Source organism: Streptomyces amritsarensis (genome assembly GCF_001953875.1).
Taxonomy (GTDB): Bacteria; Actinomycetota; Actinomycetes; order Streptomycetales; family Streptomycetaceae; genus Streptomyces; species Streptomyces amritsarensis.
Window position 1 is genome coordinate 1 of record NZ_MQUR01000072.1, and the last position, 42024, is coordinate 42024.

A 42024-nucleotide genomic window follows, 5' to 3' on the forward strand; every position below is an offset into this window, starting at 1 on the left:
CAGCACAGAGAGTGCTGCCGGGGCGGTTTCGTTGCAGAACAGCAGGCGCAGATTAACGCTTGCTGTACTGCGGAGCCTTACGGGCCTTCTTGAGACCGGCCTTCTTGCGCTCGACCGCACGGTCGTCGCGGGAGAGGAAGCCGGCCTTCTTCAGCGCCGGGCGGTTGTTGTCCACGTCCGCCTCGTTCAGCGCACGGGCCACGCCGAGGCGCAGGGCGCCGGCCTGGCCGGAGACGCCGCCACCCGAGATGCGGGCGATGACGTCGTAGCGGCCGTCGAGCTCGAGCAGCTTGAAGGGCTCGTTGACTTCCTGCTGGTGCACCTTGTTGGGGAAGTAGTCCTCAAGGGTGCGACCGTTGATCTTCCACTTGCCGGTGCCCGGAACGATCCGGACGCGGGCGATGGCGTTCTTGCGACGGCCCAGGCCGGCGGCCGGCTGGGGGTCGCCGAAGCGACCGGCAAGGGACTCGGAGGTGTAGTCGCCCTCGACGACGACCTCGGACTCGGTGGTGTACTCCTCGACGCCCTCGAACTCGTCGACGGGGGTCTCGGCGGTGGTCTCGGCCACGATGCTCCTCAGAATTCTCTGTGTCTTAGGGGGTGGCCGGAACTACTGCGCGACCTGGGTGATCTCGAACGGCACCGGCTGCTGGGCAGCGTGGGGGTGCTGGTCGCCCGAGTAGACCTTCAGCTTCGAGAGCATCTGACGGCCCAGGGAGTTCTTCGGGAGCATGCCCTTGACGGCCTTCTCGACGGCCTTCTCCGGGTTGTTCGCCAGCAGGTCGTCGTAACGCACGGAGCGCAGACCGCCCGGGAAGCCGGAGTGGCGGTAGGCCATCTTCTGGGAGGCCTTGTTGCCGGACAGGTGCACCTTGTCGGCGTTGATGATGACGACGAAGTCACCCATGTCCATGTGAGGGGCATAGGTCGGCTTGTGCTTGCCCTTGAGGAGGGTGGCGGCCTGGGTCGCCAGACGACCGAGGACGACGTCCTGGGCGTCGATGACGAGCCACTGGCGCGAGATGTCGCCGGGCTTGGGGCTGAACGTACGCACGCGTATGCCTTCGCTTCTTCAGTGGTGGTATCCCACGGGCGCAAGCCCAGCGGGAAGGTCCTGACAGGGTCACCACGGACGATCACGACAGCCCTCGCTCACATCGGGGACGCAACCCGTGTGAACGGCCAACTGCTGGTCATCGGTCCGGTGGACCGGCGTAAGGCCCTTTCACGTGAGAATGAGAAAGCCAATACGCATAACAAACCAGCAGGATACCCAAGCAAACCCGTACGGGTCAAAACGCGGTCCGCGATGCCGATTCTGCTGGCGTCGCGGCGCACTCCGGTTCGGTCCTGGGTGGGGACCCCGCAGTTGTTACGGGCTCCAGAATAACCTGCCCGGAGCGCAGTGCACGACGCGCCAGCAGATACGCGAGCCCGCAGAGCGTGGCGCAGTCCTTGAAGGCGCGCCGCTTGTGGGCCAGCTCCGAGGGCCACGGGACCAGGGCCAGCTGCGGCGTCAACGCCAGCCAGAACCAGGGCGAGCGGGGCATCGAGCCCGGCCGCACCGCCGAGGCCAGCAGCAGCGGCAGCACCACGAGCAGGTAGTGGTCGAAGGACGGCCGCGACACCAGGAATGCGGCGAGCATCACCATGCAGGCCGTCTCCACGAGACGCAGCTCACCCCCGTCGGCCTCCTGCTCCGTACGCCGCCACCGCGCCCGGGCCGCCCACAGCCCGGCCGCGGCACCGGCGAAGGCCACCAGCACCGCCAGCGCCTGCGGCACCCCCAGCCGCGGCAGCACCGCTATCGGCGAGGCGTCCCAGGGCAGCGCGTACGCGTCCTGCCCCTGGAGCAGGAACGGCAGCGTCTTGGTGAAGAACAGCGACGGGCTCGGCATCAGCAGCGCCCCCGCCAGCGACATCCCCAGCGGCACCAGCACCGCCGCCGCCAGCCCGCGCCACTGGCGGGCCAGCAGGAACAGCAGCCCGATCGGCACCAGCATCGGCTTGCAGGCGACGGCCAGCCCGACCACCAGCCCGGCCGCACCCCACGACCGCCGGTGCGCCAGCAGCAGCGCCACGGGCAGCGCGGCCGCCGAGACGGCCGTCCAGTTGCCGATCAGCACCAGGTTCGCCCACGGCTTGTAGGCCAGGGCGAACACGGCGAGACCGCCGACCGCGAAGCGCGAGCGCAGCGGCACCGAGAACAGCCGCAGGGCGGCCAGCCAGCCGACGCCCAGCAGCCCCGCCATCGCGACCGGCAGGATCCAGCGCAGCACCCCCCGCGGCACCAGCGCCTCCGGCACCGCCATGAGCACGGCGCTGGGCAGGTAGAGGAAGCGCTTGTCCTCGTACGGCGAGCCGCCCTCCAGCAGCGTCTGCGCGGCCTTGACGACGAAGGCGTTGTCCGAGCCCCAGTTCGCCCGCAGGCTCGTGGAGACGCAGATCCCGAGGAGCACCGCGAGGGAGACCACCTGCCAGGAGCGGGGGGCCGGCCGCAGCAGCAGGTCGACCAGCCGGTTCCCCGGGGCCCGCGCCTCCCACCTCATCAGCCAGATGCCAGGCCTCAGGCCCACGACGCCCCTCCCTCACCGCCGAGCCACCGCTCAGCGCTTGCGTTCGACCCTGCGTTCGTCCCAGACGGGCTCCTGAGTCTCCCGCACAACACCGTCCGAACCGAAGACCAGGTAACGGTCAAATGTGCGCGCGAACCAGCGGTCGTGCGTCACGCACAGCACGGTCCCGTCGTAGGACTCCAGGCCGTCCTGGAGGGCCTCCGCGGACTCCAGGTCGAGGTTGTCGGTGGGCTCGTCGAGCAGCAGCGCCGTGGTGCCCGCCAGCTCCAGGAGCAGGATCTGGAAACGGGCCTGCTGGCCGCCCGAGAGCTTCTCGAAGGGCTGCTCGGCCTGGCGCTCCAGCTCGTAGCGGCGCAGGGCCCCCATCGCCTGCCCCAGGGGCTTGGCCGCCTCCGTCCACAGGATGTCGACGAGCGTGCGGCCGAACAGCTCCGGGTGGGCGTGGGTCTGCGCGAAATGGCCGGGAACCACCCGTGCGCCCAGCTTCCAGACACCGGTGTGCCGCACGTCCTCGCCCGCCAGCAGCCGCAGGAAGTGCGACTTGCCGGAGCCGTTCGAGCCGAGCACCGCGACCCGCTCCCCGTAGAAGACCTCCAGGGAGAACGGCTTCATCAGCCCGGTGAGCTCCAGGGTCTCCACGGTCAGCGCGCGCACGCCGGTCCGGCCGCCCTTGAGCCGCATCGTGATGTCCTGCTCGCGCGGCGGCTCCGGGGGCGGGCCGGCCTCCTCGAACTTCTTGAAGCGGGTCTGCATCGCGTGATAGCGCGAGGCCATGTCGGGGCTGCTCGCGGCCTGGTTGCGCAGCCGCAGCACCAGGGCCTTCAGCCGCGCGTGCTCCTCGTCCCAGCGCCGCCTGAGCTCCTCGAAGCGGGCGAAGCGCTCCTTGCGGGCCTCGTGGTACGTGCCGAAGCCGGCGCCGTGCACCCACACGTCCGAGCCCATCGGGCTCGCCTCCAGGCTGATGATCTTCTCGGCGGCCTGGGTCAGCAGCTCCCGGTCGTGGGAGACGAACAGGACCGTCTTGCGGGTGGCCTTCAGCTGCTCCTCCAGCCACCGCTTGCCCGGGACGTCGAGGTAGTTGTCCGGCTCGTCGAGCAGCAGCACCTCGTCGGGTCCGCGCAGCAGCGCCTCCAGCACGAGCCGCTTCTGCTCACCGCCGGAGAGCGTGCGCACCTCGCGGAACTGCGCGGAGTCGTACGGGATGGCCAGCGCGGCCGTCGTGCAGACGTCCCACAGGGTCTCCGCCTCGTAGCCCTGCACGTCGGCCCAGTCGCTGAGGGCCTGCGCGTAGGCCATCTGCGCGGCCTCGTCGTCCACCGTCATGATCAGGTGCTCGGCGCGGTCGACGGCCTTCGCGGCCTCGCGGATCCGCGGCTGGGACACCGAGACCAGCAGGTCCCGTACGGTCGTCTCGTCCCGTACGGAGCCCACGAACTGGGACATCACGCCGAGGCCGCCGCTGATGGACACGCCGCCGCCGTGCGGCTGCAGCTCCCCGGAGATCAGCTTCAGCAGGGTGGTCTTGCCGGCGCCGTTCGCCCCCACCAGCGCGACCACCGCCCCCTCCCCCACACGGAAGGAGACGTCGGGGAGCAGGACCCGCCCGTCGGGAAGGTAGTACTCCAAATGGCTGGCTTCAAGATGTCCCATGCCGGGCATTGTCCAGGTCGGCGCGCGATCCGCCCAAACGATTTGGCTGCGGCTCAGCAGCAGCCGGCGGCCGGCAGGGTCCGCATGTTGCGTGCTTCCTTGCTGCGGGCGGCCAGCAGCTCGTCGGCCGGGTAGCCGACCTCCTCCAGGGTCAGCCCGTGCGGCTTGACCACGTGCACCGAGGAGTCCCGTACGGCGGCGGCCAGCACCTTGCCGGGCCAGTCGGTGGGCCGGTGCCCGTCCCCGACGTGCAGCAGGGCGCCCACCAGGGAGCGGACCATGTTGTGGCAGAAGGCGTCGGCGCGGACGGTCGCGGTGACGATGCCGTCCTCGGCGCGCTCCCAGCTGAGCTGCTGGAGCGTGCGGATCGTCGTGGCGCCCTCGCGCTTCTTGCAGTACGCGGCGAAGTCGTGCTCGCCCAGCAGCGGGGCGGCGGCCTCGTTCATGGCGTCCACGTCGAGGGGCCACTGGTGCCAGAGCACGTGGCCGCGGCGCAGCGGGTCCACGCCGCCCTGGTGGTCGCCGACGCGGTAGGCGTAGCGGCGCCAGATGGCCGAGAAGCGCGCGTTGAAGCCCTCGGGGGCCTCGGCGACCTTCCACACCCGTACGTCGTGCGGGAGCCGGCCGGCGAGGCGGCGCAGCAGCTTGTCGTGGTGTTCGGCCCAGACCTCCTCGGCCAGGTCGAGCTGCGCGACCTGCCCGCGGGCGTGCACGCCCGCGTCCGTGCGCCCGGCCACGGTCAGCTCGACGGGCTCCTTCAGCCGCATCACGGTCTGCAGGGCGCTCTCCAGCTCCCCCTGGACCGTCCGCAGCGTGCGCTGCTTCGCCCAGCCGGAGAAGTCCTTGCCGTCGTAGCTCAGGTCCAGCCGTACCCGGACGTGTCCGGGTTCCACCTCGTCACTCACGTGACCGATCCTCTCAGAATCACCCATATGCAGAACGGGCCCGCCCCGGAAGGGGGCGGGCCCGTTCAGAGCCGTTCAAGCAAGCGTGATCCCGGGGGGATCAGGCCTCCTTGGTCTCCTCGGCGGGGGTCTCGACGGCCTCCGCCTCCTTGACCGCGCGCTTGGTGGCGGCCTCGGCCTCACCGGTGGCCTGCTGGGCGACCGTGAGGGCCTCGACCAGCTCGATCACGGCCATCGGGGCGTTGTCGCCACGACGGTTGCCGATCTTGGTGATGCGCGTGTAACCACCGGGGCGGTTCTCGTAGCGCGGGGCGATCTCGGTGAACAGCGTGTGCACGATGCTCTTGTCCGTGATCGTCTGCAGCACCAGGCGACGGTTGTGGATGTCGCCCTTCTTGGCCTTGGTGACCAGACGCTCGGCGTAGGGACGCAGGCGGCGGGCCTTGGCCTCGGTGGTGGTGATGCGGCCGTGCTCGAAGAGCGCCTTCGCGAGGTTCGCGAGGAGGTGCTTCTCGTGCGCGGCGGAGCCGCCCAGGCGGGCACCCTTTGCGGGACGCGGCATTGTTACTCCTTCAAATCTGCACCGGCCGTGTCAGGTACCGGAGTCAGTTCCCTCAAGCGGTCGCGAGAGGGTGGGTGCGGGGGGCGTGAGCCCCCCGCAAGCTTTCTCAGTACTGCTCGGTCTCGACGAAACCGGCGTCCGCGTCGTCGTCGGCGCCGAAGGCGTCGGCGGCGGCGGTCGGGTCGAATCCGGGCGGGCTGTCCTTGAGGGCCAGGCCCATGCCGGCCAGCTTCGCCTTGACCTCGTCGATCGACTTCGCACCGAAGTTGCGGATGTCGAGCAGGTCGGCCTCGGAGCGGGCGACGAGCTCACCCACGGAGTGGATGCCCTCGCGCTTGAGGCAGTTGTACGACCGGACGGTGAGCTCGAGCTCCTCGATCGGCAGCGCAAGGTCGGCGGCCAGGGCGGCGTCCGTCGGGGACGGGCCCATGTCGATGCCCTCGGCGTCGATGTTGAGCTCGCGGGCCAGACCGAACAGCTCGACCAGGGTCTTGCCGGCGGACGCCATGGCGTCGCGCGGGCGCATGGCCTGCTTGGTCTCGACGTCGACGATCAGCTTGTCGAAGTCGGTGCGCTGCTCGACTCGGGTCGCCTCGACCTTGTAGGTGACCTTGAGGACCGGGCTGTAGATGGAGTCGACCGGGATGCGGCCGATCTCCTGGCCCAGCTGCTTGTTCTGGACGGCGGAGACGTAGCCGCGACCGCGCTCGACGGTCAGCTCCATCTCCAGCTTGCCCTTGCCGTTGAGCGTGGCGAGGACGAGGTCGGGGTTGTGCACCTCGACACCGGCCGGGGGCGCGATGTCGGCGGCGGTGACCAGGCCCGGACCCTGCTTGCGCAGGTACATCACGACCGGCTCGTCGTGCTCCGAGGAGACGACCAGCTGCTTGATGTTGAGGATGATGTCCGTGACGTCTTCCTTGACGCCCGGCACGGTGGTGAACTCGTGCAGGACGCCGTCCACGCGGATGCTGGTGACAGCGGCACCCGGGATGGAGGACAGAAGGGTACGGCGCAGGGAGTTGCCGAGGGTGTAACCGAAGCCCGGCTCCAGGGGCTCGATCACGAACCGCGAGCGGTACTCGTCTACGACCTCTTCGGTCAGCGACGGACGCTGAGCGATAAGCATGTCTGTGTTCCTTCTTTCGTGGACGCCCACTATTTGACGCCCGACGGGAGGCCGTACCTGGGGTACGGCTACTGCAAGGGTACGGGCGGTACGTCCCCAGAAGGGGTCGTACCGCCCGGACACTCAAAGACGCAACGGTGCGTCCGCTGCGTCAGACGCGGCGGCGCTTCGGCGGGCGGCAGCCGTTGTGCGGGGTGGGGGTGACGTCCTGGATCGAGCCGACCTCGAGGCCGGTGGCCTGGAGGGAGCGGATCGCGGTCTCACGGCCGGAGCCGGGACCCTTGACGAAGACGTCGACCTTGCGCATGCCGTGCTCCTGCGCGCGGCGGGCGGCCGACTCGGCGGCCATCTGCGCGGCGAAGGGGGTGGACTTGCGCGAGCCCTTGAAGCCGACGTGGCCGGCGGAGGCCCAGGAGATCACGTTGCCGGACGGGTCCGTGATCGAAACGATGGTGTTGTTGAACGTGCTCTTGATGTGGGCGTGCCCGTGAGCGACGTTCTTCTTTTCCTTGCGGCGCACCTTCTTGGCAGCGCCCTGACGACCCTTGGGGGGCATCTAAATCTCCTACGGGAGGTGGTCGGTCCTACAGCGCAAGACCGCTGAACAGGACTACTTCTTGCCCGGCTTCTTCTTACCGGCGATCGCGCGACGCGGGCCCTTGCGGGTACGCGCGTTCGTGCTGGTGCGCTGACCGTGCACCGGGAGGCCGCGACGGTGGCGGATGCCCTGGTAGCACTGGATCTCGATCTTGCGGCGGATGTCGCCCTGGATCTCGCGGCGGAGGTCACCCTCGGTACGGAGGTTGGCGTCCACGTACTCGCGGATCTTGACGAGGTCCTCTTCGGCCAGGTCACGAACGCGGGTGTTCGGGTTCACGCCGGTGGAGGCGAGGATCTCCTTGGACCGGGTGCGCCCGATACCGAAGACGTAGGTGAGTGCGATCTCCACACGCTTTTCGCGCGGGATGTCAACACCGGAAACGCGTGCCATTCAATGGCTCCTGTGTGTTCGGGGGTCTTCCACAGAACCGATCCCGACCGCCGACCACCCGAGCGGGTGATGGTACGTCCGGGTCCCCGGCCCCCGCCGGAGGTGCCGCCGGCCCTTGCGGGGCTGGGCGGGTTCTGCGTATGTACGTTTTCTTACGTCGCGCGAAGAACTGCGTTAAGGCAGGTCGGTCGGCGTGCGTCAGCCCTGGCGCTGCTTGTGGCGCAGGTTGTCGCAGATGACCATGACCCGGCCGTGACGGCGGATCACCTTGCACTTGTCGCAGATCTTCTTGACGCTCGGCTTGACCTTCATGTTGGTGAGGTTCTCCGGGTCAGTGCCACCACCCGCACCGGGACGGACGCCCAGGCAGGAGTGAGAGCAAGATCTACTTGTATCGGTAGACGATCCGGCCACGCGTCAGGTCGTACGGAGAGAGCTCCACGACGACCCGGTCATCGGGCAGGATGCGGATGTAGTGCATGCGCATCTTCCCGCTGATGTGCGCGAGGACCTTGTGACCGTTCTGGAGTTCCACCTTGAACATCGCGTTCGGGAGGGACTCGATCACGGTGCCCTCGATCTCGATGGCACCTTGCTTCTTGGCCACGCTTCGCCTTTCGAATCGGCTACCTTGATCGGCCCCGTGCGCCATGCAGGCATGGAAGTGCACGAGAGCCGACGAGTCAGTCTACGTCAGGGCACCCAGAAAGACGAATCCGGAAAGTTTGCCCCAGAGTCTAGATCATTAACCGAGGGGGTCCGGAGCCGTGGTGACCCCGTACTCCGCCAGCTTCGCCTTGCCGCAGTCCGGGCTGGTCAGCACGATCGGACCCGCCTCCGTCAGCGCGATGGAGTGCTCCCAGTGCGAGGACCAGGTGCCGTCCGTCGTGATGACCGTCCAGTCGTCCGAGAGGACCTCCGTCTGGGCGGTGCCGAGCGAGACCATCGGCTCGATCGCCAGGCAGACGCCCGGCACGAGCTTGATCCCCTTGCCCCGCTTGCGCGAGACGTAGTTCAGCAGGTGCGGGTCCATGTGCATCTCGGACCCGATGCCGTGGCCGCCGTAGTCCTCGATGATCCCGAACTTGCCGCGGCTGTTCTCACCGGCGGCGGGACGGGGCTGGCGCTTGATGTACGTCTCGATCGCCTTGGAGATGTCCACGAGGCGGTTGCCCAGCTTCATGGCGGCGATGCCGGCCCACATGGACTCCTCGGTGACCCGGGACAGCTCCACCAGCTCCGGCGCGTGGCCGGTGCCCACGAAGGCCGTGTACGCGGCGTCTCCGTGCCAGCCGTCCACGATCGCGCCGGCGTCGATCGAGATGATGTCGCCGTCCTTGAGGACGGTCTTGTCGTCCGGGATGCCGTGGACGACGACCTCGTTCACCGAGGTGCAGATCGTCGCGGGGAAGCCGCCGTAGCCGAGGAAGTTCGACTTCGCCCCGGCGTCCGCGATGACCTTGCGGGCCACCATGTCCAGATCCCGCGTCGTGGCGCCCGGCACGGCCGCCTCACGGGTCGCCGCATGGATCGCGGCGACGACCAGCCCCGCCTCGCGCATCTTCGCGATCTGCTCGGGGGTCTTGATCTGCACCATAGGGCCGTGCCTTCCAGCTTCGAAACGGGTCTTCTCAACAGTACGGCCGCGATGCCCTGGGGACACCGCGGCCGTACCTGTACTGCGGGGGACTACTTCTGCAGGGCGTCCATGGCGCGCTTCGTGACGTCCGCGACCTCGCCGAGGGCCGGGATGGTCACCAGCAGGCCCTGGGCCTTGTAGTAGTCGATGATCGGCTCGGTCTGCGTGTGGTAGACCTCCAGCCGGTTGCGCACCGTGGCCTCGGAGTCGTCACCGCGCTGGTAGAGCTCGCCACCGCACTGGTCGCAGACGCCCTCGGTCTTCGGGGCGGCGTACACGACGTGGAAGACGTGCGCGGACTCGTTGCGGCAGACGCGGCGGCCGGCGATGCGCTTGACGACCTCGTCCTCCTCGACCTCGAGGTCGAGGACGGCGTCGAGCTTCATGCCCGACTCCTCCAGCATCACGTCGAGGGCCTCGGCCTGGGAGACGTTGCGCGGGAAGCCGTCGAGCAGGAAGCCGCCGGCGGCGTCGGGCTGCTCCATCCGGTCCTTGGCCATACCGATGGTGATCTCGTCCGGGACGAGGTCGCCGGCGTCCATGAACGCCTTGGCGCGCAGGCCCAGCTCGGTGCCCTGGCTGATGTTGGCCCGGAACAGGTCGCCCGTGGAGATGTGCGGGATCGACAGGTTCTTGGCAAGGAACGCGGCCTGCGTTCCCTTGCCCGCACCGGGCGGTCCGACGAGGACGATTCGCATCAGCGGAGGAACCCTTCGTAGTTACGCTGCTGGAGCTGGCTCTCGATCTGCTTCACGGTTTCCAGACCCACACCCACGATGATGAGGATGCTCGTCCCGCCGAACGGGAAGTTCTGGTTCGCTCCGAAGCCGGCCAACGCCATCGTCGGCACAAGAGCGATGAGACCCAGGTACAGCGACCCCGGCCAGGTGATCCGGTTGAGCACGTAGCTCAGGTACTCGGCGGTGGGTCGACCGGCGCGGATACCGGGGATGAACCCACCATACTTCTTCATGTTGTCTGCAACTTCCTCGGGGTTGAACGAGATCGCCACGTAGAAGAACGCGAAGAAGACGATCAGGAGGAAGTAGACCGCGATGTAGTACGGGTGGTCGCCCTTGACGAAGTGCTTCTGGATCCAGGTGGCCCAGCCCGCGGTGGACCCGCTGAACTGCACGACCAGTGCCGGGATGTAGAGCAGCGACGAGGCGAAGATGACGGGGATGATGCCCGCCTGGTTCACCTTGAGCGGGATGTAGGTAGAGGTACCGCCGTAGGCACGGCGGCCGATCATGCGCTTCGCGTACTGGACCGGGATGCGGCGCTGCGCCTGCTCGACGAAGACCACCAGGCCCACCATCGCGAGGCCCACCAGCATGACGACGCCGAACTCGACCCAGCCGTCGGCGATCTTGCCCTGGAGCTTGATCTGCCACAGGGCGCCGATGAAGCCGGCGGCGATCGAGATGAACATGAGGATCGACATGCCGTTGCCGATGCCGCGGTCGGTGATGAGCTCACCGAGCCACATGACGACGCAGGTACCGGCGGTCATGGTGACCACCATGACGACCGTGGTGAAGATCGACCGGTCGGGAACGATCTGGCTGGCGACCTGGCACCCCTGGAACAGGGCGCCGGTCCGGGCGGTGGCGACGAGGCCGGTGCCCTGGAGGATCGCGAGCGCGACCGTCAGATAGCGCGTGTACTGAGTGATCTTCGCCGTGCCGGACTGGCCCTCTTTCTTGAGGGTCTCCAGCTTCGGGATGACCACGGTCAGCAGCTGCAGAATGATGCTCGCCGTGATGTACGGCATGATGCCGAGCGCAAAGATCGTGATCTGCAGCAGCGCGCCACCGCTGAACATGTTGACGAGGCCGAACAGACCATTGCTGCTTCCGGCCTGTTCCACGCAGATCTGTACGTTCTTGTAGCTCACGCCGGGGACCGGGACATGCGACCCGAGCCGGAACAGCACGATGATGCCGAGCGTGAAGAGCAGCTTCTTGCGCAGGTCGGGCGTCTTGAACGCCCGGGCGAACGCGGTGAGCACGGTGCCTCCTGCGACCCCCGCGCTACTGCGTCAGAGGTGACGGTCTGAGAGGGATCGACGTATACGACAAAGCAATGGTGCACGCCACCTTACCGGCGAGTGTGCCCCCCGTGGAACGACCAACCGGGGATGCCCCATATGTGAGGCATCCCCGGTCGGGTTTTGAGCTATTCAGCCACTGAAATCGTCTTAGACGAGCTCGGTGACAGTGCCGCCGGCAGCGGCAATCTTCTCCTTGGCGGAGGCGGAGACGGCGTCAACCGAAACCTGCAGCGCCACGGAGAGCTCGCCCTGGCCCAGGACCTTGACGAGGCTGTTCTTGCGAACCGCGCCCTTGGCGACCAGGTCGGCCACCGTGACTTCTCCACCCTCGGGGTAGAGAGCACTGAGCTTGTCCAGGTTCACGACCTGGAACTCGGTGCGGAACGGGTTCTTGAAGCCCTTGAGCTTCGGCAGGCGCATGTGGAGGGGCATCTGCCCACCCTCGAAGCGCTGCGGGATCTGGTAACGGGCCTTCTGGCCCTTCGTACCACGACCGGCCGTCTTACCCTTCGACGCCTCACCACGACCGACACGGGTCTTCGCGGTCTTGGCACCGGGGGCGGGACGGAGGTTGTGGGCCTTCAGCGGGCTGTTCTCAGCCATGATTAGTCAACCTCCTCAACCGTCACGAGGTGGCGGACGGTGTGCACCATTCCGCGGAACTCGGGGCGGTCCTCCTTGACGACGACGTCGTTCAGGCGCTTGAGCCCGAGCGAACGCAGCGTGTCGCGGTGGTTCTGCTTGCTGCCGATGTACGACTTCGTCTGCGTGATCTTGAGGCGGGCCATCAGACACCCGCCCCAGCGCGCGCACGGAGCAGAGCCGCGGGAGCGACGTCCTCGAGGGGCAGACCGCGGCGAGCCGCGATCTCCTCGGGACGCTGCAGGCCCTTGAGGGCCTCCACGGTCGCGTGCACGATGTTGATCGCGTTGTCGGAGCCGAGCGACTTCGACAGGATGTCGTGAACGCCGGCGCACTCCAGAACGGCGCGCACCGGGCCACCGGCGATAACACCGGTACCGGGGGAAGCAGGCTTCAGCAGGACAACGCCGGCCGCCTTCTCGCCCTGGATCGGGTGCGGGATGGTGCCCTGGATGCGGGGAACCTTGAAGAAGTTCTTCTTGGCTTCCTCGACGCCCTTGGCGATGGCCGCGGGAACTTCCTTGGCCTTGCCGTAACCGACACCTACGGTGCCGTCACCGTCACCCACCACGACGAGCGCGGTGAAGCTGAAGCGACGACCACCCTTGACAACCTTGGCGACACGGTTGATCGCGACAACGCGCTCAACGTAAGCGGTCTTCTCGGCGGCAGCGCCACCGTCGCGACCCTTCCGGTCCCGCCGCTCGCCGCCACCGGCACCGCTTCCGCGGCGCTGGGGTCCAGCCATTGGATTACCTCTCTCTGTTACGTCCGTGAGTCCCGGAACCGGGGCTTAGAACTTCAGCCCGGCTTCGCGGGCGGCGTCAGCCAGAGCGGCAATGCGCCCGGCGTATCGGTTGCCACCGCGGTCAAAGACGACGGTCTCGACACCCGCGGCCTTGGCACGCTCGGCGACGAGCGCGCCGACAGCCTGGGCCTGGGCGCTCTTGTCGCCTTCGCCACCGCGGATCGAAGCGTCCAGGGTCGACGCCGACGCCAGGGTGTGGCCCTGGAGGTCGTCGATGACCTGAGCAACGATGTTGCGGTTGGAACGCGTCACGACGAGGCGCGGACGCTCCGCCGTACCCGAGACGTTCTTGCGGATGCGGATGTGGCGGCGAGCCTTGGCAGCGCGCTTGTACGCGTCGCCCTTGGCGATCTTCACACCGTATGCCATGGCTACTTACCAGCCTTTCCGACCTTGCGGCGGATGACCTCGCCGGCGTACTTGACACCCTTGGCCTTGTACGGGTCGGGCTTCCGCAGCTTGCGGATGTTGGCGGCGACCTCGCCGACCTTCTGCTTGTCGATGCCCTCGACCGAGAACTTGGTCGGCGACTCGACCTTGAAGGAGATGCCCTCGGGCGCCTCCACCAGGATCGGGTGGCTGTAGCCGAGCTGGAACTCCAGGTCGGAGCCCTTCGCGGCCACGCGGTAACCGACACCGCTGATCTCGAGAGCCTTGACGTATCCCGTGGTCACACCGGTGATCATGTTCGCCACCAGCGTGCGGGACAGGCCGTGCAGGGCCTTGTTCTGACGCTCGTCGTTCGGACGGGTGACGTTCAGAACGCCGTCCTCGTCCTTGACAACTGCGATGGGCGCCTTAACGGTGTGCGCGAGGGAACCCTTGGGGCCCTTCACGTTGACCGTCTGGCCATCGATGGTGACGTCCACACCGGCGGGAACCTGGATGGGGAGCTTGCCGATTCGCGACATTGCTTTTCCTCCGTTCCCGACTACCAGACGTAGGCGAGGACTTCCCCACCTACGCCCTTCTTGCCTGCCTGCTGGCCGGTCAGGAGACCGTGGGACGTGGAGATGATCGCCACGCCCAGGCCGCCGAGGACCTTCGGCAGGTTGGTGGACTTCGCGTACACGCGCAGACCGGGCTTCGAGATCCGCTTGATGCCCGCGATGGAGCGCTCACGGTTCGGCCCGAACTTCAGCTCGAGGACGAGGTTCTTGCCGACCTCGGCGTCCTCGACCTTCCAGCCGGTGATGAAACCCTCCTGCTTGAGGATCTCCGCGATGTGCGACTTGATCTTGCTGTGCGGCATCACGACGGTGTCGTGGTACGCCGAGTTAGCGTTACGCAGACGCGTGAGCATGTCTGCGATGGGGTCAGTCATGGTCATGAAGTGGCCTTCGGCCTCTCTCGCCGGGGTTTCCTGTATGCGCCATCCCTCTCCCCACTCAGTGGCGGGACGGGTGCGGCACGGGGACCTACGGCGTAGTAAGTCGGTAGGGCGGCGGACGCCCAACCCCACAAGCCTACGGCATGCGGGCAGGGCGGTCCGCCGACCTGATGCTTACCGAGAGCGTCTGGAATACCTCAACACCCAAAGGGCGTGGGGATTACCAGGAGCTCTTGGTCACGCCCGGCAGCTCGCCACGGTGAGCCATCTCACGGAGGCACACGCGGCAGAGGCCGAACTTGCGGTACACGGAGTGGGGGCGACCGCAGCGCTGGCAGCGGGTGTACGCACGCACACCGAACTTGGGCTTACGGGCAGCCTTCGCGATGAGAGCCTTCTTCGCCATCTCGCTTACGCCTCCTTGAAGGGGAAGCCGAGGTGACGAAGGAGCGCGCGGCCCTCAGCGTCGTTGGTCGCCGTGGTGACCACGGTGATGTCCATACCCCGGGTACGGTCGATCTTGTCCTGGTCGATCTCGTGGAACATGACCTGCTCCGTGAGACCGAAGGTGTAGTTGCCACGGCCGTCGAACTGCTTCGGCGACAGACCACGGAAGTCACGGATACGCGGCAGCGCGAGCGACAGCGTACGGTCCAGGAACTCCCACATACGGTCACCACGGAGGGTGACGTGGCAGCCGATCGGCTGACCCTCACGCAGCTTGAACTGCGCGATGGACTTGCGGGCCTTCGTGACGGCCGGCTTCTGACCGGTGATCGTCGTCAGGTCGCGGATGGCGCCGTCGATCAGCTTCGAGTCACGGGCGGCGTCGCCGACACCCATGTTCACGACGATCTTGACGAGGCCGGGGATCTGCATGACGTTCTCGTAGGAGAACTCCTCACGCAGCTTGCCCGCGATCTCCTCGCGGTACTTCGTCTTCAGACGCGGAGTGGTAGCCATCAGATGTCCTCACCCGTGCGCTTGGCAACGCGGATCTTGTTGCCCTCGTCGTCGAAGCGGTAACCGACGCGGGTGACGACCTTCTTGCCGTCCTTCTCCACGACCAGCTGGACGTTGGACACGTGGACCGGAGCCTCGGTGATCACGATGCCACCGGCCTGGTTCTGGCCGGCCTTGGTGTGCTTCTTGACCCGGTTGACACCCTCGACGAGGACGCGGTTCTCGGCGGGGAAGGCGACGATGACCTTGCCCTGCTTGCCCTTGTCCTTACCGGTGATGACCTGTACCAGGTCGCCCTTCTTGATCTTCATGCTTACAGCACCTCCGGCGCGAGCGAGATGATCTTCATGAACTTCTTCTCGCGCAGCTCACGGCCGACGGGGCCGAAGATACGGGTGCCGCGAGGGTCGCCGTCGTTCTTCAGAATGACGGCGGCGTTCTCGTCGAAGCGGATGTACGAGCCGTCCTGGCGGCGGCGCTCCTTGACGGTGCGAACGATGACCGCCTTGACGACGTCACCCTTCTTCACGTTGCCACCGGGGATCGCGTCCTTGACGGTGGCGACGATGACGTCACCGATGCCCGCGTAGCGGCGACCGGAGCCACCGAGAACACGGATGCAAAGGATCTCCTTGGCACCAGTGTTGTCGGCGACACGCAGTCGCGACTCCTGCTGGATCACGTCTATCTCCTGTTTGTCTGCCGGTTCCCGGCGGGGGCCGCGCTACGCGAGCGGAGCCCCCACCGAGCCTGGCGGAACGAACCTAAGGGAAACCCCTCAGGTGCTTACTTGGCCTTCTCGAGGATCTCGACGATGCGCCAGCGCTTGCTCGCCGACAGCGGACGCGTCTCCATGATGAGGACGCGGTCGCCGACGCCGGCAGCGTTCTGCTCGTCGTGAGCCTTGAGCTTGTTCGTACGGCGGATGACCTTGCCGTACAGCGCGTGCTTGACGCGGTCCTCGACGGCGACGACGACGGTCTTGTCCATCTTGTCGCTGACGACCAGACCCTCACGGGTCTTGCGGAAGCCGCGCTCGGTCTTCTCAGTCACGTTGTTCTCGCTCATCAGGCGTTCTCCACCGTCTCGATACCGAGCTCACGCTCGTGCATCAGGGTGTAGATGCGAGCGATGTCCTTACGGACGGACTTGAGCCGGCCGTTGTTCTCCAGCTGGCCGGTGGCCGCCTGGAAACGGAGCTTGAACAGCTCCTCCTTGGCCTCGCGCAGCTTGGCAACGAGCTCCTCGTTGCCGAGCTCGCGGAGCTCGGACGCCTTGGTTCCCGTCGCCATCACGACTCACCTGCCTCGCGCTTGACGATCCGGCACTTCATCGGCAGCTTGTGGGCCGCACGAGTGAGGGCCTCACGCGCAATCTTTTCGTTCGGGTAGGACAGCTCGAACATGACCCGGCCCGGGTGCACGTTCGCGATCCACCACTCCGGGGAGCCCTTACCGGAACCCATGCGGGTCTCGGCAGGCTTCTTCGTCAGCGGGCGGTCCGGGTAGATGTTGATCCAGACCTTGCCGCCACGCTTGATGTGGCGGGTCATCGCGATACGAGCCGCCTCGATCTGGCGGTTCGTCACGTAGGCGGGGGTGAGCGCCTGGATGCCGTACTCGCCGAACGAGACCTCAGTACCGCCCTTGGCCATACCGCGGCGCTTCGGGTGGTGCTGCTTGCGGTGCTTGACCCTACGAGGGATCAGCATGTCGGTCAGGCCTCCGTTCCGGTGCTCTCGGCCGGAGCGGCGGCGGGAGCGTCGGCCTTGGGGGCCTCGGCACCAGCAGCCTGCTGCGGCTTGCGGCCACCACGGCCGCCGCGCTCGCCACCACGGCCACCACGGCCGGCGGGACGGTCGCCAGCGCCGGCACCACGGGCCGGGCGGTTACCCGCACGGGCCGCAGCGTTCTCGGCGCGAACCTCGGCGATGTTCTTGACGTCGCCCTTGTAGATCCAGACCTTCACGCCGATCCGGCCGAAGGTGGTCTTGGCCTCGAAGAAGCCGTAGTCCACGTTCGCGCGCAGCGTGTGCAGCGGCACACGACCCTCGCGGTAGAACTCGGAGCGGGACATCTCGGCGCCGCCGAGACGGCCGCCACACTGGATCTTGATGCCCTTGGCGCCGGCCTTCATCGTGCCCTGCATGCTCTTGCGCATGGCACGACGGAAGGAGACGCGGGAGGAGAGCTGCTCGGCAACGGCCTGGGCGACGAGCTGAGCGTCGAGCTCGGGGTTCTTGACCTCGAGGATGTTCAGCTGGACCTGCTTGCCCGTGAGCTTCTCGAGGTCGCCGCGGATGCGGTCGGCCTCGGCGCCACGGCGGCCGATGACGATGCCAGGACGAGCGGTGTGGATGTCCACACGCACGCGGTCACGGGTGCGCTCGATCTCAACCTTCGAGATGCCGGCGCGCTCCATGCCGGACGTCATCATCCGACGGATGGCGACGTCTTCCTTGACGTAGTCCTTGTACAGCTTGTCGGCGTACCAGCGGGACTTGAAGTCCGTGGTGATGCCGAGTCGGAACCCGTGCGGGTTTACCTTCTGGCCCATTACCGGGAACCTTCCTTGCTGCTGACGACCACGGTGATGTGGCTGGTCCGCTTGCGGATCCGGTAGGCACGGCCCTGGGCACGCGGACGGAACCGCTTCAGGGTCGGGCCCTCGTCCACGTACGCCTCGCTGATGACCAGCGTGGAGGCGTCCGGGTGGTTGTAGTTGTGCGCGGCGTTGGCAATGGCGCTGTCCAGCACCTTGCCGACGGGCACGCTCGCGGCCTGCGGGGCGAAACGCAGGACCGCCTGAGCCTCCGTGGCATCCATGCCACGGATAAGGTCCACCACGCGGCGGGCCTTCATGGGCGTGACGCGGATGTACCGCGCCTGGGCCCTGGCTTCCATGGTTGTCCCTTCGGTGTAAGTCATAGTCGTAACCACCCCGCCTTTAGCGGCGCTTCGACTTCCGGTCGTCCTTGACGTGGCCGCGGAAGGTGCGAGTCGGCGAGAACTCGCCGAGCTTGTGGCCGACCATCGACTCGGTGACGAACACCGGGACGTGGGTCTTGCCGTTGTGCACCGCGATGGTGTGACCCAGCATGCTGGGGATGATCATCGAGCGACGGGACCAGGTCTTGATGACGTTCTTGGTGCCGGCTTCGTTCTGGGCGTCCACCTTCTTTACGAGGTGGTCGTCGACGAAGGGCCCCTTCTTGAGACTGCGCGGCATCTAAACCCGCTCCTAGCGCTTCTTGTTCGTCTTGCGGCGGCGGACGATGTACTTGTTCGAAGCCTTCTTCGGCGAACGAGTACGACCCTCCTTCTGACCCCACGGGGAGACCGGGTGGCGACCACCGCTGGTCTTGCCCTCACCACCACCGTGCGGGTGGTCAACCGGGTTCATCGCGACACCGCGGACGGAGGGGCGGACGCCCTTCCAGCGCATGCGGCCGGCCTTGCCCCAGTTGATGTTCGACTGCTCGGCGTTGCCGACCTCGCCGACCGTGGCGCGGCAGCGCGCGTCGACGAGACGGATCTCACCGGACGGCATACGAAGGTGGGCCATCACGCCCTCCTTCGCCAGCAGCTGCACGGAGGCACCAGCGGAACGCGCGAACTTGGCGCCGCCACCGGGGCGGAGCTCGATCGCGTGGATCGTGGTACCGACCGGGATGTTGCGGAGCGCGAGGTTGTTGCCCGGCTTGATGTCGGCCGTCGGGCCGTTCTCGATCCGGTCACCCTGCTGCAGGCCGCGCGGCGCGATGATGTAGCGCTTCTCGCCGTCGGCGTAGTGCAGCAGCGCGATGCGCGCGGTGCGGTTGGGGTCGTACTCGATGTGCGCGACCTTGGCCGGCACGCCGTCCTTGTCGTGACGACGGAAGTCGATCACGCGGTAGGCGCGCTTGTGGCCACCACCCTGGTGGCGAACGGTCACACGACCGGTGTTGTTACGGCCGCCCTTGCTGTGCAGCGGGCGGACCAGCGACTTCTCCGGCGTGGACCGCGTGATCTCGACAAAGTCGGCGACGCTGGAGCCACGACGGCCCGGGGTCGTCGGCTTGTACTTGCGGATACCCATTTCTCAGTCCTCGTCCGATTCCGGACGACTAGACCTCCGTTAGGAGGCCTGGCCGCCGAAGATGTCGATACGGTTGCCCTCGGCAAGGGTCACGATGGCGCGCTTGGTGTTGGCGCGCTTGCCGAAACCGGTCTTGGTGCGCTTGCGCTTACCCTGACGGTTGATCGTGTTGACCCCGGTGACCTTGACCGAGAAGACCGCCTCGACGGCCTGCTTGATCTGGGTCTTGTTGGCGCCGGGCGCGACGATGAACGTGTACTTGTTCTCGTCCAGCAGCGCGTAGCTCTTCTCCGAGACGACCGGCTTGATCAGCAGGTCGCGCGGGTCGGTGAAGGTCTTGCTGGTAACGGTCGCCTCAGACATCAGGCGTCGCTCCCTTCGGTCTCATCGGCCTTGGGGCCAGACACGAAGGACTCGAGCGCGGCCTGGGTGAAGACCACGTCGTCAGAGACGATCACGTCGTACGTGTTCAGCTGGCCCGGCTCCAGGATGTGAACCTGGGGCAGGTTGCGGGCGGACAGCCACGCGGCCTCGTCGGCACGCTCGACGACCAGGAGCAGGTTCTTGCGCTCCGAGATCTTGCCGAACAGCGTCTTGGCGGCCTTCGTGGAGACGGCACCCTCGACCACGCCGGTGACGACGTGGATGCGGGAGTGACGCGCACGGTCCGAGAGGGCACCGCGGAGGGCGGCGACCTTCATCTTCTTGGGGGTCCGCTGCGAGTAGTCACGCGGCTGCGGGCCGTGGACGACGCCACCGCCGGCGAACTGCGGAGCGCGGGTCGAACCCTGACGGGCGCGGCCGGTGCCCTTCTGGCGGTAAGGCTTCTTGCCACCACCACGGACTTCGCCACGGGTCTTGGTCTTGTGCGTGCCCTGACGGGCAGCGGCCAGCTGGGCGACGACGACCTGGTGGATCAGCGGAACGCTGGTCTTCGCGTCGAAGATCTCCGCGGGGAGCTCGACGGTACCGGCCTTGTCGCCTGCCGGCGAAAGGATGTCAATGGTGCTCATTAACCTCAAGCCCCCTTGGCCGCGGTACGGACCAGGACGAGGCCGCCGTTCGGACCGGGGACTGCGCCCTTGATGAGGAGCAGGCCCTTCTCCGCGTCTACCGCGTGGATGGTCAGGTTCTGGGTGGTGACGCGCTCGTTACCCATGCGACCGGCCATGCGCATGCCCTTGAAGACACGCCCAGGGGTGGCGCAGCCACCGATCGAACCGGGGGAGCGGTGCTTGCGCTGCACACCGTGACCGGCGCCGAGGCCCCGGAAGTTGTGCCGCTTCATGACACCGGCGAAGCCCTTGCCCTTGCTGTTGCCCGTGACGTCAACCTTGACGCCGGACTCGAACACCTCAGCAGTGATCTCCTGGCCGAGCGTGTACTCGCTGGCGTCGGAGGTGCGGAGCTCCACCAGGTGGCGGCGGGGGGTCACGTCGGCCTTGGCGAAGTGGCCCTTGAGGGGCTTGTTCACCTTGCGCGGGTCGATCTCGCCGAAGGCGATCTGGACCGACTCGTAGCCGTCGATGTCGTTCGTACGGACCTGGGTAACGACGCAGGGCCCGGCCTTGACGACGGTCACCGGGACGACACGGTTGTTCTCGTCCCAGACCTGGGTCATGCCGAGCTTCTCGCCCAGGACGCCCTTGATCTGCTTTGCCATCTTCTCGACGCCTCTCAGAGCTTGATCTCGATGTCAACGCCGGCCGGAAGGTCCAGGCGCATCAGCGAGTCAACGGTCTTGGGCGTCGGGTCGAGGATGTCGATCAGGCGCTTGTGCGTGCGCATCTCGAAGTGCTCGCGCGAGTCCTTGTACTTGTGCGGCGACTTGATGACGCAGTACACGTTCTTCTCAGTGGGCAGCGGCACCGGGCCCGCGACCGACGCACCAGTGCGCGTCACCGTCTCGACGATCTTCTTCGCCGAGGAGTCGATGACCTCGTGGTCGTAGGCCTTGAGCCGGATGCGGATCTTCTGTCCCGCCATGGCTACTCCGTAGTCCTGTCTCTATGTGGAAACGCTCTGGCCCCCGGTCGGCTGCGGGACGGGGTCCCGCGGCCTCTCCTCCGACCCACGCGGTCGGGCGTGTCGCACTCCCTCCACAGAAAATTCCCATACGGAAATTCCCTCGTCCAAGGGGGTGCGGTCCCATGACCGCGATTCGGGGGAGAAACACCCACCGAGTGCCTGGTGGGCACCGTGCTGACACTTCCCAGAAGATTCCCGTACGTCCGTCCCCATTGCTGCCCCGAGAGGCAGATTAAGGACGACGAGTACTGTGGGACTCGCTTCCGGTCCTCCCGGCGGGAGGCGCGCAGCATCGGCACTCAGCCGAGCAACTTGAGTAGTCTGCCATACGAGACACGTACCTGGCCAATCGGGCCGAAGAGAATACCCCGCCACGCTGAGTGGTCAAACTGCGCCGCGCCCTACGCCCGGCGGGGTGACTCTCCCTGGTCAGGACCGGGACACCGTCCCGCAGCCCGCGTCCGATCCGGGCGCGGCGAGCTCCTTGCTCCGGTCGTACGGATCCACCGGCGTCCCGGACGGCGTGGGGCCGGTCACGGGGTCGTCGTCGAAGGCCGGGTGGAGGAAGCCGTCGTACCGGTCGCAGGCGCTGTTGCCGATGTCCACGTTGTACGTGACGAGCCGCAGCTTGCCGGGGGTCGCCTGCCACTTCCGGGGGTCGGCGATCGCGAAGGTGGCCGTGCGCCGGACGATCGTCCGCTCCACCTGGTCCGCGCCCGGCTTGGCCTTCACGAACGGGTAGACGAAGGTGTAGTCGGTCAGCACCTGGGCCTGGCCCGGGTGCTCGCCCTCGGCCAGCCACATCCGGCCGCGCACCTTGACCACGTCGCCGACGGGCTTCAGCTCCGCCGGGTTCGCCCGGCTGAACAGGTTCAGCGGGTCCTTCTCGGCGGAGGGCGCCGTCAGCGACTGCTCCAGGTGCTCCGAGACCCCTTCCAGCTTCGTGTCGAGCAGCTCCAGCGCGCCCGCCGGCCGCTCCCCGCGCAGGGTGGCCGGGTCCAGGTTTGCCGTGATCAGGAACGTCCTGACCTTCGTCAGGGCGTCCGCCACCTGCGCCTTGGTCATGCTGCCCACCGCGGTGGCCTCCGGCAGCTCGATGCCCGCCGCGCCGTCGGCCCACTGCGCGGCCGGAGAGCCGCGGAAAGGCTCCTTCAGGGTCGGCATGTCCGGGTACAGCTCCTCGGGAGCCGCGGTCGGCCGTACGGACTCGGCGGGCAGCGGCGCGGCCGTCCTGGCGTCCGTACGGGCCTGCGCCTTGCCCGTGAGGCGGTCGATGACCAGCTCCGGCCGTACGGCGATCAGTGCGAGCCCTGCGATCAGGACGACGGCCGCGAAGGCCTTGAGGCGCCTCTTGCGCCTGCCCCTGCCCTGCATCTCCTGCCACGCCGGGCCGGTGCGCCAGCCCGGGGGCTCCTGGCCCCGGCGGCGCTCCTCGCGCAGCCGCTCGGTCACCATGCGCGCCCGCGCGGACGGCTCCTTCGGCGCCTCCCCCGATCCCGCGGCGGCCTGCTCCATGAACCGGGCCCACTCCTCGTCGGAGACACCCGCCCTGTCGTCGTTCTTGCCCATGCCCCTGTCCTCCCCTTGGTCCGCATGCCCGCCCCCACACGCGTGAGGGGCTCCGCACCCTCCGGTGCGGAGCCCCTCACCTGCGCGTAAGCGTGTTCACGCGCTTAGCTGAAGTACCCCGTGATGTCCGCGATGAGGTCCACGGAGCCCGAGTTGTTGTAGAAGCTGACCTTGCCGTCCACCACGGGCACGACCACCAGGTTGGGGATGGTGAGGCCGGGGGTGAAGTTCAGGTTCGAGGCGCTCGTACGGGTCGTGCCGCTCGGGAACACCGACACGAAGCTGGCCTCGGTCGGGTTCGTCGCGGTCACGTTCAGCACGACGGCCTTGATCCCGGCGGCCGGGACACCGCCGATGCCCGCCACGGGCAGCGTGACGACGCTGCCGCCGGTGACGGGGCCCTTGCGGACGCCGGTCCCGGTGCGGGTGTCCATCAGGCGCTTCGGGCCGAAGTTCGCGTGCGTGGCGCCCGCGTCGCTGTCGGAGAAGTAGCCGGTGATGTCCGCGATGAGGTCGACGGTGCCCTGGTTGTTGTAGAAGCTGACCTTGCCGTCCACGACGGGTACGACCACCAGGTTGGGGATCGTCTGGCCCGGGGTGAAGTTCAGGTTCGACGCGCTGGAGCGGGTCGTGCCGCTCGGGTACACCGACACGAAGCTCGGCTGCGTCGGGTTGGTCGCCGTCACGTTCAGCACGACGGCCTTGACGCCGGTGGCCGGGACGCCGTCGACGCCCGCCACGGGCAGCGTGACCACGCCGCCGGCGGCGACCGGGGCGGCCGGGACGCCGGTGCCCGTGCGGGTGTCCATCAGGCGCTTGGGGCCGAAGTTGGTCTGGGTGGCGCCGTCACCGGTCGAGGTGAAGTAGCCCGTGATGTCCGCGATGAGGTCGACGGTGCCCTGGTTGTTGTAGAAGCTGACGCTCCCGTTGATCACCGGCACGACCACCAGGTTGGGGATCGTCTTCCCCGGCGTGAAGTTCAGGTTCGACGCGCTGGAGCGGGTCGTGCCGCTCGGGAACACCGACACGAAGCTCGGCTGCGTGGGGTTGGTCGCCGTCACGTTCAGCACCACCGCGGTGGGGGTTCCGCCGGTTGCCGCCGCCACCGGCAGGGTGACCACCTCGCCGCTGCCGACCGGGCCCTTGCGGACGCCCAGGCCCTCGCGGGTGTCCATCAGGCGCTTCGGGGTCAGGGGGACGAACTTGGCGCCCTTGACGTCCGCTTCGACGGTGACGGCGAGGCTCGTGGAGACCTTGCCGTTGGCGGCGGTCGCCCGGACCCGGACCTCGTGCTTGCCGTCGGTCACCACGGCGGTCGCCTTGCGGCCGGCTCCGTCGGTGACCGCGGTGGCCTCGCCGTCCACGAGGAGCTCGAACTTGGCCAGCCGGCCGGTGGCCGTGCTGGTGGTCCAGTCGACGGTGAGGGCGGCGCCGCTCGGGAGGGTGGCGCCCGGGGCGGCGGTCGCGCCGTTCACCGAGGCGATCTTCAGCTGGGCCGCGGGGCCCGACGTGCGCACCGTGTCGAGCTGCGGGTACAGCTGGTGGCCCGGGCACTCGGTGTTGAAGCCGTCGCGGTGACCCGAGAGCGACTTGAACTGGTACTGCTGCCCGGCGGTGAAGGAGGTGCCGGCGTAGTTCTTCTGCGTGGCGCCCGCGGTCAGCGTCGCGGTGCCGTTCATGTCGCCGTCGTACTGGCCCAGCTTGTACGCCGCGACCTTGGAGATGCCTTCGAGGGCGGCGGCGGAGGCGCCCGTGTTGGTGTAGTCGCCGAGGACGGAGACGCTCGTCGACTCGGCGTTCCAACCGTAGGTGTGGGCGCCCTGGACGGGCTGGTCCACACCGCCCTGACGGCCCTCGAAGACCGTCCCGCACTTGTCGACGAGGAAGTTGTAGCCGAGGTCGCGCCAGCCGTTGGTCTTCACGTGGTAGACGTGCAGACCGCGGACGATGGCCGCGGACTCGGAGCACTCGTACGGGGCGGAGGCCGCCGTGTGGTGCACGAAGACGGCCTTGATCTTCCCGCCGGGCAGGTAGACCGGGCCCTCGTCGTTCAGGGACTCGTCGGCACCCCACTGCACGCGGGAGACGACGTCCGGCCGCGGGGCGGTCGATTCCGGTCCCGGCGTCGTCGGCGCGGGGTCAACGGCGGGGAGGGAGAAGGCGGCCGGGCCGAGGCCCAGCTCGTTGTTCTTCTTGGCCTTCGCGGCACCCGCACCCGGGTCCACGAGGTTCAGCTCCATGCCGGCGGGCAGTGCGCCGCCCCCGGTCACCCGTACCTCGGCGCCGTCGGACGGGCCGACCCAGACGGGCTCGGTGGCACCGCGCAGGCCCGGGCGCTTGCCGTCGAGGCCGGACTCGGCCTGCTCCAGCACGACCCACTTCGACCACTTGCCGCTGTCGGCGTCACGGGTGCGGGCCTCGATCCTGCCCTTCACCTCGGCCTCGGGGTCGGTCCAGGAGACGCCGAGGAGCCCGAACGGCTCGGTGTCCTGCTGGGAGAGGACGGCCTCGCCCCTGCCCTTCGGCTTGAGGGCGAGCTTGTGCACCTCTCCCTCGACGGGTCCCTTCTCGCGGGCGCGGGCGCTGTAGGGCGACACCTCCTCCCCGTCGGAACCGCCCGTGCCGCTTGCGACGCCCTGTATGCCCAGGACCGCCACGACGCCGAGCGCGGCGGCCAGAGCCGTCCCGCGCGCACGACCTAGTTTCACGTTGTCCCCAACCCCTATGAGAAGCCGCCAGGTAAGAGCACTGGCCGACGGGATCCTACTGGCCGGGGTGACGGACGATCAGGGCGGGACGGGGGGTGCGCACGTGATGCGCGTCGCAGTCGGGTCGTACAGGGGTGCTATTCCACCGACTTGTCCTTGAAGGGCGCCTTGCGACCGCAGATCGCGGGCCAGTCCTTCGCCACGATGTTGGCGCACCAGATCTCGCCGTCGTCCTTGAACTGCTTCCACAGCTTGACCTGGAGGTCCTCGCAGTCCTTGGTCGGTGCGAAACGCGGGCACTTGCCGTTCGGCAGCTTGATGTTGTGCGCGCGCCAGGCGTCGAGGCCCATGAGGTCGGTGTCCTCGTGCGTCGGCATGTAGCGGTTGACCGACCAGGACGCACCCATGGTGGCGAACAGCGCGACCGCGCACACCATCCCGGCCGAGAGCTGACGGATCGTCCGGCGCGGGACGACCCGGGCCGACGGGGAGGCGGAGGCCGGCCGCAGGGTCCGCTCCGTCCAGCCCGAACCCCGCTGGACCGCCGCCATCACGCCGAGGACGGCCAGGATCAGCAGCGAGTACATGATGATCCAGGTGGTCCGCGGGAAGAGCTGGACCGCCTTGTCGTGCTCCATGTGCGAGGCGAACCAGAAGCGGGCGAGCCAGGCGCCCGCGAGGACCGCCGCGGCGGTACGGACCATGATGTTCCGCAGGCCCAGGCCGACTCCGAGGCCCACGCCGAGGAGCAGCAGCAGCGCGAACCCGGTCTGGCCCGCCATCTCGCCGGAGACCGGCCACTGGTTGTACTTGATGTAGCCCGTCCGGTCGGAGATCCAGCCCAGCACGTACGCGGGATCCGCGTACACCCCGAGGTAGGCGTACCGGTCCGGGGTCTGCGATCCCAGCCGCGCCATCTGGTAGAGCAGCGGGGCGCCGATGATCCCGGCGGTGACCAGCACGGAGCCGACGAACAGCGCCGCCCGCTTCACCGCGGGGGCGCCGGCCCGCCACGGGAAGAGGAACAGGAAGAGCACGGCGGCGCCGGGCGCGGCCCAGACGAACCAGCCCGAGTACCACAGGAAGAGCACGCCGAAGGCCGTGCCGACGGCCACGCCCCGCAGCACCAGCGACTTCGGGGTGCGGCCGGCCGACCGGCGCAGCTCGCGGAAGCAGTACCCGAGCAGCGGCAGCAGCACGATCATGACGACGTGGCTGTACGGGCGGACGGGGTCGAGGAAGAGCACGGCCGCGGGGACGGCGATCAGCAGCGCCCAGAAGGGCCGCAGCAGCAGGCGCCACGACAGGTACGCCATCGGGCCGACCAGGGCGCTGCAGATGATCTGGAGGTCGTGCAGGGCGAAGCCCGCGGTGCCGAGGCCGTCGTAGCGGACCTTGGCCCACAGGGCCATCAGCGCCGGGAAGGCGGGCGGGTAGATGCCCGACATGCCCTCGCCCGACAGGAACGAGTTGGCCATCTCCACCAGGACGCTCGGGTCGCCCTCCTGGCCGCCCAGCGGGTGCGGTGTGCCGCGCAGCGCGACGACGACACCGCCGGCCACGATGCCCGTGGCCAGCCCGGCCAGGGCCGCGCAGACCAGCCGCTTGACCAACTCGTGGCGCCGGACCGAGCCCCGGTGGGCCGTGTGGAGCAGCAGTCCGAGGAGCGGGAGCCCGAGGACGGCCGCGTACAGCTGGAGCTTGGCGAGTCCGCTGACCTGGCCGATGCGGTTCATCGGGTTGACGCCGATGTGCCGGCTCAGGAGCGTGTAGCCGAGGGCCGCCACCACGCTGACGACCACCTCGGCCAGGATCTGCACCCACCGCCGAGACAGCCACCCCTCGCCCCGTGAGGGGGACGGGCGGCTCCCGCCCGGTGCCGGTTCGCCAGGACGCCGGTCCGGGGCGCCGGCCTCGCCGACCGCCTCGGGGGCCAGGTGTGTCATCTCGGTCCGTTTCGTGGTGGGCGGGGCCTGGTCAGTTCTGACCGGAGGTGAAGGCGTGCTTCGCCAGCGTGCGGGCGCCCGCCTTGTTGCCGCTGCGCAGGGCTCCGGGGAGCATCGTCAGCGCGTGCAGCCGGGAGGCGCTGTGGAAGCGTGCCGCGCGGGCCGCCTTCGGCCAGCCGCGGGCGTCCATGCGGGCCGCCACGGCGGAGAAGTAGCGCTCGGCCTCGGCGAAGCGGGTCCCGGAGAAGGCCTGGACCGAGGACTCGCTGACGGCGTGCCGGCGGTACTGGAAGACGGTCGTCGTGTTGTCGATGACCATCTGCTCCCCGGCTTCGAGGAGGTCGACCACGAGCGCGAGGTCCTGGATGACCGAGTAGTCGTCCCGGAAGTTCACCTTGCGCAGCACCTCGCCGCGCCAGGCGATCGACGGGAAGTAGAGCCAGTTGCCGCGCAGCACGCTGGCGGCCAGCTCCTCGCCGCCCATCAGGCGGCGGCCCTTCACCTGCGGTGCGTACAGCCGCTTCTTGGTGTTGTCGGCCAGACCGCCCTGGGTCACCTGGCCCGTGCCGTCGATGACCTCGACGCCGGGCTGGACCATGCCGATGCCCGGGCGCTCCTCGATGATGGAGCGGACGGTCTCCAGGTAGTGCGGGTGCAGCAGGTCGTCGCAGCCCATGACGACCACGTAGTCGGCCTCGGACAGCCGCACGCACTTCTGGAAGTTCTTGGTGATGCCGAGGTTCTGCTCGTTGCGCGTGTAGTGCACGCGGTCGTCGCCGAGCGCGGCGAACCAGCCCGGTACGTCGGGCTCCTTGCCGTCGTCGATCACGACGAGGCGGAAGTCCCGGTCCGTCTGCGCCAGGACGCTGCGGACGGCGTCCTGCATCAGCTGCACGTCCCCGTAGTAGGGGAGCATGAAGTCGAAGGTCACCATGGAGTGTCAGGCCTTCACGGAGTCGGCGTCGGCGTTCGCCGCGGCGTCGGCGCCGGCACCGCTGCCGGCGGCCGGCTCGGCGCCGAGGCGCTCGTCGTTGTGGCGCATGCCCTCGTTGATGGCCACCGTCCGGGCGAGGTCGGTGATCTTCTTCTCCAGCGAGCGGAAGCGCAGGAAGGTGTTGAGCGTGAGGAAGCCCATCGCGAGGACCATCACGTACAGCACCAGGTCGGTGCCGCGGCCGACGCCGAGCTGGTGGGCCAGCCACGTCACGTCCGTCGGGCGGAGCACGGCGTACACGTTGACGACGACGAACAGGGAGAAGGCGATGCGCTTCCAGGCCCGGTTCTTCGCCTGGCTCCACGTTCGGATGAACACCAGGGCCATCGACACGGAGCCGACGATCAGGACGAGCTGGATCCAGAAGTACTTCATCGACGCCCACGCTCCCGCAGCGAAATGTCAAAGATGATGTTCACGCCGTTGATGAGGGACTGGCCCTTGGAGCGCGAGTATTCGGTGTAGAGGATGTCCACCGGGACCTCGGTGACCCGCAGGTCGGAGCCCGCCAGGAAACCGACGAGCTCGGACGCGTGCGCCATGCCGTTCATGGTGATGTTCAGCTGCTCGGCGGCCTTGCGGCTCAGGACGCGCAGGCCGTTGTGCGCGTCGGTGAGCTTGAGCTTGCGGGCGGTGGGGCTGACGGCGGCGGCCGTGCGCAGGACGACCTGCTTGATCCACGGCACCTGGCCGTTCTGCTCGATGAACCGGGAGCCGAGGACCACGTCGGCCTCGTCCCGCCGCAGCACGCCGACCATCGTCTCGACGTCCTTGGTCTGGTGCTGGCCGTCGGCGTCGAAGGTCGCGAAGTAGCGGGAACCGGGCTGGGAGAGGGCGTACTTCAGACCGGTCTGGAGGGCCGCGCCCTGACCGAGGTTGACCGGGTGGCGGACCAGGTGGGCGCCCGTGGTCGCTATGTGCTCGGCCGAGTCGTCGGTGCTGCCGTCGTCGACGACGACGATGTTGGGGAACGTCTTGCGGGCCCCCTCGACCACGTCGGCGATCACCTGGCCCTCGTTATAGGCCGGTATGACCAGCCAGACATCGTCGTATTGGGACACGGTAGCTCCAGCGGAATGTGGCACGTACGAGTGCTCGGTGATCGGTGTGACGTCGTGGGCCGGCATGGTCATCTCCCGACCGCGCCCACGCCGGGGGCGCCTGCGTCGGCCGTCTGCCGGGGCGCTTCACCGGCTGCGGCCGCGGCTCCGGGGAAGCTCAGCCTGAGGGCTGCCAGCATAGCGAGCACGGTGGCGGTCGAGCCCAGGGCGTAGGCGGCGATCACGCGCACGGCCACCTCCCCGGGGATCAGGGTGACGCCCGCCAGGACCGCGGTACCGAGGGCCCAGCAGAGCAACTGCAGGTTGTGCCGCTTGAATACCATGAGCGCCTGTCCAAGGACCATCGCGAACATGTACGCCACGGTGCCCGCGGACAGCAGGAAGAAGTCGAAGCGTCCCAGCACCGGGTCCTGGATGCCGAAGAGCACCTCGATGAGCCAGGGGCCCAGGGCCGTGGCGGGCACGCCGCCGAGCAGCCCCAGCGCTGCGACGACCATGGCGATCCGGCGCAGCATCGCCCAGAAGGCCGGGCGGTCGCCGGCGGTGAAGGCGGCGGTCAGTCCGCTGAGCAGCGAGGCCTGCAGCGAGCCGAAGACGAAGAGCGGCACGCGCGCCAGGACCAGGGCGCTCAGCAGCGAGGCGATCAGCGCGCTGTCGGACGGCGCCAGCAGCTTGGTGCTCATCACGGCCGCGTTCACGACCAGTTGGGACAGCAGGGTCGCGCAGACGAGCAGGCCGAGGCCGCCCGCCAGGTCCCGCCAGGCGATCTGCTCGCCGGGGCCGACCGCGCGCAGCAGTGCGGGCAGCGTCACCAGCGTGGCGACGACGGGCGCGACGGCCAGGATGAGGCTGAAGGCGAGTGCCGAGTGCAGTCCGAAGAGGGCGCACCCGAAGGCGAGCACGATCCGCAGCCCCCCGTCGACGGCGAGCTGGGTGCCGTACGCGCCGAACCGGCCGAGGCCCGCCAGTACACCGCGGGTGAGGTAGCAGACGGCCATGCCGGTGAAGGCGCCGCCGAGCGCGGCCACCAGGGCGCGGTCGCCGTGGAAGAGCAGGTCGGCGACGGGGCCGGCGGCGAGGCCGAGGACCAGCAGGGTCGCGCCGAGGATCGCCCCGGTGAGGAGGGTGGCGCGGCGCAGCACCGGGGCGGCGCCGTGGCCCAGGACCGCCCGGGCGGACACGATCCGGGTGAGCTCCTGCTCGACGGGGAAGAAGACGCCGATGCCGACGGACATGACGATCGTCCACAGCACGGAGACGTTCGCCAGGGCTTGCGTCGACAGGCTGTGCCCGGCCACGCCCAGGTGGACGTAGGAGGCCGCGCCGAGCACGACGGTGCCGCCGGCCACCGCGACGGTGCCCGGCGGCAGCGCCGCGGTCAGCTTGTTCAGCAGGGTTTTCATCCCGCGCGGCCGTCCCGGGCCGCCTTCGCGAGTGCGGCGAAGCCGGGGGTGGCCAGCGCCTGGGCCAGCTGTTCACGCCAGTCGGGAAGCGGCTCCAGTCCGGCCTCCTCCTTCCACGCGTCGTGCGCGAGCACGCTGAACGCGGGACGGGCGGCGGGGCGGACGAACGCCTCGGAGGTGGTCGGCCGGATCCGCTCGGGGTCCAGGCCGCTCAGCCGGTAGGTCTCGCGGGCGAGCCCCATCCAGGTGGTCCGGCCGCTCGCCGTGCCGTGGTAGATCCCGCCCATGGCCCAGCCCTTGAGGGCGGCCAGGCCGAGGTCGACCAGCCGGCCGGCCAGCGCGTAGGACCACGTGGGCTGTCCGTGCTGGTCGTCGACCACGTCGAGGGTGTCGCGCTGGGCGGCCAGCTTCAGCATGGTGGCGACGAAGTTCGGGCCGTGCTCGCCGTACAGCCAGGCGGTCCGCACGACGTAGCCGTCCTGCGGCAGCAGTTCGGTGACGGCCTGCTCGCCGACCAGCTTGGAGCGCCCGTAGGCGTTGACCGGGCCGGTCTCGGCGTCCTCGCGGTACGGCTCCGAGGCGTCGCCGGGCAGCACGTAGTCGGTGGAGACGTGGATCAGGCGCACGTGGGCGGCGGCGCACGCCTCGGCGAGGACGCGCACGGCGGTGCCGTTGACGGCGGTCGCGGCCTCCTCGGCGGTCTCGGCGCCGTCGACGTCCGTCCAGGCGGCGCAGTTGACGACGACGCTCGCGCCCTCGACCGCGGCGCGGACGGCGGCGGGGTCGGTGATGTCGAGGTCGGCGCGGCTCAGGGCCGCGGCCTCGATCCTGGCGCGCTTCAGGACGGTCAGGACGTCCTGGCCGAGCATCCCGCCGGCGCCGGTGACGATCCAGCGCCCGGCCGACGAGTCGGTGCTCACTTCTGCAGGGCCGCCTTCGCCTTCAGCGGCTCCCACCAGGCGCGGTTCTCGCGGTACCAGTCGATGGTGGCCTTGATGCCGTCCTCGAAGGTGACCTGCGGGGCGTAGCCCAGCTCGGCGCCGATCTTGCTGATGTCGATGGAGTAGCGCAGGTCGTGGCCCTTGCGGTCCTCGACGTGCTCGACCATGTCCCAGCCGAGGCCCGCGGCCTCCAGCAGGACGCCGGTGAGCTCCTTGTTGGTGAGCTCGGTGCCGCCGCCGATGTTGTAGACCTCGCCGGCGCGGCCCTTGCGCATGGCCAGGTCGATGCCGCGGCAGTGGTCGGAGACGTGCAGCCAGTCGCGGACGTTGCCGCCGTTGCCGTACAGCGGGACCTTCTTGCCGTCCATCAGGTTCGAGACGAACAGCGGGATGACCTTCTCCGGGAACTGGTAGTGCCCGTAGTTGTTGGAGCAGCGGGTGACCACCACGTCCATGCCGTGCGTGCGCGCGTAGGCCAGCGCCAGCAGGTCGGAGGACGCCTTGGAGGCGGAGTAGGGGGAGTTCGGCACCAGCGGCCACTCCTCGGTCCAGGAGCCCTCGGTGATCGAGCCGTAGACCTCGTCGGTGGAGATGTGGACGAAGCGGCCGACGCCGTGCTTGCGGGCGGCGTCCAACAGCACCTGGGTGCCGACGACGTTCGTCATGACGAAGGGGCCCGCACCGGCGATCGACCGGTCCACGTGGGACTCGGCGGCGAAGTGCACGACGACGTCGTGGCCGGCCATCACCTGGTCGACTGCCTCGGCGTCGCAGATGTCGCCCTGGACGAAGCGGTAGCCGGAGTGGTCCGCGACCGGGGCGAGGTTGGCCTCGACGCCCGAGTAGGTCAGCTTGTCGAAGACGGTGATCTGCGCCGTGGCGTCTGCACCGAGCTGCTGGCGGACGAATTCTGAACCGATGAAGCCGGCGCCGCCGGTCACGAGGATGCGCATAATACGAAGAGTCTAGCCGCCTGCCGAACGTCACACGCCGGACGGTCGGACCGCCCGGGCCCTCTCGCATAGGGTTCACCCATGCGTGGAATCCTTTTGGCCGGTGGCACCGGATCGCGACTCTGGCCGCTGACTCGGGCCGTCTCGAAGCAGCTGCTGCCCGTCTTCGACAAGCCGATGATCTACTACCCGCTCTCCACCCTGGTGATGGCGGGCATCAGCGAGATCCTGATCATCACCACCCCTGAAGACCGTGACCAGTTCGAGCGTCTGCTCGGCGACGGTTCGCAGTTCGGACTGCGGCTGGAATACGCCGTCCAGGAGCGCCCGGAGGGCATCGCCCAGGCCTTCGTGCTCGGCGCCGACTTCATCGGCGACGAGTCCGTCGCGCTGATCCTCGGCGACAACATCTTCCACGGCAGCGGCCTCGGCACCCGCCTCGCCCAGCACACCGACGCCAAGGGCGGCCGGGTGTTCGCGTACCCGGTGGCGGACCCGACCGCCTACGGCGTCGTCGAGTTCGACGAGAAGGGCCAGGCCATCTCCATCGAGGAGAAGCCGGTCAAGCCCAAGTCCCGCTACGCGGTGCCGGGTCTGTACTTCTACGACAACCAGGTCGTGGAGATAGCCAAGGGCCTCAAGCCCAGCGCCCGCGGCGAGCTGGAGATCACCGCCGTCAACGACGCGTACCTCCAGGCCGGCGAGCTCAACGTCACGATCCTGGACCGCGGTACCGCCTGGCTCGACACCGGCACCTTCGTCTCGATGGTCCAGGCCTCCGAGTTCGTCCGCGTGATCGAGGAGCGCCAGGGCTTCAAGATCGGCTGCATCGAGGAGGCGGCCTGGCGGGCCGGCCTGATCGACTCGGCCCAGCTGCGCGCGCTCGCCGAGCCGCTGACCAAGAGCGGCTACGGCACCTACCTCCTGGCCCTGCTCGACGAGGAGGAGGCCAAGTGAAGTTCCGCGAACTCTCCATCGCGGGCGCCTTCGAGGTGACCCCGCAGCTGCACGGCGACCCGCGCGGCCTGTTCACCGAGTGGTACCGCTTCGACCGCCTGGCGGAGGTCGTCGGCCACCCGCTGAACCTGGCGCAGGCGAACCTCTCCGTCTCCGCCGCGGGCGTGGTCCGCGGCATCCACTTCGCCGACGTGCCGCGCGGCCAGGCCAAGTACGTGACCTGCGTGCGCGGCGCCGTGCTCGACGTCATCGTGGACCTCCGGGTGGGCTCCCCCACCTTCGGCCGGTGGGAGGGCGTCCGCCTCGACGACGTCGACCGCCGCGCCGTCTACATCCCCGAGGGCCTCGGCCACGGCTTCTGCGCCCTGACCGACGACGCGACCCTGTCGTACCTGTGCTCGGAGACGTACAACCCGACCGGCGAGCACTCGGTGCACCCGCTCGACCCGGACCTGGGCATCGAGTGGCCGGCCGACGTCCCGCAGCTGTCCGCGCGCGACGAGGCCGCCCCGTCGCTGGCCGAGGCCCTCTCGACCGGGCTGCTGCCCGACCACGCCGCCTGCCTGGAGTTCACCGAGTCCCTGCGCGTGAACTGACGCACCGCCTCCGCATGCGAGGAAGGGCCGCACCCCCGCGAGGGGGGTGCGGCCCTTCTCGCGTGCCCGGCGTCCGGCCCGGCCTGCGAGGACGCCGGCGACGCCGAAGGGCCCCGTCCCACCGCCGAGGCGGTGGGCCGGGGCCCTCCAGTGGAACGTGGTGCCCGGTCAACGGGCTACCAGGTCAGAACACGAATTACTTCGTGATCTTGGTGACCTGGCCGGCGCCCACGGTACGACCACCCTCACGGATGGCGAACTTCAGGCCCTCCTCCATGGCGACCGGCTGGATCAGCGCGACCGACATCTCGGTGTTGTCGCCCGGCATGACCATCTCCGTGCCGGCCGGCAGGGTGACGACACCCGTGACGTCCGTGGTACGGAAGTAGAACTGCGGACGGTAGTTGTTGAAGAACGGGGTGTGACGGCCACCCTCGTCCTTCGACAGGATGTAGGCCTGGGCCTCGAACTCGGTGTGCGGGGTGACCGAACCCGGCTTGATGATGACCTGGCCGCGCTCGACGTCCTCGCGCTTGATGCCACGGAGGAGCAGACCGACGTTCTCACCGGCCTGGCCCTCGTCGAGCAGCTTGCGGAACATCTCGATACCGGTGACCGTGGTGGTGGTCTTCTCTTCCTTGATACCGATGATGTCGACGGTCTCGTTGACCTTCAGGACACCACGCTCGATACGGCCGGTGACGACCGTACCGCGACCGGTGATCGTGAAGACGTCCTCGACGGGCATGAGGAACGGCTTCTCGGTGTCACGCGGCGGGGTCGGGATGGCCTCGTCGACGGCGGACATGAGGCCGAGGAGCTTCTCGCCCCACTCCTTGTCGCCCTCGAGCGCCTTCAGCGCGGAGACGCGGACGACCGGCAGGTCGTCGCCCGGGAACTCGTACTCGGAGAGGAGCTCACGGACCTCGAGCTCGACGAGCTCCAGGATCTCCTCGTCGTCCACCATGTCGGCCTTGTTCAGGGCGACGACGATGTAGGGGACGCCGACCTGGCGGGCCAGGAGCACGTGCTCCTTGGTCTGCGGCATCGGGCCGTCGGTGGCGGCGACCACGAGGATCGCGCCGTCCATCTGCGCGGCACCGGTGATCATGTTCTTGATGTAGTCCGCGTGACCGGGGCAGTCGACGTGGGCGTAGTGACGCGCCTCGGTCTGGTACTCGACGTGCGCGATGGAGATGGTGATACCGCGCTGGCGCTCCTCAGGAGCCTTGTCGATCTGGTCGAAGGCCGAGGCCTCGTTCAGGTCCGGGTACGCGTCGTGCAGCACCTTGGTAATGGCGGCCGTGAGGGTCGTCTTACCGTGGTCAATGTGACCGATGGTGCCGATGTTGACGTGCGGCTTAGTCCGCTCGAACTTCGCCTTCGCCACGGGGGTCCTCCTGGAGAGTGGTTCTGTACGCCTTACAGATCGGCGCCAGGTGATCTTTGCTGGAAAGCCGGCCGGTCCCCGGGGCAACGGGAGTGGCTCCTGTTGCCCCAGAGGCTGCCGGTGACAAGCCTAAAGCGTGTACTCCGAAGAGTTACTCGCCCTTGGCCTTCGCGATGATCTCCTCGGCGACGTTCCGGGGAACCTCGGCGTAGGAGTCGAACTGCATCGAGTAGCTGGCGCGACCCGAGGTCTTGCTGCGGAGGTCGCCGACGTAGCCGAACATCTCCGACAGGGGCACGAGGCCCTTGACGATCTTGGCTCCGTGACGGTCCTCCATGGCCTGAATCTGGCCACGGCGGGAGTTGATGTCACCGATGACATCACCCATGGACTCCTCGGGCGTGGTGACCTCAACGGCCATCATCGGCTCGAGCAGAACGGGCGACGCCTTGCGCGCGGCCTCCTTGAAGGCCTGCGAACCGGCGATCTTGAAGGCGAGCTCGGAGGAGTCGACCTCGTGGTAGCCACCGTCGAGAAGCGTGACGCGGACGCCCGTCATCTCGTAGCCGGCCAGGATGCCGAACTGCATGGCCTCCTGCGCACCCGCGTCCACCGAAGGGATGTACTCCTTCGGCACACGACCGCCGGTGACCTTGTTCACGAACTCGTACGCCGGGCCGTCGGCCTCGGTGATGGGCTCGATCGCGATCTGCACCTTGGCGAACTGACCGGTACCACCGGTCTGCTTCTTGTGGGTGTAGTCGTGGCGCTCGACGGCCTTGCGGATCGTCTCGCGGTACGCGACCTGCGGCTTGCCGACGTTGGCCTCGACCTTGAACTCGCGCTTCATACGGTCGACCAGCACCTCGAGGTGCAGCTCGCCCATACCGCCGAGGATGGTCTGGCCCGTCTCCTCGTCCGAGTGAACGTGGAAGGAGGGGTCCTCCTCCGCGAGACGCTGGATGGCGACACCCAGCTTCTCCTGGTCACCCTTGGACTTGGGCTCGATGGCGACCTGGATGACCGGAGCCGGGAAGTCCATGGACTCCAGGATCACGGGCTGCTTGTCGTCGCACAGCGTCTCACCGGTGGTGGTCTGCTTCAGGCCCATCACGGCGACGATGTCGCCGGCGCCCACCGAGTCGATCTCCTCACGCTTGTTCGCGTGCATGCGGTAGATCTTGCCGATGCGCTCCTTCTTGCCCTTGACGGAGTTCAGCACCGCAGTGCCGGCCTCCAGGCGGCCCGAGTAAACCCGGACGAAGGTGAGCTTGCCGAGGTGCGGGTCGCTCATGATCTTGAAGGCGAGCGCGGCGAGGGGCTCCTCGTCGGACGGCTTGCGCTTCACGACCGTCTCGGCGTCGCGGACGTCGTGGCCCTCGATGGCCTCGATGTCCAGCGGCGACGGCAGGTAGCGGACGACGGCGTCGAGCAGGGGCTGAACACCCTTGTTCTTGAACGCCGTGCCACAGAACACCGCGGTGATCGTGGGCTCGCCCTTGCCCTTGCCGGAGCCGAGGATGATGCGACGGACGGCGGCGTGCAGCTGCTCCTCGGTCGGCTCGTCGCCGTTGAGGAAGAGCTCCATGATCTCGTCGTCGTTCTCGGCGACGGTCTCGACCAGCTTGCCGCGCCACTCTTCAGCGGTCTCGGTGTGGCTGGCCGGGATGTCGACGACGTCGTACATCTCGCCCTTGGTCGCCTCGGCGGACCAGACGAGCGCCTTCATGCGGACGAGGTCGACGACACCCTGGAAGTCGGCCTCGGCACCGATGGGGAGCTGCATGACGATCGGAACCGCACCGAGGCGGTCCTTGATCATGTCGACACAGCGGTGGAACTCGGCGCCGGTGCGGTCGAGCTTGTTGACGAAGCAGATGCGCGGGACGCCGTAGCGGTCCGCCTGACGCCAAACGGTCTCGGACTGCGGCTCGACGCCCGCCACACCGTCGAAGACGGTGACGGCGCCGTCGAGGACGCGGAGCGAACGCTCCACCTCGACGGTGAAGTCGACGTGACCCGGGGTGTCGATGATGTTGATGGTGTGGTCAACATCTTCGAGCGGCCAGTGGCAGGTGGTGGCGGCAGACGTGATGGTGATACCACGCTCCTGCTCCTGCTCCATCCAGTCCATCGTGGCGGCGCCGTCGTGGACCTCACCGATCTTGTACGACACACCGGTGTAGAACAGGATGCGCTCGGTGGTGGTCGTCTTGCCCGCGTCGATGTGGGCCATGATCCCGATGTTGCGGACCTTGGCCAGGTCAAGCGAAGTGGTAGCCATAAGGCTTCGGTCTTCTCTCGGTCTCGATGTGGGGTGGGACTACCAGCGGTAGTGCGCGAAGGCCTTGTTGGACTCGGCCATCTTGTGCGTGTCCTCGCGCTTCTTGACGGCAGCGCCAAGACCGTTGGAGGCGTCGAGCAGCTCGTTCATGAGGCGCTCGGTCATGGTCTTCTCACGACGGGCGCGGGAGTAGCCCACGAGCCAGCGGAGGGCCAGGGTCGACTGGCGACCCGGCTTGACCTCGACGGGGACCTGGTAGGTCGCGCCACCGACACGGCGGGACTTGACCTCGAGGGACGGCTTGACGTTCTCCAGCGCGCGCTTCAGCGTGATGACCGGGTCGTTGCCGGTCTTCTCGCGGAGGCCTTCCATGGCGCCGTAGACGATGCGCTCGGCGGTGGAGCGCTTGCCGTTCAGGAGGATCTTGTTGATGAGCGACGTCACCAGAGGAGATGCGTAGACCGGGTCGATGATGACCGGGCGCTTCGGGGCGGGGCCCTTACGAGGCATTCTTACTTCTCCTTCTTGGCGCCGTAGCGGCTGCGGGCCTGCTTGCGGTTCTTGACAGCCTGGGTGTCAAGCGCACCGCGGATGATCTTGTAGCGAACACCCGGCAGGTCCTTCACACGGCCACCACGCACGAGCACGATCGAGTGCTCCTGCAGGTTGTGTCCCTCACCCGGAATGTAAGCGGTGACCTCGATGCCGGAGGTCAGACGCACACGCGCGACCTTACGGAGCGCCGAGTTCGGCTTCTTCGGGGTGGTCGTGAACACACGCGTGCAGACGCCGCGACGCTGGGGCGAGGCCTCGAGCGCGGGAGTCTTTGTCTTCTCGACCTTGTCCTGCCGGCCCTTGCGGACCAGCTGCTGGATCGTAGGCACTACTTCTCCGGTTTCTGTGTGCCGTGTAGTGAAGCTAACCTGGAACTTTGCCGACCCACGCGGTCGGGTGTGTCGGATCCTGCACACTTCCACCGAGGTGAGAGAGGCGCGGATCGCGGTGTGGTCTTCTCGGCTCACCGCGGGTCTGAAGCGCGCGCGGGAGCCCAGGGCACACCCCAGGCACAAGGTCAGAGCGTACCTACCTCATGGAGGTAGGTCAAAACAAATGCCCAGCACGAAAACCCGCCGTGCGCAAGCGGGACGGGGGCAGTGCGGCCCGGCGGCCCGCCCTGGCGCTCTAAACTGACGGCTTGCCCGGGCGCTGGGCGCCCGCGAGTCGATCAGCAGGGAGCAGCACATTGGGGACCGTGGCACCCGAGCCGACCACAGTCGATGCCCGGTCCCCCGTAGCGGAGCGCCCCTCCGCCGTCCGCAGGTCCCTCGGCCGGTCCGTCCGCCGCTCCACCCGCCTGCGCGGCCCCCTGCTGGCCTACGTCCTGACCGCGTCCGCCTTCGTCGCGGCCTGGTTCGCGCGCGGCACGTTCCCCTTCGGCGACACCGGGCGGGCCATCAACGACCAGGCCAACCAGTACGTGCCCTTCCACCGGGCACTGTGGGACCTGGTGCACGGGCAGGCCGCCGGCGACCTGTTCTTCACCTGGCGCGGCGGATTCGGACAGCAGTTCCTGTCCGACTACCACACCTACCTCGGCAATCCGTTCTCCTGGCTCGCGGTCCTCGTCCCGCGCGACCACGTGGACCTCGCCGTGTTCGCGGTCACCCCGGTCACGATGGGCGCCGCCGCCGCCGTGATGACGGTGTACCTCGGCAAGCTGCACGCCGGACCGTGGTGGCAGCGGGGCGTGCTCGGGGCGGTGTACGGCCTGTGCGGCTGGGCCCTCAGCGACGCCTCCTACATCCCGATGTGGCTCTGGGGCCTGGTCGCCGTCCCGATGCTCGGCATCGCCGTCGAGTGGTGCCTGGAGGGCCGCCGCTGGCCGGGGGCCGCCCTGCTGGTGGCACTCGCCTGGTTCGGGAACTTCTACACCGCGATGATGGCCACGATGGCCGCCTGCGTGCTGCTGGCGATCCGCCTGGCCACCCGGGACACCACGGGCCGGGAGCGGCTGCTGGCCCTGTGGCGGGCCGCGACGGCCGCCGGGACGGGCATCCTGCTCACGCTCCCGCTGCTGCTGCCGGCGTTCCTGTCGAGCGGCGCGGCGCAGCCCACCAAGGCCGCCGCCTTCGACCCCGTACGCGTCGAGGTCTTCTTCGCCGGCCTGCTGCCCGCGACGCACCTGTGGGGCGGCCGTCCCCGGCTGTACGTGGCCTCGCTCGGACTGATCCTGGCCGGCTCCTTCCTGCTCAACACCGCGATCGCGCGCCGCACCCGTCTGGTGTGGGCGGGCGCCGCCGCGCTGGTCCTCGCCTCCTTCCAGTTCCCGCCCACGCAGTACGTGTGGCACGGGCTGGCGGTGCCGAACGGCAACCCGTACCGCGAAACCTTCGTCTTCAGCGCGATGGTGGTGGTCCTGGCCTGGCTGGCGCTGGCGGGCCGGCCGCAGCCGCGGCACCTGGCGCTGAGCGCCGCCGTGCTGGTCGCGGCCGCCTTCGTCCTGCGCCGCACCGACGACTTCGGCGGCTGGACCTGGCCCGCGGTGCTCGTCGGCGGGGGCGTCTCGCTGCTGGCCCTGGTCCTGCTGCGGCTCGGGGAGAAGCGCCGCTTCCTGGTCCCGGTGGCCGCCGTGCTGATGATCGGCGTCGTCCTCGCGGAGTCCACGGCGGCCGCGGCGGGCGCCGACGCCCGGCGGGCCCGCGAGCGCTGGGCGAAGCCGATCCCCACCTCCAACCAGTCGATCGCCGCGCACTTCGACGCGGTCCGCGGGGTCGGCGGCTGGCCCGCGTACCGGACCGACTCGGGCGCGCCGCAGACCGCGTACAACGACGCCCTGGCCCTGCGCGCGGAAGGCCCGCAGTACTACAGCAGCTACCTCCCGGAGGCCACCTACCGGGCGCTGCAGCCCCTCGGGTACGGCTTCAAGAACGACGGCCGGACCTTCTTCGGCGCCGACAACCCGGTCCTCGACGCGATCTTCTCGATCGGCGCGCGGGTCCGCCCGGGGGCCGCCCCGGGCAGCTGGACCGCCGAGCGGTTCCCGGCGCCGCCGCTGGTCACCGTCCGCACCGGCCCCTACACCTCCCCGAACCCGGCGGACAGCGTCTACGCCCGCCAGGAGACCGTCCTCGGCTCCACCGTCTACGAGGTCCCGCAGGTCACCCGCGGCGGCGGCCCCGAGGCCCAGACGTACGCGGCCCTGTGCCGGCCCGGCTCCGAGGCCTACTGGTACTCCCCCGCGCTGTACGGCTCCGTGCACTCGGGCTCCACCGAGAAGCCGCTGGAGGACGAGGTGACCGGGGTGACCCCGCTCGGCCCGGTCCCGGCCTCCGGCCGGGTCGAGGTCACCGTGCGGACCCGTACGCAGGGCGCCGACGCGGGCCCCCACCCGCTGGGCTGCCTGGACCGCGCCGCCCTCACCGCGGCCGTCGACCGCCTGAAGGCCACGGGCGCCACCACCGTGGACACCGCAGGCCACTCCCTCGCGGCCACCCTCCCCGCGGGCACCCGGGGCACGGCCGTCATCGCCACCACAGCGATCCCCGGCTGGAGCTGCTCGGCCCCGGTCAGGCCCTTCCACGGCCTCCTGGCCGTGGACCTCCCCCCGGGCACGACCGGCATCTCCTGCACCTTCACCCCGAAGGGCTTCCCGGCCGGCCTGGCCGGCGGCGCCCTGGCCCTCCTGGCCCTCGCCGCGGTCCCGACGGTGTCCCGCCTGCGCCGCCGGCGCTGACCCGTCGGTGTGCTCGCGGCGGCCGGAGACGGCCCCTGCCGGAGGCCACCCGACGGCCACCCCGTGGGAAAACGAGGAAGCCCCCCGCCACTCCTTTCGGAGCGGCGGGGGGGTTCTTACGAGCCTCAGCCGTTGT

Annotated in this window: 51 protein-coding genes; 3 read left to right on the plus strand and 48 right to left on the minus strand. The window is 68.6% G+C overall.

Annotated elements, in window-relative coordinates; translation table 11 throughout:
• Nucleotides 1–52 precede the first annotated feature (52 nt).
• The 44 genes from rpsI to rfbB all read right to left on the minus strand — a co-directional run bounded on the left by rpsI (nucleotide 53) and on the right by rfbB (nucleotide 32928).
• On the minus strand, nucleotides 53–568 hold the full coding sequence (gene rpsI / locus AVW11_RS25655; protein ID WP_030773858.1) for a 30S ribosomal protein S9: 516 nt from the start codon (nucleotides 566–568) through the stop codon (nucleotides 53–55).
• A gap of 42 nt (nucleotides 569–610) precedes the next feature.
• Nucleotides 611–1054 carry a 50S ribosomal protein L13 gene (gene rplM, locus AVW11_RS25660; RefSeq protein WP_030842706.1) on the minus strand — a complete coding sequence of 148 codons (444 nt, stop codon included), beginning with the start codon at nucleotides 1052–1054 and terminating at the stop codon, nucleotides 611–613.
• A gap of 238 nt (nucleotides 1055–1292) precedes the next feature.
• Nucleotides 1293–2576 (minus strand): glycosyltransferase family 87 protein, encoded by a 1284-nt coding sequence (locus AVW11_RS25665; protein WP_225884910.1) that lies wholly within the window; start codon nucleotides 2574–2576, stop codon nucleotides 1293–1295.
• Nucleotides 2577–2606: 30 nt separating this feature from the next.
• Entirely contained in the window at nucleotides 2607–4226 is a 1620-nt protein-coding gene (locus AVW11_RS25670; RefSeq protein WP_076046148.1) for an ABC-F family ATP-binding cassette domain-containing protein, read from the minus strand.
• 53 nt (nucleotides 4227–4279) lie between these two features.
• Nucleotides 4280–5131 carry a tRNA pseudouridine(38-40) synthase TruA gene (gene truA / locus AVW11_RS25675; RefSeq protein WP_076046150.1) on the minus strand — a complete coding sequence of 284 codons (852 nt, stop codon included), beginning with the start codon at nucleotides 5129–5131 and terminating at the stop codon, nucleotides 4280–4282.
• 100 nt (nucleotides 5132–5231) lie between these two features.
• Nucleotides 5232–5693, minus strand: coding sequence for a 50S ribosomal protein L17 (gene rplQ / locus AVW11_RS25680; RefSeq protein WP_030154710.1), 462 nt, complete (start codon nucleotides 5691–5693; stop codon nucleotides 5232–5234).
• 106 nt (nucleotides 5694–5799) lie between these two features.
• Complete coding sequence (locus tag AVW11_RS25685; RefSeq protein WP_007265920.1) at nucleotides 5800–6822, minus strand: DNA-directed RNA polymerase subunit alpha; 1023 nt, start codon at nucleotides 6820–6822, stop codon at nucleotides 5800–5802.
• A gap of 151 nt (nucleotides 6823–6973) precedes the next feature.
• The gene (gene rpsK, locus AVW11_RS25690) at nucleotides 6974–7378 is read right to left on the minus strand and encodes a 30S ribosomal protein S11 (RefSeq protein WP_003956432.1); all 405 of its coding nucleotides are present in this window, start codon (nucleotides 7376–7378) and stop codon (nucleotides 6974–6976) included.
• A gap of 54 nt (nucleotides 7379–7432) precedes the next feature.
• Nucleotides 7433–7813 carry a 30S ribosomal protein S13 gene (gene rpsM / locus AVW11_RS25695; protein ID WP_007265919.1) on the minus strand — a complete coding sequence of 127 codons (381 nt, stop codon included), beginning with the start codon at nucleotides 7811–7813 and terminating at the stop codon, nucleotides 7433–7435.
• Nucleotides 7814–8011: 198 nt separating this feature from the next.
• The gene (gene rpmJ / locus AVW11_RS25700) at nucleotides 8012–8125 is read right to left on the minus strand and encodes a 50S ribosomal protein L36 (protein ID WP_003956441.1); all 114 of its coding nucleotides are present in this window, start codon (nucleotides 8123–8125) and stop codon (nucleotides 8012–8014) included.
• Nucleotides 8126–8198: 73 nt separating this feature from the next.
• Nucleotides 8199–8420, minus strand: a complete 222-nt coding sequence (gene infA / locus AVW11_RS25705; RefSeq protein WP_003956442.1) for a translation initiation factor IF-1 — start codon at nucleotides 8418–8420, stop codon at nucleotides 8199–8201.
• Nucleotides 8421–8558: 138 nt separating this feature from the next.
• A complete protein-coding gene (gene map / locus AVW11_RS25710) occupies nucleotides 8559–9410 on the minus strand; it encodes a type I methionyl aminopeptidase (RefSeq protein WP_030842694.1) in 852 nt (283 codons plus the stop codon).
• A 92-nt stretch (nucleotides 9411–9502) separates the two neighbouring features.
• Nucleotides 9503–10150, minus strand: a complete 648-nt coding sequence (locus AVW11_RS25715) for an adenylate kinase (protein WP_030842691.1) — start codon at nucleotides 10148–10150, stop codon at nucleotides 9503–9505.
• Complete coding sequence (gene secY, locus AVW11_RS25720; RefSeq protein ID WP_030026339.1) at nucleotides 10150–11463, minus strand: preprotein translocase subunit SecY; 1314 nt, start codon at nucleotides 11461–11463, stop codon at nucleotides 10150–10152. Before secY ends, AVW11_RS25715 begins: the two co-directional genes overlap by 1 nt.
• A 189-nt stretch (nucleotides 11464–11652) precedes the next feature.
• The gene (rplO, locus tag AVW11_RS25725) at nucleotides 11653–12108 is read right to left on the minus strand and encodes a 50S ribosomal protein L15 (protein ID WP_030842688.1); all 456 of its coding nucleotides are present in this window, start codon (nucleotides 12106–12108) and stop codon (nucleotides 11653–11655) included.
• 2 nt (nucleotides 12109–12110) lie between these two features.
• Nucleotides 12111–12293 carry a 50S ribosomal protein L30 gene (gene rpmD / locus AVW11_RS25730; RefSeq protein WP_005313525.1) on the minus strand — a complete coding sequence of 61 codons (183 nt, stop codon included), beginning with the start codon at nucleotides 12291–12293 and terminating at the stop codon, nucleotides 12111–12113.
• Nucleotides 12293–12895, minus strand: a complete 603-nt coding sequence (gene rpsE / locus AVW11_RS25735) for a 30S ribosomal protein S5 (protein WP_007265914.1) — start codon at nucleotides 12893–12895, stop codon at nucleotides 12293–12295. The genes rpmD and rpsE overlap by 1 nt, the downstream gene beginning before the upstream one ends.
• A gap of 45 nt (nucleotides 12896–12940) precedes the next feature.
• Nucleotides 12941–13324 carry a 50S ribosomal protein L18 gene (gene rplR, locus AVW11_RS25740; protein ID WP_030026334.1) on the minus strand — a complete coding sequence of 128 codons (384 nt, stop codon included), beginning with the start codon at nucleotides 13322–13324 and terminating at the stop codon, nucleotides 12941–12943.
• Between the two features lie 2 nt (nucleotides 13325–13326).
• Nucleotides 13327–13866, minus strand: coding sequence for a 50S ribosomal protein L6 (gene rplF / locus AVW11_RS25745; RefSeq protein WP_030773832.1), 540 nt, complete (start codon nucleotides 13864–13866; stop codon nucleotides 13327–13329).
• Nucleotides 13867–13886: 20 nt separating this feature from the next.
• Complete coding sequence (rpsH, locus tag AVW11_RS25750) at nucleotides 13887–14285, minus strand: 30S ribosomal protein S8 (protein WP_007265911.1); 399 nt, start codon at nucleotides 14283–14285, stop codon at nucleotides 13887–13889.
• Nucleotides 14286–14505: 220 nt separating this feature from the next.
• Nucleotides 14506–14691: a type Z 30S ribosomal protein S14 gene (locus AVW11_RS25760; RefSeq protein WP_003956452.1), complete on the minus strand. Its 186-nt coding sequence runs from the start codon at nucleotides 14689–14691 to the stop codon at nucleotides 14506–14508.
• A 5-nt stretch (nucleotides 14692–14696) separates the two neighbouring features.
• Nucleotides 14697–15248, minus strand: a complete 552-nt coding sequence (gene rplE, locus AVW11_RS25765; RefSeq protein WP_030026331.1) for a 50S ribosomal protein L5 — start codon at nucleotides 15246–15248, stop codon at nucleotides 14697–14699.
• Nucleotides 15248–15559, minus strand: coding sequence for a 50S ribosomal protein L24 (gene rplX / locus AVW11_RS25770; RefSeq protein ID WP_030026329.1), 312 nt, complete (start codon nucleotides 15557–15559; stop codon nucleotides 15248–15250). The genes rplE and rplX overlap by 1 nt, the downstream gene beginning before the upstream one ends.
• Nucleotides 15560–15561: 2 nt before the next feature.
• On the minus strand, nucleotides 15562–15930 hold the full coding sequence (gene rplN, locus AVW11_RS25775; protein WP_003956455.1) for a 50S ribosomal protein L14: 369 nt from the start codon (nucleotides 15928–15930) through the stop codon (nucleotides 15562–15564).
• Nucleotides 15931–16034: 104 nt separating this feature from the next.
• Nucleotides 16035–16316 carry a 30S ribosomal protein S17 gene (gene rpsQ / locus AVW11_RS25780; protein ID WP_030008467.1) on the minus strand — a complete coding sequence of 94 codons (282 nt, stop codon included), beginning with the start codon at nucleotides 16314–16316 and terminating at the stop codon, nucleotides 16035–16037.
• Nucleotides 16316–16540: a 50S ribosomal protein L29 gene (gene rpmC, locus AVW11_RS25785; protein ID WP_007265907.1), complete on the minus strand. Its 225-nt coding sequence runs from the start codon at nucleotides 16538–16540 to the stop codon at nucleotides 16316–16318. Before rpmC ends, rpsQ begins: the two co-directional genes overlap by 1 nt.
• Nucleotides 16540–16959, minus strand: a complete 420-nt coding sequence (gene rplP / locus AVW11_RS25790) for a 50S ribosomal protein L16 (RefSeq protein WP_030653642.1) — start codon at nucleotides 16957–16959, stop codon at nucleotides 16540–16542. Before rplP ends, rpmC begins: the two co-directional genes overlap by 1 nt.
• A 5-nt stretch (nucleotides 16960–16964) precedes the next feature.
• A complete protein-coding gene (gene rpsC / locus AVW11_RS25795) occupies nucleotides 16965–17804 on the minus strand; it encodes a 30S ribosomal protein S3 (RefSeq protein WP_007265905.1) in 840 nt (279 codons plus the stop codon).
• Nucleotides 17804–18151: a 50S ribosomal protein L22 gene (gene rplV, locus AVW11_RS25800; protein ID WP_007265904.1), complete on the minus strand. Its 348-nt coding sequence runs from the start codon at nucleotides 18149–18151 to the stop codon at nucleotides 17804–17806. The genes rpsC and rplV overlap by 1 nt, the downstream gene beginning before the upstream one ends.
• A 43-nt stretch (nucleotides 18152–18194) precedes the next feature.
• On the minus strand, nucleotides 18195–18476 hold the full coding sequence (gene rpsS, locus AVW11_RS25805) for a 30S ribosomal protein S19 (protein ID WP_007265903.1): 282 nt from the start codon (nucleotides 18474–18476) through the stop codon (nucleotides 18195–18197).
• A 12-nt stretch (nucleotides 18477–18488) separates the two neighbouring features.
• A complete protein-coding gene (rplB, locus tag AVW11_RS25810) occupies nucleotides 18489–19325 on the minus strand; it encodes a 50S ribosomal protein L2 (protein WP_030026325.1) in 837 nt (278 codons plus the stop codon).
• Nucleotides 19326–19364: 39 nt separating this feature from the next.
• On the minus strand, nucleotides 19365–19688 hold the full coding sequence (gene rplW / locus AVW11_RS25815) for a 50S ribosomal protein L23 (protein ID WP_007265901.1): 324 nt from the start codon (nucleotides 19686–19688) through the stop codon (nucleotides 19365–19367).
• Nucleotides 19688–20338, minus strand: a complete 651-nt coding sequence (rplD, locus tag AVW11_RS25820; RefSeq protein ID WP_030653638.1) for a 50S ribosomal protein L4 — start codon at nucleotides 20336–20338, stop codon at nucleotides 19688–19690. Before rplD ends, rplW begins: the two co-directional genes overlap by 1 nt.
• Nucleotides 20339–20343: 5 nt before the next feature.
• Nucleotides 20344–20988 carry a 50S ribosomal protein L3 gene (gene rplC / locus AVW11_RS25825; protein ID WP_007265899.1) on the minus strand — a complete coding sequence of 215 codons (645 nt, stop codon included), beginning with the start codon at nucleotides 20986–20988 and terminating at the stop codon, nucleotides 20344–20346.
• Nucleotides 20989–21002: 14 nt separating this feature from the next.
• Entirely contained in the window at nucleotides 21003–21311 is a 309-nt protein-coding gene (gene rpsJ, locus AVW11_RS25830) for a 30S ribosomal protein S10 (protein WP_003948644.1), read from the minus strand.
• Between the two features lie 471 nt (nucleotides 21312–21782).
• Nucleotides 21783–22922, minus strand: coding sequence for a hypothetical protein (locus AVW11_RS25835; RefSeq protein WP_030842685.1), 1140 nt, complete (start codon nucleotides 22920–22922; stop codon nucleotides 21783–21785).
• A 104-nt stretch (nucleotides 22923–23026) separates the two neighbouring features.
• The gene (locus AVW11_RS25840) at nucleotides 23027–25630 is read right to left on the minus strand and encodes a peptidoglycan recognition protein family protein (protein WP_143568898.1); all 2604 of its coding nucleotides are present in this window, start codon (nucleotides 25628–25630) and stop codon (nucleotides 23027–23029) included.
• A gap of 137 nt (nucleotides 25631–25767) precedes the next feature.
• Nucleotides 25768–27576, minus strand: coding sequence for a chromate transporter (locus tag AVW11_RS25845; RefSeq protein WP_143568899.1), 1809 nt, complete (start codon nucleotides 27574–27576; stop codon nucleotides 25768–25770).
• Nucleotides 27577–27607: 31 nt separating this feature from the next.
• Complete coding sequence (locus AVW11_RS25850) at nucleotides 27608–28510, minus strand: glycosyltransferase family 2 protein (protein ID WP_030842676.1); 903 nt, start codon at nucleotides 28508–28510, stop codon at nucleotides 27608–27610.
• A gap of 6 nt (nucleotides 28511–28516) precedes the next feature.
• Nucleotides 28517–28945, minus strand: a complete 429-nt coding sequence (locus AVW11_RS25855) for a DUF2304 domain-containing protein (RefSeq protein ID WP_063898555.1) — start codon at nucleotides 28943–28945, stop codon at nucleotides 28517–28519.
• Complete coding sequence (locus tag AVW11_RS25860; RefSeq protein WP_030842670.1) at nucleotides 28942–29631, minus strand: glycosyltransferase family 2 protein; 690 nt, start codon at nucleotides 29629–29631, stop codon at nucleotides 28942–28944. Before AVW11_RS25860 ends, AVW11_RS25855 begins: the two co-directional genes overlap by 4 nt.
• A 68-nt stretch (nucleotides 29632–29699) precedes the next feature.
• Nucleotides 29700–31034, minus strand: a complete 1335-nt coding sequence (locus AVW11_RS25865) for a polysaccharide biosynthesis protein (protein ID WP_076046156.1) — start codon at nucleotides 31032–31034, stop codon at nucleotides 29700–29702.
• Nucleotides 31031–31903, minus strand: coding sequence for a dTDP-4-dehydrorhamnose reductase (gene rfbD, locus AVW11_RS25870; protein WP_037832738.1), 873 nt, complete (start codon nucleotides 31901–31903; stop codon nucleotides 31031–31033). The genes AVW11_RS25865 and rfbD overlap by 4 nt, the downstream gene beginning before the upstream one ends.
• A 47-nt stretch (nucleotides 31904–31950) precedes the next feature.
• Nucleotides 31951–32928 carry a dTDP-glucose 4,6-dehydratase gene (rfbB, locus tag AVW11_RS25875; RefSeq protein WP_030842661.1) on the minus strand — a complete coding sequence of 326 codons (978 nt, stop codon included), beginning with the start codon at nucleotides 32926–32928 and terminating at the stop codon, nucleotides 31951–31953.
• 81 nt (nucleotides 32929–33009) lie between these two features.
• On the opposite strand from rfbB, the gene rfbA reads away from it, so the two are divergent.
• Nucleotides 33010–33885, plus strand: coding sequence for a glucose-1-phosphate thymidylyltransferase RfbA (gene rfbA, locus AVW11_RS25880; RefSeq protein WP_030653606.1), 876 nt, complete (start codon nucleotides 33010–33012; stop codon nucleotides 33883–33885).
• Complete coding sequence (rfbC, locus tag AVW11_RS25885; RefSeq protein WP_030842657.1) at nucleotides 33882–34481, plus strand: dTDP-4-dehydrorhamnose 3,5-epimerase; 600 nt, start codon at nucleotides 33882–33884, stop codon at nucleotides 34479–34481. Before rfbA ends, rfbC begins: the two co-directional genes overlap by 4 nt.
• A 196-nt stretch (nucleotides 34482–34677) precedes the next feature.
• Here the strand turns inward: rfbC and tuf are convergent, their stop codons facing one another.
• The 4 genes from tuf to rpsL all read right to left on the minus strand — a co-directional run bounded on the left by tuf (nucleotide 34678) and on the right by rpsL (nucleotide 39039).
• Entirely contained in the window at nucleotides 34678–35871 is a 1194-nt protein-coding gene (gene tuf, locus AVW11_RS25890) for an elongation factor Tu (RefSeq protein WP_030653602.1), read from the minus strand.
• A gap of 151 nt (nucleotides 35872–36022) precedes the next feature.
• The gene (gene fusA, locus AVW11_RS25895) at nucleotides 36023–38155 is read right to left on the minus strand and encodes an elongation factor G (RefSeq protein ID WP_030842654.1); all 2133 of its coding nucleotides are present in this window, start codon (nucleotides 38153–38155) and stop codon (nucleotides 36023–36025) included.
• A 39-nt stretch (nucleotides 38156–38194) separates the two neighbouring features.
• Nucleotides 38195–38665, minus strand: coding sequence for a 30S ribosomal protein S7 (rpsG, locus tag AVW11_RS25900; protein ID WP_007265894.1), 471 nt, complete (start codon nucleotides 38663–38665; stop codon nucleotides 38195–38197).
• A gap of 2 nt (nucleotides 38666–38667) precedes the next feature.
• The gene (gene rpsL / locus AVW11_RS25905; protein WP_007265893.1) at nucleotides 38668–39039 is read right to left on the minus strand and encodes a 30S ribosomal protein S12; all 372 of its coding nucleotides are present in this window, start codon (nucleotides 39037–39039) and stop codon (nucleotides 38668–38670) included.
• Between the two features lie 368 nt (nucleotides 39040–39407).
• Between rpsL and AVW11_RS25910 the strand changes: the two genes are divergently transcribed.
• Nucleotides 39408–41888, plus strand: a complete 2481-nt coding sequence (locus tag AVW11_RS25910) for a YfhO family protein (protein ID WP_240528261.1) — start codon at nucleotides 39408–39410, stop codon at nucleotides 41886–41888.
• The last annotated feature ends 136 nt before the right edge of the window (nucleotides 41889–42024 follow it).

Excerpts from the sequence above, each read along its gene's own strand:
- rplC (WP_007265899.1), bottom strand. The coding sequence starts at position 20,988 with ATGGCAAAGCAGATCAAGGGCGTCCTGGGCGAGAAGCTCGGCATGACC.
- rpmC (WP_007265907.1), bottom strand. The coding sequence starts at position 16,540 with ATGGCGACGGGAACCAAGGCGTCCGAGCTCCGCGAGCTCGGCAACGAG.
- rpsH (WP_007265911.1), bottom strand. The coding sequence starts at position 14,285 with ATGACCATGACTGACCCCATCGCAGACATGCTCACGCGTCTGCGTAAC.
- rplD (WP_030653638.1), bottom strand. The coding sequence starts at position 20,338 with ATGAGCACCATTGACATCCTTTCGCCGGCAGGCGACAAGGCCGGTACC.
- rpsE (WP_007265914.1), bottom strand. The coding sequence starts at position 12,895 with ATGGCTGGACCCCAGCGCCGCGGAAGCGGTGCCGGTGGCGGCGAGCGG.
- rplX (WP_030026329.1), bottom strand. The coding sequence starts at position 15,559 with ATGAAGATCAAGAAGGGCGACCTGGTACAGGTCATCACCGGTAAGGAC.
- rpsS (WP_007265903.1), bottom strand. The coding sequence starts at position 18,476 with ATGCCGCGCAGTCTCAAGAAGGGGCCCTTCGTCGACGACCACCTCGTA.
- rplP (WP_030653642.1), bottom strand. The coding sequence starts at position 16,959 with ATGCTGATCCCTCGTAGGGTCAAGCACCGCAAGCAGCACCACCCGAAG.
- AVW11_RS25760 (WP_003956452.1), bottom strand. The coding sequence starts at position 14,691 with ATGGCGAAGAAGGCTCTCATCGCGAAGGCTGCCCGTAAGCCCAAGTTC.
- rpsJ (WP_003948644.1), bottom strand. The coding sequence starts at position 21,311 with ATGGCGGGACAGAAGATCCGCATCCGGCTCAAGGCCTACGACCACGAG.
- AVW11_RS25845 (WP_143568899.1), bottom strand. The coding sequence starts at position 27,576 with ATGACACACCTGGCCCCCGAGGCGGTCGGCGAGGCCGGCGCCCCGGAC.
- rplF (WP_030773832.1), bottom strand. The coding sequence starts at position 13,866 with ATGTCGCGAATCGGCAAGCTCCCCATCCAGGTTCCCGCCGGTGTGGAC.
- AVW11_RS25855 (WP_063898555.1), bottom strand. The coding sequence starts at position 28,945 with ATGAAGTACTTCTGGATCCAGCTCGTCCTGATCGTCGGCTCCGTGTCG.
- rpsG (WP_007265894.1), bottom strand. The coding sequence starts at position 38,665 with ATGCCTCGTAAGGGCCCCGCCCCGAAGCGCCCGGTCATCATCGACCCG.
- AVW11_RS25715 (WP_030842691.1), bottom strand. The coding sequence starts at position 10,150 with ATGCGAATCGTCCTCGTCGGACCGCCCGGTGCGGGCAAGGGAACGCAG.
- rpmJ (WP_003956441.1), bottom strand. The coding sequence starts at position 8,125 with ATGAAGGTCAAGCCGAGCGTCAAGAAGATCTGCGACAAGTGCAAGGTG.
- rplR (WP_030026334.1), bottom strand. The coding sequence starts at position 13,324 with ATGGCATACGGTGTGAAGATCGCCAAGGGCGACGCGTACAAGCGCGCT.
- rfbA (WP_030653606.1), top strand. The coding sequence starts at position 33,010 with ATGCGTGGAATCCTTTTGGCCGGTGGCACCGGATCGCGACTCTGGCCG.
- rfbD (WP_037832738.1), bottom strand. The coding sequence starts at position 31,903 with ATGCTCGGCCAGGACGTCCTGACCGTCCTGAAGCGCGCCAGGATCGAG.
- AVW11_RS25835 (WP_030842685.1), bottom strand. The coding sequence starts at position 22,922 with ATGGGCAAGAACGACGACAGGGCGGGTGTCTCCGACGAGGAGTGGGCC.
- rplE (WP_030026331.1), bottom strand. The coding sequence starts at position 15,248 with ATGGCTACCACTCCGCGTCTGAAGACGAAGTACCGCGAGGAGATCGCG.
- rpsQ (WP_030008467.1), bottom strand. The coding sequence starts at position 16,316 with ATGAGCGAGAACAACGTGACTGAGAAGACCGAGCGCGGCTTCCGCAAG.
- rplQ (WP_030154710.1), bottom strand. The coding sequence starts at position 5,693 with ATGCCGCGTCCCGCAAAGGGTGCCCGCCTGGGCGGCTCCGCCGCGCAC.
- map (WP_030842694.1), bottom strand. The coding sequence starts at position 9,410 with ATGGTGCAGATCAAGACCCCCGAGCAGATCGCGAAGATGCGCGAGGCG.
- rpsM (WP_007265919.1), bottom strand. The coding sequence starts at position 7,813 with ATGGCACGCGTTTCCGGTGTTGACATCCCGCGCGAAAAGCGTGTGGAG.
- AVW11_RS25685 (WP_007265920.1), bottom strand. The coding sequence starts at position 6,822 with ATGCTTATCGCTCAGCGTCCGTCGCTGACCGAAGAGGTCGTAGACGAG.
- rpsK (WP_003956432.1), bottom strand. The coding sequence starts at position 7,378 with ATGCCCCCCAAGGGTCGTCAGGGCGCTGCCAAGAAGGTGCGCCGCAAG.
- AVW11_RS25850 (WP_030842676.1), bottom strand. The coding sequence starts at position 28,510 with ATGGTGACCTTCGACTTCATGCTCCCCTACTACGGGGACGTGCAGCTG.
- rplV (WP_007265904.1), bottom strand. The coding sequence starts at position 18,151 with ATGGAAGCCAGGGCCCAGGCGCGGTACATCCGCGTCACGCCCATGAAG.
- AVW11_RS25865 (WP_076046156.1), bottom strand. The coding sequence starts at position 31,034 with ATGAAAACCCTGCTGAACAAGCTGACCGCGGCGCTGCCGCCGGGCACC.
- rpsC (WP_007265905.1), bottom strand. The coding sequence starts at position 17,804 with ATGGGCCAGAAGGTAAACCCGCACGGGTTCCGACTCGGCATCACCACG.
- rplW (WP_007265901.1), bottom strand. The coding sequence starts at position 19,688 with ATGTCTGAGGCGACCGTTACCAGCAAGACCTTCACCGACCCGCGCGAC.
- rplO (WP_030842688.1), bottom strand. The coding sequence starts at position 12,108 with ATGGCTGAGAACAGCCCGCTGAAGGCCCACAACCTCCGTCCCGCCCCC.
- AVW11_RS25670 (WP_076046148.1), bottom strand. The coding sequence starts at position 4,226 with ATGGGACATCTTGAAGCCAGCCATTTGGAGTACTACCTTCCCGACGGG.
- rfbB (WP_030842661.1), bottom strand. The coding sequence starts at position 32,928 with ATGCGCATCCTCGTGACCGGCGGCGCCGGCTTCATCGGTTCAGAATTC.
- fusA (WP_030842654.1), bottom strand. The coding sequence starts at position 38,155 with ATGGCTACCACTTCGCTTGACCTGGCCAAGGTCCGCAACATCGGGATC.
- rplB (WP_030026325.1), bottom strand. The coding sequence starts at position 19,325 with ATGGGTATCCGCAAGTACAAGCCGACGACCCCGGGCCGTCGTGGCTCC.
- rpmD (WP_005313525.1), bottom strand. The coding sequence starts at position 12,293 with ATGGCCCGCCTCAAGATCACGCAGACGAAGTCGTACATCGGCAGCAAG.